Consider the following 49,706-nt stretch of genomic DNA (forward strand, 5'->3'; position numbering starts at 1 on the left):
TACGGTTTGATGAGGGGAAACTGAAACAGAAAAGGGATGGCAAAGCCACCCCTAAAGAAAATATAATCTGTTTCAGTTTTCTACTCTACTAAATTAAATAAAAAGTGGGAAAGAGGTGGAAATATGGATGGTTTACAAGAGGTGAAAGGTGATGTTCAGGAAATAAGGCAAGAAATTAAGGACATACGATTAGAGATTAGAAGTTTAGAAATGCGGACAACAGGTAATGAAAAAGACATTATTAATATCAATAAGCAATTAGATAAGATTAGTGCTAATACAACATGGATCTTACGCCTTATTATTGGTGGACTTATTGGAGCGGCCCTTGCCTTCTTCATGAAAGGAGGCGGTATGTAATGATTGAAATTACGGCAATGATTGGGGTTGTTATAGGGCTATCACAAATAGTGAAAACAATTGGACTGCAAACAAAATATATTCCGTTATTTAATTTGACGCTTGGCATTACGCTAGGCGCTTTATTTTTGTCCCAAGATATCAAAATGAATATATTTCAAGGAATTATTATCGGATTGTCAGCAAGCGGATTATTTGATCATACAAAAATTATAAAAAAGGATGCTAATAGGAAATGAAAAAGAAATACAAACATATTTTATCCATAGTTGTTGCTATGATTTTAGTAGTATCAATTGGAACCAACGCATTTGCTGATAGAATTCTACGTATTCCTGAGTTACCTAACCAACCTTACCGTTACGGTGTTGGTGCTTATGAAGGTGTTGTGGCACATTCTACAGCTACCCCTGAGGCACCAGCAATTAATATTCAAAAATATGAGTCTCGTACATGGTGTTCAGCATTTGTTCACTATGCAGTTGATTGGAATGAAAAGATTCAAATTGCATCTACAAAATATCAGGCATGGGGCGCAGGTCCAGCAGCAAATGCAAGATTCGTTCATGTTGAACTGTGTGAGACAAGTGATTCATTGAAATTCAAACGTTCTTATGAACGATATGTAGAGTTAATCGGAGAAATCTTGCGAGAACGAAATATTCATCCTTCTAATGGCTTATGGACACATAAGGATGTTACTTATAAATTAGGTGGGACAGATCATGAGGACCCTCTTGATTATCTACGTAGTCATGGTGTAACTGAGGCTGAATTTCGGGCGGATGTGCTAAATGCCTATAACAGTGATTCAGTTACGGTTGATGCTAAACTACAACAGTCAAATAATTTACCTAGCACAGTGGAGGCAAATGGTGTTGTATATATTGAGGGATACAATGTAAACCTTCGTTCTGGACCATCAATTGAGAATAACGTCATTCGTAAACTACAAAAGGGAGAGACATATAAAGTAGGTAGGAAAGTAGGAAACTGGTTGGATCTTGGAGGTAATCAATGGATTTATTATGATTCCTCATACATTCGTTACAATGGAACGGATGCTTCTACTGTAGCTGGTAAAAGGGTTATTTCTAAAGTGGACAATCTACGTTTCTATGAATCTCCATCTTGGCAGGATAAAGATGTTGCTGGTTCTGTAGATGCAGGATTAGGATTCACGATTGAAGCGAAAGTAACTGTTAATGGATCGTCACAATATAAAGTTCATAATAGCAAAGGAGAAACATACTATGTAACAGCAAATGAAGCTTTTGTGTATGTGAAGTAAAATAAGAGCTGTCCTTAATTGGGCAGCTCTTATTTTTTATAGGTTAAAGGGGGACACTTGGAATATGTGGATCAGCTGGATATCTTGCAAATTCCCGATGAAGCGCTGTATTTCCTTGCTGAATCACCCCCGCAAAGTTAATGCCCCATATGTTTATTTTGACGGTGAACCCAGGGTCGCCCGGTGTAAAAGATCGCCCGGAGTCGTCACCGTTGCGTAATTCATCGTCCAAACCTCCGTCGTTAACTAGTTCTCAGAGATATCCATAGGAAGGATATACAACACCATCACAAGTATCTTGGTAATTTTATACCGCTATCGTTACAGTTTGAGGTTCGTCTGTTTGATGTGAAGTAACTTGAATGAAGTCCGTATCCCCGCATTACGGAATAAAGGGCCTGATGTATACGTTTGTTAGCGAGGCTCACAATGACATTCAAAGTCGCATTTTTTACGCTTTTTCCGGTAGCACTTATGTGACCGATTGTAATAATGGTTTGACATATTAAGCATGTACCTTCTTTTTAGTACATGCTATGCGAAGAATGGAAGATAAAGGGAAAAGATATTCTCAAAAAAGCTCAAAGATGTGTAGAAATAGATCATAATTTAGAAGGGATAAGGAAAAATTGTTTAATGCAGTCTAACAATGATACGAAATATGGAGATCAGTTAGGCGAGGTTGAGGGAAGATTAAGAATTGTTTCCAGTATGATTAAAGAACTAGAAAATGAAGTGTCAGAAAAGAAAAGTTCAACATTGGAAGAGTTGGTTCGTCAAGTTCAAGAGCATGTATTGGAGAAGAATGATGAAATAATCTGTCCGGTTTGTGGTGCTGATCATAAAACAAATCAAGCATTCAAGTTATCTATTACAGAGAAAATTAATGTTTTTAATGAAAAATTAACTGAATTAGAAAAGAAATTAGTTGAATCAAAAACTAATGAAAGTAAATATAAAGAAGAAATTCGATTAATAAAATTTAAAAAGAAAAAGGCAAATAGTGAAATTTATGAAAGTAAAAAATATGAGGAAGCTTTGAGATTAGATAAGGAAAAATTAATTGCGGAGGTTCCACAAATAAATCTATATTTAGCCAATAAAGATTTAAGTAATGTAAATAAAGTGTATAAACAAACAGAGGGATTTTTATCTGAGTATCAACTTTCTTTTGGTATGTTGAAGTCCTTAGTGGAAAATGAAGGCATTGTATTAGAATTGGAAAATGCTATGTTGTTACAAAAGAGGGTATTGGAAGAAATTAAGAATTCGGCTCGACACTGGGGGAATATTTGGATTTAGAAGAAAAAGAAATCAATCAAAAAATACAAAAAATCGATGATTATATTATTAAGGAAAAAGAAGAAAGCTTACGTTTGAATCAAAAGAAACTAGAATTAAAGGGAGAAATTATTTAATTAGATGAGAAATGGGAAAGAAGGATAAGAAAAATAAACGATTTTCAAAAAGAGGATGAAGCTTTTACAGGTGAGATAGAAAAGTTAGATAAGATAAAAGAAAAAATAAATAAAAGAATCACAATTTTGATTGAAACAGAAAGAGATTTGAGAATCCAACTTGCTAAAATACATAGTTTTTTACAAGATGATTAGATAACAGTGTTAAAAAAGGAAAGGGACAGTATTAAAGCTGAAGTAGAATAAAAAGAAAAGGATTTAAAGAGATATGAGAACTTTTTAAATAAAGAATTAGTAGCTTTAAAAGAAGCTTATAAACTTGTAAATAGTGAGTTAATATGTGAATATTTATCGCAACATAGTGACTATATAAATCAACTGTTTATGCAAATTAATCCACATACAGTATATAGATATGTTCAGCTTGTACTACAAGAGAACAACCTTTATGTTATAATGACGAAAAATCGTGAGGATGTAAAGAATATTTATGATCTAGATGAACAAGAATTAAAACATCAATTTAGTGCAAGTCTAGCATTTAGTTTTGGACAGTCAACTGTACTGGCATTGTGTATCTTTTTAGCGTTAAACCGTTCTCAAAAATGGACTGAATTAAAATTTTTAGGAATAGATGACTCTTTTCAAAATTTAGATGATATCAATATATTTTCTGTCATTGATGTTATAAGCCAAATCGTTTCTCTACAAAGGAAACAATTGTTAATTAGTACGCATAATGAGGACTTTGCAAATCTTATAAGATTGAAAATGGGTCTAGAACCGGAAAGAATAGGGAATATTACTTTCCATGCATATGATGATGAAGGAGCATCTGTTCAAGGGAATTGTGTTGTGAAAAATGAAGTAGAGTATGAATTTGTTGAGTGGGATGAATTTGAACCTGAGATTATAATGTTAGATAGAAAAGGTGATGAACGGTATAATTAAATTTTAAAGGTGTTAAACTTATCTGAACAATTTTTCTGGGAAGAAAGATTTCAATATAGTACATTGAAAATTAAAAATAATTGCGATTAAAAAAGAGGCTAATTTATGAATAAAAGTGTGCTACAAATCATAAGTAGTACACTTTTATTTAGTTTGAGATAAGTATAGGTTTTAATTATATATTTCAGAATTTTTTATCATTTCCCTCACCCGATACACAATGTTTTCGTTATCATTTAGGATGTATTGAGGCTGATTATAAAAAACTATATGAATTGTATCCCTTCAGTATGGAACCATTGACTATCTGCTAATGTTCGATACATAGCGGATTGCCAAGAGTTTTTATGCTGCATTTCTCTACTTGTTGCTAAGCTCTCTAACGTAGAGCATACTGATTCAGAACCAGCTTGCTCAAAGAGAGAAGTTAACATATAACGCATGTTTTGTAATTCTACCGCGGCATGTGCGCTATATAGAGGAGCTAATTTAAAAGTTTCAAAGTGATTTTCTACCCGTTTTGAAAGGAGTTTATCCCAATGATCTGGCGGACATACTTTGAAAATTAGTGTAATAGGATTATTTCTAGTTATTTCAGCATATAACCATCTGTCATCTTCAATATTATCAAAATAGGGATGTATAGTTTCTTCTTCACCCGAAGAAGGGATACCATCGAGTTTAATAGTGTTGCAGTCTTTGCAAGAAGGAACTAAATTTATTGGAACCACAGAAAGAGCTGGATATTCAGTTTTTGGTAAATGGTGATCTATAGTAGTCACTATTCGTTGACCACATAGAGGACAAATACCATGTGGAGGAGCGCTAAGTAATTTGTCATATAGTGGGCGACCAGGCGACGTTTTAGGAACCATCCTACTCGTATAAACCTTATTCATTTCTTCTTTTGAAATCAACCCATTAATGATTTTTTCAGGTACTATGGTGTGAAGTTGTGCATTTATTACTTTTTTTTCAAATTCATCTGCAGCCTTAACTATTACAGTTGCACATGATTCAAGATTCTTTTTTAAAACTTCATCACGTACTTTACTAATACAAAGGCGATATGTCGCGTCTGCTTTTTCTGTAGGTTTACTTAATTTTCTCATATTTTTAGTCTTCTTTCTTTTTCATGGTAGCAAATAAAACTCTGATAATAGCTTGAGCTTCCATTCCGAGCTCACCATTAAAATGTGCTATTACAGATTCTGTATCAATATATTCCATGACAGCGTCTTTAAGTAGTTTGTGGAAACCAGAATCTGTAACTTCGAGACCAAATATTTCTTTTGTTAGGGTTCCTATGTTTTCTCCGAAAGATTCAATTTCTAATCTTTCTGCAATAGCTTCAGCACCATTTCTTCTCAATTTCCAGACGCAACTTCTAGGCACCTCTTGTAAGACTACTGGTGAATGAGTTGCTATTATTGCTACGCCGTTCCTCTTTATTAATAAGTTGGATAAAGCTCGTGTGAAAGCAGATAATAAAGGTGGGTGGAGATGTCCTTCTGGTTCATCTAGTAGCACTAGTGTACGCTCTTCAACGCTTTCTACTAATCTGGTAATGGTTAATAGTACAATTTTGTGACCAGAGCTGAGTTTTTCAAAAAGTATAGAGGCTGTTTTTTCTAAATCTTGTTCATCTTTACAACGAACAAGACTTTCTACCCCTATTTCTTTAAAAATAGGATCGGTTTCTAGCATTTGTACAGCTTGTATCCATCTAATAACCTTTGCACTCATAATACAAGCTTTTACACTGTTAACGAATTCTGTATTTAAATCTTTATAGCTTTTGGGCATTTGATCTTCATTTTCTATTTTAGGCTTTTTTAATCCAATATAAGAGTATTGAATGCCTTCTGCTTTGTTTTTCCGTTCTTCTAATGGTTCTGAAGAATCAAATGCACTAAAAGTCACTGAAACTACACTAGCAAATAAATCTTGGGATTCTTCCGTTAAAGTAGATGAAAAGGCTCCCACTTCTGTTTCTTGAGCATTACTATCTATTAAAGATTTAATCATGTTATTTAGTAAATGTGTTTTTCCAACGCCGTTTCTACCAATTAATATATGTACATTAGTTGGTGGACTTGACTCGGGAGTCACTTGAAAATCCAGTTTCATAGGTGGAGTTGATTGTTTTTGGTTTTGTTGTGCACTATATGTAAACTGGTACTTTGTTAGTGTAGCATCTCCATTTGCAAGTCTTCGGAATTGTCCAGTTACAGATGTTCGTGTAACATTCCTTAATAATGAAACGTTTGTAACGTTTTCGTGACGGGCTTTTTGGAATAGCTCTGTATTAAGGGCGACATCTTGTAACCGAGTCAAAACTTGATATCGAAGGTCTTCACCCAAATTGTTAAGTCCTTGGTAAAAACTAACATCTTGTCCTAAAGAAAAAAAACGGTTATCCAGTACATCAAAAGATGGTGGGATGTCAGGGCGTCGTTGTCCTTCTCGCATATCGAATTGTCCTATCTTTACCCCGCCTAAAGAATATTGTTTTCCTGTGGAATCAACAAAAACTAATTCATATAGGGTGCTGAATTCAAACCAATCATCCCAATTATCTTCAATTAAATAGAATATTGAGTGGGGTTCTGATGGACAATTAAATCCAACTTCCTTTACTTCAAACCACATTTAATTCACCTCTAGAAAATATTAACATATTACCATCTATTATAGAAAAGTATTCTTATTTTTTATACAAAAAGAAGAATTTATTTGCTTCTGAAAGTGAAAGGTATTGCGCGGATTTTTATTGAAGAAAACAATATAAATCAAGAAAGGTATTTATATAATGAAATTAAAATTTATGTTTTATCAAAGAGTCGTCTTAACCGAATGCTAAACGACTCTTTGATTTGAAGGATTAAAATTAACAATTGGGTAAGGTGCGTGTTGTTTTGTTACTTTGTATATCTTTTATTATTTTCCAAAACATAGATGGGGCATAGGTGTCTGTTCTAGTACCATATTTTGTATCCTTAGTTAGTTTTTTTGATCTTAAAAAATAACAAACACGTTTAGAACGTGAAACACAAACAAAAAATAACCGTGTTTCTTCTTCTAATTCAGAAGGATTATCGTTATTTAGGCTACGGTAGGAAGGGAAAATTGTATGCTCCATACCTAACATAATAACAACTTCAAATTCTAAGCCTTTTGAGCTATGTCTTGTTGACAAAGTAACTTGATTGTTTGGTTTTCTTATATGTGCAAATTTTTCTACATCATAATCAGAGTATGTTCCATCTTTAGTGAGTTGTAAGAGTTCTTCAAGATTATTAACTTCATCAGGGTATATATCCGAGGCTGCTAATATTTCCAATAATTTGAGCCCAGTGGTTATATGATATAACCATCTATAGAGATTTTCTTTATAGTGCATACTTTTAGTTAATATATTTAAAAATTCAATTCTTTTCTTATGTTTCATTTGATTATCTAGTTCGTTATTATGCTTCGTTAATAAATTAATCCAAAAGTTAAAAAGTTCATTAAAAGAAGCTTTTCTTCGGTCTGTTATCCATAATGCACAATCTTCTAGCCACTTGACTATATCACTTCGATCAAATTCAAATTTTGAAACATAGTATGGTAGTCCTTCATCTTCAAAATATAAACTAAGTTCTGTAACATCTTTGTTTTCTTTTACTAAAACACAAATTTCTTCATATGGAATACCATCTTCTATACACCGTGGTATTATATCCTGTACTACTTTTTCATACTGTTCATTTAATTCTTTTTCGCAAGTTATGAGATTGAATGCTGCATCTTTATCAAAAAATTTTTGGGGGCTGTAAGTACCTAAATCTCTATCTAAAACTGTAAGGAAAGCTTCAACTATATCTTTATGACTACGGTAGTTATTCTTCAATATAATTGGTTCCATTCTGGAATCTTTAAAAAGTTCATTTAAATACTTAGGATTGCCGCCACCGAAGCTATAAATAGATTGGTCTGGATCACCTACTGCAAAGATTTTTATATTAGTGTGATTTAGAAGTGTTAATACCATCTCGTGTAAAGGTCTACCTAAATCCTGATACTCGTCTATTAAAATCCATGGGAATTTTGCTTCAAGGCATTTCCGTACATAAGGCTGATTTTGTATTAATAATGTTGCAAATTTTACTATACTTGTAAAATCTACTTTCCCCAATTGAAGTAATCTTTTTTCGTATTCCCTAGCAACTAACGAGACATCCCTATTTATTGGAGTTTCTATACGACTTACACCTTCAATTTGTAGGGCGCGTTCTTTATTCATCATGGTAATAGAAATTCTTTTCTTAGTAGCTTCTAAATGTTCTAGAACATCTTTGAACAATTGTTTTTGGTCTGCTTTAGAGATTATTTTCAGAGGTAAAGGTATATCGTATTTATATAAATGTGCATACGGTGTAATAACCTCTGCTATACAGAATGCATGTACAGTTCCTAGAAAGACATTTTTTCTCTCTCTTAGACCAAGTTCCTTTAATCTCGATTGAAATTCTTTTGCTGCTTCTTTGTTATAAGTGATGCATGCTAAGCCTCTTGGAAATTTGATTTTTTCATTTAGTAGTTGCATAAGTTTCAACGTTAAAACGCTAGTTTTCCCACTTCCTGGTCCGGCTTTCACAACAGTGCTTTTATTGGATAGAAAAGCTGCATTTTGATAAGGGTCATCTTGTATTTGAGAGCGTTTTTCTTCAAATAAACTCATCATCTAGAACCAACTTTTGTATAGATTTCTTTAATAGCATTTTCTATATAAGTTGGTATATGTTTTTTTGTACATACTGTTGATAGACGTTGAGCGAATCGTCCTTTACCAACTTTATTAGAACTGTTTTCAATTTTTCTTAGACAGCTCCAATAATCCTGGGCGTTTAAATCTTGTTTAAAGTTTTCTTTCTGTTGATCTCCACCGATAGTTAAATCATTAAAAGTAGAGCATAAAATTCCAAAGGCTTCTTCATATTCTTTGATTTTCTCTTCATCTTCATCTTCATCTTCATCTTCATCTACTTTAATAGCATCCATAATATCTACTTCCATAGTATAAAAGCCGATAAAGCAACCATGTTGAGCGAAGAGCTCCAATTCATCCTCAGTGAATTCAGGAGTATAGTCTATTTCAATTTTGTTTGTTTCTTTTAATAAATCACTTATGATCTCATGTCCAAGGAAACCGTAATCAGCAACGTCTTCATCTAATACATGATGATATGTACGTTCTGTACCATTTAATTGATAGAAATCTCCATCTGTAATTAATACGTAAGGAATAGAAAGTTGTTCCAAGAATTTTACATAAGGAGTAAAATCTGTCGAATTTATGTTGCATACGATAATTCCTTTTAAATCCAATGGATATCCAAGTAATTCTGCGAATCTTGGTATTAAATATTCTTCTGCGATACCTTCAACTAATATAACGCCTTTTCCAAAGTACAGTTCACCACGTTTTACATCTAAGTACCTTTTTATATCTTGTTGTTCTTTTTCGGATAATTCTAGGTTAGCAGTTGAATAAATTTTACTCCCACTTTGTGAAGTTGATTGTACATGTACTATAGAATTAAGTGGAGCAACTGATGTAATATGTGGTGAATGAGTTGTTAACAATACTGATGTGTTACCTTGAATGACATCTTTATAAATGATTCGCTGCATTGCTGGGTGTAAGTGTGCTTCGGGCTCTTCGATGGCAAGTATTGTGAAACCATCTGAAGAAGGGTTATTAGTATTTAAAAAATTATATAAATCCGTATATTGCTGTTTTTCTATAGGTTTGCTTAAAAGGTAATTTCCCTTTTCATTTTGAGTATAGCACTGTGGTAAAATTTCGCTATGTTCCTCAGATATTAATTTTTCATATTTTTCTTTTTTTAAGAAAGTGGGGACAGTTTTGTCCGACAAAGATAGTAAAATTAAAGAAATATATAAAATGTTATTTAATCCTAAGCTTGTGTCACTAGTAGGTCTTTTATTTGTTTCTCCAACCATTAATTTTAATGTGTTTAAAATTCGTGTTGGATGGATGTCTAGAGTATTTAAGGAGATACTTGAATCTGGTTGTACACCGATAATTTTTGAGAATTTATTGTTAATTCCATTTGTCAAATCTTGAATTTCATCAATAGTTAAAATTTCATCGCTTTTTTCTTTAATATTTTTAGATATTGTTTCTAATTCTGTTTTTGAAATATCATATTGTTTTAATAAATTATTAATTGGAGAACGACGTGTATTCTTCATCTCATGTTCAACATCTCTTATGGCGTTAATCACTTTGAGATTAAGAAATTTCCTGTGTACATGAGTGAAAGGAATTTGTTTCTCAGGGTTACCTTGAAGAATTTCGTAATCATATTCGTTAGTGATTTGATTAGGAAAATACTTATATGTAAATCTTAATGTATACGGTTCTTTGTAAACTGTCGCATCTTCGAATAGGGCAAGTAGATTGTTATTATGTTCATAACCCTGGATCTCGATCATTATCTCCACTATCTCTCCAGATTCCATAGGTTTATTTAGACCATCGAAAAAATCTGTTTCATTTAGATAGCGATCTTCATCAGATAGCTGGGGGTCTAGAATTATTTGTAGTGCTCTTAAAAAGTTGGTTTTACCGACATTATTTTCTCCAATGATTATTTGCTTATGGCTTAATTCTACGGTTTCATCCTTGAAATTTCGGAAGTTTTTAATTCTTACTTTTGATATGAATGGGCTCTGTTGTTGAATCATTTTGGCTCTTCCTTTCGATATGATATATTATGAAATTTACATACATTATATCATTGGTTAAATAATCCATGTAATTAATAGTAAAAAGAAAAGAACCAATTTCATTGGTTCTTTTGTATGTATTGTTTAACTAATGATCCATTGCCGGTCAAACAATAACCTCTATTTTATAATTTAATGTTATTTATGATAATAAAAGAATGTCCTAATCCTACTTAACAAGCATATTACTTATATACTCTTCTACAGTTTCTAATAGAAAGGAATATAGTTCTTTGTTCTTTTTTTTAATTCTAAATTTTTTTCTTGCTTGTTTTAAGGAAAATGTATCATGAATTATATAATTTCTTAGCTGTGTAAGTATTTTGGCATTGGTAATATTTTTGAATTCTATATAATTATCGAGTTTGCCCTGTAAATCTAGGATAGTGTTTACTTTTCCTTTTTTTTTATATTCGCTTATATTGTCATGCAAAGAGTAAATGTTTTTTAAGAATTGTTCCACAAGAGAATACAATTCAATTGTCAATGCAGCATATTTTCTATCTTTTCGTTGAGTATAAAGGATTTTTAAGTTCTCGTCTGAAATCAATTGTATATTTCTTTTTTTTTCTTTCTGGGTCTTTTCGATGATTTGTTCGTACTCCATTTTAATTAGTTGTACTTCAAGTAGTGCCTCACATTTTAGTTCTTCTACTCGTTTCTTTTTTTGCATCAATATTTCCCCATTTCTATATAGGTTTTGGCTATAAAATGTGTCTTAACTTAGTGTAGAATCGTCCGCTTTCATTTGGAAAATTCTAAAAGGGTACTTCAGTATGCCGTTGGAATATTGGTAATATTTTTTTTTAGCTAATTAATGACTAGTATAATCACATCACTCCTTTGATTTATTATCTATTAAAAGCAGAAAAGGACGAACGAGAAGAGCATGTATACTTACTTAAGTTTTCAACAAGGAACAAGATGAAGTCACTGCGAATTGGTATTCTGAGCGAAACTTCATAAAAAAGGCTTATTCCATTAGGTTTATACCTAAAAGGAACTTCGCACCACTTGTACAAACGAACGTTTGTAGAGCTTCTAGGTGCACGCATTTTATTTCCCTATTGAATTTCTTAAATAAATAAACATGTCTGCTCATTCGTCCTTGTTTATGACGAAAGCTATTTAATCATTTTTATATCTATTCAAGTCTTAAATACTGCAATGAGGATAATTTAATAGCTAACAAGCTCGAGTTATCTGTTAAATCAAAACGAAAAGACCAATATTTTCGTTTTGCCTTGTATTGCATAAAGGTTAGTACAGGATTCTAATTTAAGACTAATCTAATTTTATCAGTAACGAATCTTTTTTACAATTAGTTTACTCCGTTAGTTGAAAATGAAATGGGTAAAAATCAATGTTTTGTTTTAACAGAGCTTTTAAAAAGTAATTTATTTTAGCTAACAAATGGATTGGGAATATATATTTTAGTGATTGAAATAGAAAGCATGTCCGATTTTAATGAATGTATAATTTGTAATTTTTTTGATCAATTATCTTTTTTTGTCGTTTTCTATTTCTGACAAGTGTAAAACCAGCATAAATTATTATATTAATAAGGCTTTTTTGACGTTCTTTTGTGTTCACAACCTCAAAAGAATCTACATTCCCATTCACAGCAATTGCTTCACTCAATCCTAATTTCAAATTTGCTACTTCGTTATTATCTAAGACAATATGATTTAAATTATTTTGTGCATGAGAAGAAGTACCATAGACAGCTATACCGTGTGCATTTCCATTCTTTAAATTTGTTTTAATGTGATGGATATAATTATTTCTCATATCAATGTAACTCCCTGTTCCAGTGATATAAACACCAATAGGAGTTTCGTTAACTTTTGTTGATTTTAAATTGCGAAATTCTAACCCTTTTACTTGAATATCACTTTTGTCTTCTATTGTAAATAATCCATCATCCTCTAACTTGACTGTAGAACCATCAAGAATTACCTTTTCATCCTGGTAATTTTGAAAAGTAATCGTTGCTCCTGAGGCACCAAAATGAGTTACACGTATTTTTTGGTTATAAACTCCGCCTCTTATGTAGATTGTGCTTCCATCTTTGGCGACGTTAGCAGCTTTTTGAATGGTAGCAAAAGGTTGATCTAATGTGCCGGGATTGAGGTCGCTTCCTGTTGTAGATACATAGTAATTTGTAACAGAATTTATATTGTTATTGGATTGTGCAAAGATTGGGGCAGGAAGTGCAAAAATTAACATACTTAAAGAAAGTATCAAGATAAAACAAGATTTTTTCATTGATGGAAATGTTGCTTCAAATTCCATCATTATCCTCCTCCTCCTCCTTTTTTATAAGCATTCCTTCTCAACTATCTAGTTAAAACTGACGATTTATATCTTGTATTAATAAAAATATTTACTTGAAATTCAGGGGGGGAATCTGACACATCATTATTTAGTGAAAAAATCAAACAAATGCTAAAACCTTTAATAAGTGGAAACGTGGAAATTTTACCTATTGTAAACAACGCTACAAGTGAGGTGGAATACTTGGTGTATGTGTTGAGAGTACTAAAGATGGTGATAAAGGAAGCTTCAAAAACTGATTACGAGCTTAATAGTAGGATGTAAAGATTTCTCATTTAATTATCATATTGTTCAAAATGGATTCTATTGTTTTGTCGTAATATGAGAGTTTGAGAATGGTTTTTGATCAAACTTTATATGAAATCGACACATAGATAAGTATATATACCTCCAATGTGACAATACTATTAAAAATAATATTGAAAGGGTGATTAGGGTGTTTGATATTCCCATAATCCAAACGCCGATAAAGGAAGCCACTTATTTAAACACCGATAAAACATGGGTATACCGTCCCATCATCAGATATTGTTATACTCGTTACCTCCAAGCCAATCGGTTTGTGTATCCTCATGAAGTACTAGAATTCTTACAAAGCGCAGAAAGGTTTTCAACATATACACTCGATGAAGTAAAGCGGGATCTTGAGTCACTTGAACAATGGGGCAATCTAGTTGCCAGACAGGATGTTAGAGGCCCTGAAAAATTAGAAGATGTATTGAAAAAGCGCTATCAATACAGTGTTTCAGAAATCTCGATTGGGTTTGAGCAGTTTTTAGAAAAGCTAGATTCTAAACGTTCTAAAATTACTGGTTCTACTGATAGTTCTTTGGTATCACGCTTATTAGAAACATTATATGCGTTAAAAGATTATGCCATCCCGAGGATTAGAGATATGAAGGAAAATCAAGAGGTTTATGAACTTTGGAGTGATGTTTTTTATCGATTTGAAAAACTACAATTTGACTCGGTTAGTTACTTATCGCACATCGATTATCAAAAAATACAAGCGGAAGTAGCGAAAGGCGAATTAGCCTTTTTACATTATAAAGATGATTTCATTACTTATTTACAAGATTTCGTTTTGTCGTTACACCGTACAGTAGATTTGATTATTTCTGTTTTCAAAGAAATCGAGTTAACCAAATTGGAGGAAGTCATTTTTGCTGCAGCTGAGCATAAATGCTATCGTGACCGCTTCATTTTTGAAAATGTTTCGGTGGAAGAACAAATGCAAGAGTTTCGAAACAGTTGGCTATATATGATGCAATGGTTTTCCAGTGATTCATCCAAGCATAATGGTGGCTATGAATCTCTCTTACGACAAACACAAGAAACCATTGATCAAATTGTGAAATTCATTAGACAAATTGGTGAAAAGTTTCGTCAAGTCAAAAATAGACAACATGAGTATTTGTACGCAGCTGTACTATTTGAAAAAATGAATAAGTCAGATATGGATGAATGCCATGAAATGTTTGCATATCTTTTCGGTGTTCAAAATACGAAACACATCAGAGCGCATTCAATATCTACTGACCAACAAAATAATGACTTGTGGGAAATAGAAGGCGACAAGTTGACTTTGCTATCCAAGTACAGAGAACGGAAAGAGCGAAAGAAGCGTAAAGCAGTACAAGAGGATTTAGAGGAGCGGTATAGACTTCTCAAGGAGTATGAAAAGGAAAGAGAAATCAAACAACAGCATATCATTAGATACTTATCGTCAAAAGTGGTTCGTGTACGCGATTTAGGTCCAGTTCCGGCTTGTATACGTGAAGAAATTTTAGAATGGTTAAGTCGTTCTAGTTTCGAGGTTTCAGAGAAAGGGATATTACGTTTTGGCTTCACGGATGATGGCAGAACATTTGAAGCAATAGCTGTTACAAACAATCGAATAAAACTAGTTTGTGATGACGGAACACTTGAAATGGAAGACTTGGAATTTAGATTCAAAGAGGTGAGGTAATTGGAAGGAAAATATGGTATTACCGATCATATGAAGGACCTTGTGGAATATTTATTTGAATGCATGTTTATTGACCGTAAAAACAATCGAGATATCTATTATGAGATAAGGCGGTTGCAAAAAGAGCTCACTTACTATATAAGTGAAAATTTCAAGTATAACTTACTTGTCCATCCAGACTTTATTAAATTAGAAAAGGTTACAACATCACCCAAACCATGGATGGGTATTGAACGTTTTAAAGGACCGAGAGATTATGTAATCTTGTGTTGTTTTATGGCTTTTTTAGAGCAGCAAATCACAAATGAATTCATTACTGAAGACCTAACAATAGGTATTAAAAATTACTTCCCTGGGGAAGAAGGACTACAGTGGGAAGGTAATGGTGGTTATCAGAATCGTCTTTCCCTAATAAGAGTGGTACGAACGTTAGAGGAATTAGGAATTATCGTGATCTTAGACCAAAATATTGATGATTTTAAAGATGATGATAAAAAGCAAGTGTTATTTCAAAAGCAAACCCAAAGTCATTACTTTATGAGAAATCTTCCTTTTGATATTACAACTTGTCAGTCCCCGCGGTCTTTAAAATTGAAAAGGGTACTAGAAAAAGAGATAACAGGCATACTTCCAAAGCATGAATTGAATAGGCGTTTATTTATAGAACCTAGTATTCGAAAGCAAGACTTGGATGAAGGTTTGTATGACTACTTAAAGAGGAATATCGAACAAATGGAATCCTTTGTTGAGGAAACTAGTTCCTACCAATTGGAACTCTATAAAACTGGGACGATGTTAACCAGAACGGAATCCTATAAACCTCTTACCACATTTCCAAACTTGAAGATGGAAAGTCATCTTACTATGCAACTGTCTTTTTATGTAAGAGAACTTATCATGGAGAAAAAAGTTCTTAAAGAATTTGATGGGAAGATTCATATGACACGTTCGGAGTTCTTACAACTAATAGATGTATTAAAGGAACGAAATGGCGATGAATGGACCGCAAGTTATAGACAAATGAGTGCTAAGCAAATATGTAAAGAGTTTATACCTTTCCTAAAGAGTTGGGGCTTTTGCAATGAACTAGAAGACAGAGAAAGTCTTGTATTATATGATTCACTTGGCCGAGTAAGTGGTACTTATAACATGGAAATGAAACAAAACGAATGGGAAAGTGGAGGAGTTGAAAAAACGTCATGACAAAAGATACTAGATGGAGACCAAACCAAGCTGGGTTCATTAATTTTTGGTTCTTTAAGGATGATAAATTTGAGTTTAACAATGGAAAGTTGCATCTAATGGGAGAAAATATGAGCGGAAAATCAGTCACCACTCAAAGTTTAATCACCATATTGCTAGATGGAAAGAAAGATGCAACCAGAATGGATACGTTCGGTAGTCGATCTCGAACACTACGGGACACCTTTTTAGGAAGCACGGGGGACAAGGATCAACAAGAAAGAAATAATCAAGATAAACTAGGATATACCTATCTCGAGTATAAAAGGGGTATTCATGATGAATACATTACAACTGGGATGGGTCTGCAAGCTAAAGCTGGTGTTCAAGACTTAGACTATTGGTTTTTTATCATTTTAGATAATTCTAGAATCGGAAAACGTCCCCAGGATATTAAATTGTACAAAGAAGAGTGGATAGACGGTGAGGTGAAAAAAATCCCACTTTCCAAAGGAGAATTGCGAGAACAATTAGGAGAAGGTGGGAAAATTTATACGACTAATGCAGAGTACATGAAAGCCGTTAATGATTATCTGTTTCAATTTAGGGAGATTCAAATTTTTGAACATCTGATTAAATTACTAATTGCATTACGTTCGAATAAATTAGGTGGAGGACAAAAGCCAAAAATGGTGTATGAAATCCTAACCGATTCGCTGTCATCATTATCATCGGAAGAGCTAAGTCCTCTTAGTAACACAATTGAATCAATTGATACAATTGAAAGGGAATTAAATGAATTACAGTTTGCCTATGACAACATAGAAGTTATCACAAGTGTATATGAGGCTTATCATGAAGTGTATTTAGCGGAAGTGGCAAATGGGTATTTAAAGATTGAAAATCGCTTGCAGAACCTTTATGAACGTCAGAGGTATAATTCAAACCAATTAATTACTACCCGAAGTAATGTAGTAAAACTGACAGGGGAAATATCTCATTTGGAGGCAAAAGAAAAGACCTTGAATGAACGAATTGAAGCTTTGCGTGGTAAGGAAGCAAAGGATCTTTCTATACAAAGAGGAAGGCTTGACAATCAAAAGGTAGACATTACTCGTCTAATGAAACCAAAACAAGAACAGAAGAAATCCAAGGAGACAAAAATTAAAGAAATGATTCAGCTATTTGAAACCACAAGTGCAAATAGTCTAAAGTGGATAAATCGCTTGAAAGATGAATTATCAGAAATGGAGCACTGTGCGTTAGAATCTTCTTTTAAGCAGCATAGCCGACATGCAGGACACTTTATTACTCGCTATGAGTATTTTGATTACGATTTTTCCTTATGGAATCAAGACATTCAAGCTTATCAAACATTCATTCACGACTTACAAAAACAAATATTCGCGCTCGAAAAATTAGGCCAAAAGAAAACAGTTCTTACTGAAGAGAAAAATGAAGCTACGGTTCTCCTTAATCAGAAACAAGAGGAGCTTCGTATGATGAGAAAAAACCTTGATAAACTGAAGAAAACCTTCAGTAATGAAATGGATGAATGGTTAGAGGACAATGAAATTTTAGTTATGAACGAAGAAGATAAAGAGCGGTTGTTAAAAAAAATGTACCATTTTCCTTATTCCGTAACAGATCGAGAATTAACGAGAGTGATTGAGCAGCAGTATACTGATGTAAAAAGGAAAATCAATGATGAACTTCATCAAGTAGAAAGATTAGAGGGAGAACTCGTAAAAAAGCAATTTAGTGTAGAGGCAGAACTCAATGAATGGATTGTCGGCAAGATGCCTAAACCTTTTCTTTCAATAGAGAAAGAATCCGTATTAGAATCAATAAAAGAATGGAACATTCCGCATATCTTATTCTATGATGCGGTTGAGTTTCAAGATGGTCTTTCGGAAAAGGAAATGGCTACTATTGAATCAGTGTTAGAAGAAACTGGCCTCCTAACTACGGTTATCGCAGACCCAAAATGGGATACACAGCTCAGTGAGCATACAACGGTTCCGAACAAGCAAGGGACTCCATATATGATTAACTTAACCCAATATCTTAAACCAAGTAAAAAATCAGGAAATCTGGCGGTATGGGTTGAAGAGTTGTTAAGCTATGTCGGTATTTCTAAAGATGAAGAGTGTTTTATCTTATCTAATGGTAACTTCAAAAATGGATTGATTAAAGGGCAATCCTTGCTTAAAGAGTCACCTCAGTACCTTGGTGAAAGGATACAAGTTCACTATAAAAAACAAATTATGTCATCGTTGGAGAATAATTTAGACGAAATCTCCCATGAACTAGAGAAATTACAACAAGAAAAGGGCGATTTATTTCTACAGCTGGATTTGTTGGATGATGAATATCATAATTTACCAGATAGTAATGAAATTTTAGAACTATATCAAGATACAAACAGGAACGAACAGAGTATAAAAGATATTTTTGAGGATAAGTTAGATTCTGTAAGAGAAAAGCTTACTACTCTTCAAAACGAAATGGATACAATGACTAGACGTATTCAAGTAGAAGCAGATTTTACAGAGATTCCATTAACATCTGAAGCCTTCACACAAGTAAGAGATGAAATGCAACGTTACGATCGTCATTTAAATCAAATTAAAATGTCTTATACTGAATTAAAAAGCATTCAAAAATCAATGGATTCATACAACGCACAAAAGCAATCATTACTGGAGGATATAGATAATTTTTCCTCAGAGATTTTGTCACACGAAAAAGAATTACAGAACATTGAAGTTCAAATCAATGTCATCATGGGAGAGATGGAACGTTCGGGGCTTCTTGATAATGAAAGGCAAATTCAAGAATATATGAAAGAATTACACTCCATTCCTGATAAAAAGGACAATCTCAGAAAGGATCTGCTTAAAGAAGAAAGTAGATCTTTGCAGTTGAATGAGAAAATCAGTTTCATGTTAAAAGAGCAAGGCGTTAGAGAGGTTATTCGAGATGCGTGGGAAAGGTATTTTAGCTCTCTCTTCACGTTAGGTGAAAATGATACTTTGAGAAGAGTAGCTGAGGAGTATTTGGAAATTGCTCGTAATTATCTGGTCGGGAAAGAAGATTTAAGGAATCTTTGTACGCGGTCTGAAAAAGAGTTATTAAATGAGTTCTATAAGTCCAGACAAGCAATTGCACAGTATTCTCCAATTCTTGATGAATACGCTAGTAACATTGAGGATAACCTGGAGATTCCATCAGAGTTAGAGGAATTGAACCTAGAGACGGAATGGAACAATCTCATTTCTCTACGTAAGTATAAACTTGTCCTGGACATACAATTTAATGGCATTATCCAACGAAGAGAACCACGTTTTGTACTTTCCGTCCTCAAAGAACGCATGGACTTGCAGCGAGCTAATTTAAGCGAGCGAGATAAGAGAATGTATGAGGAAATTCTATTAGGTTCTATCGGTAGAACAATTAAGCGAAAAATTGTTCAAACAAAAGAGTGGATAAAGAACCTTAATGAAATTATGATGAACATCAATACGGGAGGCGGGTTACAGTTCGGAATTAAGTGGGTACCATTGAAAGCTACAACCGAGGAAGAACTAAATACAAGAGAAATTGTCCGTTTGCTCGAAATTGATGCTCCTTTGTTAAAGCCTGAAGATCGAGAAAAGTTAATTGATCACTTCAGAAGTAAAATAGAAACAAGGAAGCTAGAACAAGGTTTAGACCAATATACTGGTTTCGATTTAAAAGAAACATTCAAAGAAATACTTGATTACCGCAATTGGTTTGAATTCCAACTTATATCAAAGTATGTTAACGAAGAGGAATTCACTCTTGTGGATCAAGATAAGTTTGGAAAGTTCAGTGGCGGTGGAAGAGCGTTAGCATTATACATTCCGATATTAGCAGCAGTTAGTTCTTGCTATGGAGAAGCTCATTATGATTCACCGCGTATTATTTCAATGGATGAAGTTTGGGCTGGGATTGATAATAAAAATATTAATGAAATGTATAAGTTACTTGAGGAACTTGAGTTTGACTTTATTTCGAACAGTCAATTCGTCTCTGGTTGTTCCCCAGCTTTGAAAGGATTATCGATTTATGAACTAATCCGACCAAAAAACAGTAAAGAAATCAATTTCGGAAGGTATATCTGGAATGGAAGATACAAAGAATATTTGAAAAATAACTCATTAAGCGAAGACTATCCTGGTTCGGCTAATATGTAATGGAGTTGATTTTCATTGTATTCTCAAGTTCAAGAAACAGTGAACTATTTTCGTTCAAAAGGTGGCTATGACCGCCTTTTTTATTTATTTAGAGAAGAAATTATTCGATACGGCAGAGTAAAAGGTGTTGTAACTTTAAAAAACGCAACAGATCAGGAAAAGGAATGTTTGGATGGGATAATGCCTAACATCAATTTTAAGGATACCGATATTAAAGTACGATTACTTACTTTTGAGAAAAGATTACAAGAAAAAACAGTTTATAAAAGTGTAAATTTGCACGATTTATTAGAATGTTATTTTTCTCAAAAAATCGTTAGTAATAAAGACGTGGGTGAGCGTAAAAGAAGCCAAAAGCTTCAATTTATTAAAGAAATATCTCAAGATACAAACCATCCTTATTATCATGACTATATGGATTCAATAAAGAGAAAGGGAAGAGGGTATAAGCGTTTTATGAACTTGTATGAAGAATCCTCTTTCACTTTAAAAAAATATTTATCTCATTTAAGCCAGTCTATACAACTTTTACCCTTAAATAAAATGACGCATGTTGCTATGTTTGCAGCTAAAATGACAAAAGATCCTCATGCTTATGATTTACAAACCCCATTAGGCGGCTTATTTTTTGATATGTTGACAATTGCCTATGAGAAGGAAATAAAAAATAAGCAATTATCATCTAAATTATCTATAGAAGAAATCAATGATATATTAAATCATTTTAATTTGATTCGAGATGACATTTCTAGTGATGTGACATTCACAGGTCTTTATGCCAAAGACATAAGAGGTTTACCGTTAGAATACATTGATTTAGCAACAAAACATGACACTGTTTTGAAGTTACCGTTATGTGAGCTTATAAAGGTAGGGAATTTCTATCCAATTGAATCATTCCAAGTTGTTTATGCATTCGAAAATCCTATTCTTTACAAGGTTTTTATTGAAGCAGTAAAAGAAAAAGTTGGATGTTATCCTCCTTCTGTGTGTACGAGTGGGCAATTTGCTTATGCATTATGGAAGTTCTTCGATAAACTTGTCCCATATAACTCTACTGTAAGCATTAAAACTAATTTCGATATGGATCCTGAAGGATTAATAATGAATGATAAGTTATATAGTCGTTATGGAGAAGCAATCCAACCGATTGCTTACTCTAAAGAGTTACATCAAAAGCAACAGTCGGATAAGAAAATTCATCTTAACCGATTAAAGCAATTAGATAATCTTACACATGGTGTTCTAAAGGAAATGGGGGAGTTGTTAAAGGAAACACACCAGGCATCGTATCAAGAGAACTTTCTTGAAGCTTGTTTAGAGGATGCTATTAGTCAATTTAAGAGGTGAGTGAGAATTATTTCAAAGAAGATATAGTAATCATTACTTTAAAAGGAATTTTTAGAATGTGTTTAATGAATATAAGCGATTAGCAGACTCTAAGTGTGGCATAATAAAGTGAGATATATGAAGTTGAACTTCTAAAAAAGCTTTGAATGGAAAAGTCCAAAACGAGAGAATATTGCCGACATATGCCGTTTTGATTCAACTAACCAAAAATGGAGAATGAAGAAAAACCCGACTGATGGGGGTTCAACATCTGTATTCATCAAAAATAGATTGAATTGTACGATCTATTTCCATTGAAATTTGTTCACTATTTAAGGGGCTTAAGTGTGAAGAAATCTGCTCTTGAATATCTTTTAATCGTGTATACGGTAGAGAAAGCAATTCATTTCCCATGTAGGTTTCGAACTCGTAACTATCTGCTAATCTAACCTTCCATCGATAATCTATAATGTGTGTAGTGAACGGCAGAATTTCGGACAAGGTTAAGGTGAATACTGCGTCTCCTTCCTCGAAAGTTTTGCCATCTAAAAAGTTGTCTTCTAGTTCTTGAAGTTTCGGGTTTCTGAATAGAGCCATTTTAATTCCTCCTCTTATTAAATTCCTTTGAACAAGGATATAACTTTATTATATATTGCTATTGTAATGAAAGAGGGGATTTTTAATCTGGATCTGAAATAAATACACTTGTTGAGCCACTTTAACAATCTCACAGGGGCATCACTGGCTAACGTATGGATTCTTACAATGTAAGAATATCTTTATTGAATGTGAAAATCATAAAGATAACCTTAAGAGTCCAGAATTCGATTAATTAATTGGACAAATTAATTGAAGTTATAGTGAATTTGGTATCATAACCAGCAGATCAATTGTAGATGAGGAAAAACATAGCAAGATGTAGAAATATACGAAAAAGTGGAAAGGTGTATATTTTAACACTATGTGACAATGAAGAAAAAATAATTTTAGAACCTAATAAAGCTTTGAAGTATAAAAATGATGAAATAGAGATTTATCATAGATTTTCTATGACTATCCCTTTTTTAGGAAGGGAAGAAGGGGGACATGCAATTGTTATTCTAAAAAATCCTAGTAAAGCAGGTAAACTAGATAAGGGTAATAGAAAATTATCAGATGAAACCATTTACAAAGTTTTAGATTATTTATACAAGCATGAAAATAATTATGCGAAAGTGACTGTTTTAAATCTATTTTCAATATATGGGTCAGTATTTAAGAGTATTGCTATAAAAATAGAGGAAGTGGAAAACCTTTCTTTATATAAAAATCAGCAAGTTCTTTCTAATATTATAAAAACTTATAATCCCAAAAAAGATATAATTATTTTTGCTTGGGGTGGATATCCTGACTTGGATGATAAAAAGATGAAAACGAAAATAGGTGAAAGTAAAAAGGGTGAAATAAAAAAATTTACAAACGTAGAATAAATGAAGTAGAAAGAACATTGAAAGATTTTACTATTTATAAAGTAGGCGAATTAACAAGGGAGGGTTCTCCTGCTTGTGGTAAAATTTGGTATGGTTATGAAGAGTTAACAGGCTATAAATCAAACTTTTAAAATCAAACGAATTAATTTAAATTTTGATTTTATAGATAGAGCTAATGCAAGTGAAATGTTTTTCTTGTTTTTTCTGTAGGGTTTCAGAAATAAATAGAGTTAGATATCAGTTTATATATTATTTTTAAAGCCGCTAGCATGAATTGCTAACGGCATTTATATTTATGGTAAACAAGTTATGTGAACCATTATTCCTAATTCTTTACATGTAGATATAAGTGATGAGAGCAGCCAAAGGATTTGAATAGTCTGGTGTGGACAAGTTAGGTCGTTTTTTAAATTATCTAATGCTACCTCCAAATTTGATTTAGAAAGAAAGTTTACTACTATGTATATTTCTTTAGTGGAATTTGGTGAATTAATGGTTCTAATAAAAGATTCCCCACCGTTTTTAACTGAATCTCCAATTCTTTTTAAGGATATATTTGTACCGCTAATTTGTTCCTCCCATCTGGATAATTTACGTCCTAAAGCAGAGGTTGACATATGCATATTTCCTATATTTTTAAGTGCTTGTCCAATGACAATTTGAAAGTCCGAGGCAGAAAGTGCAGAACTTCCATTTTTTGCATGATAATAGCATATACTTTTAGAGTCTGTTATTGATATAAAATCGGCAAACTCGTTTCCTAAGTCATCACAAAATAAGTAATCAACATCAGGAGCAAGTGTATTTTCAACAAAATGAAATAATGAATCATTATCAAAATGGGTAGCTGCTGGATAATAACTACCTTTTTCTGATTTAATATCTTTCAAAGTAGCGTAAGGTTTTAATACGTCTAAGAATGATGTTAAATTTCCTAATAATTTAGAGTCCTTAAATAATTTTTTGTTTGAATAGACATAATCTATCTCTGAAAATGTAATAATAAAACATTGGTTTTGATTAATATAATCTAAAAGATTAATTTGTTTATTCGTGAACTTAATAATGATGTTTTTTATTTTTTTTGCATTTATTGTAATTGATTCCTTATTTTTTTTGATCTGTAATTTTTTATCAACAGAATTCAAAATTGAGTACGTATTCGTATTTTGAATGTTAAAATCAATTTCAAAATACGTATCAAATTCACTTAGATATTTTTGAAAGTTGAGCTTTTTTTCCTTATTTGTTTCTGGCGAATTATATATTACTTCTATAAATTCCTCCCCAGCTAATTCTTCTAGTAAATCATTAAAAAGAAAGAGTATAGAGGCGGGGTGCAATTCTTTTAACTGTTCTTGGTTACTTATTGGTATTGAGAAATTATCTAAATAAGATTCGTTTAATTCGAAGGATTCAATTCTATTAACCACATCAATCCCCCAACTAAAGTAGTCTTCAATGGAAACTTTTTTTCCTAGTTTATTAATTTTGGAGGTATTAAGAGCTAAAGAGATCCTGTTTTCATTTTCTTTAACTCTTAAGTTATTAATAATATACTTACTCGAATATATAGGTGAAAATGAACTTTTCAAATCATTTGCTTCAATATTACGTTTTCTCACAGAGTTATTACTAATATCCATATTTAGCATAGAAAGTTTTTCAAAACTCGATGTATCACTTAAAAATAGACGAGAAATAGTAGTATATTCCACATCAGTAATATAGTCCTTTAAGAAAGAATTAAGGGCACTAATATTTTTCTTATTTATAATAAGCATATTTGAGTATTCGACTATCAATAAGAAAGCGTATTTAATTTCTTCTTCAGGACCATGTGCATCTAAAAAATTTGGCTTCGCCTTGAATTTGAATATACATAGCGAATATGTGAGATCAGTATGAGTCGAAGATGTTTTCTTTACTTCTCTAGCTATGTAAGCACCAGATTTATGCTTAGAAATTTTAATAAAAAGTTGTTCTATAAATTTATTGGAAAGTGAAGAATTTAAATGATAAAAATATGCGGTTTCGCCTAATGTTAATCTATTAATCATATTTGTTACTCCCATTTTCAAAAACAATATAGTTGTATATTAATATTATATATTATTGTTGGGTATTTTAAAATAAAACATAAAAAACATTTGGATATAAAGAGGGAGAAAGGTTACTTTAATTTTTACGTGAAAAAGTACTGTATTTCGATGGGACTTATTATTGTAAATCTAACTACTTTAATTTACTATTGTGTAATTGGGCCTACAGAAATAGGTTATGAAGTAAAGTCATGTCACTTGAAATACAAAAACTATTAATTTTCACTTATAATAAGGGGGCCTTTTTATGGAAAATGTTCTAAAGGATTGGAAAAATAGGATTGATAAATATTCACCAATTTCTTACTGGGTAAATAAAAGAAGAGAATTACCACATTATAAATTTTTAAAAGAAGCTCAACCAGATACTGAATTAGGTTACTTTTTAGCATTAGATATTTGTGTTCCTCTACATGAAATTAAAAATATAGATAACGAGATTTTTAAAGAGGCTTGGAGGAAAAACTACGAATATTTAGAGGAAGCTTATGAAGTTGTAGAGGGATTCGAAGAACCTTATATAACGGGTGAGTATTTTATCGATATTGATAGAGAAATTGCTTATGAAATAGAGTATAGGTTAGGGAAACCTCCAGCTCCAGCATACCCAATTTATATTGTTACAGTTGGGACAGGTGAAGATGAAAGGGTTGTTTATGTAGGAAAAACATCTATAAATGCTAAATCTAGATTTAATGGTGGTCATTCAGTTGCATTAAAGCTACATTCACCACAGTATCAGGGTTTAAAAAAGAATGTATATGTTGGTAGCATTATGTTTCTTACAGAAAATAAAGAATACTTACCTTTAGAATGGATTTATCCGTATGAAACCAGTTCTAAAGTTTTGGATAATATTGAGTCAGGGTTAATATATTATTTTTCTCCTGAGTTAAATAGGCAGAAGAAAAGCAAAAATTATTCTAGAATGGATATTAACATAAATATAGAAAACCATACTCGTATTACATCATTTTTACATAATGCACAAATATATCTGTGAAGTTGAGATTTTGTATCCTGTAGAAAAGAAACTACATCAAGTATAGTGAAATTTTATTGTTTTGCAGTTCATTAACTATAAAATGAATTAGTGTCAGTTTCTAACTAATAAAGTGAAATTATTATTAGTGTGAAGCTAGCCCTAATACTTGTTAAATTAATATAAAAAGTTGGACTTAATTATCTGTGACTAGCATGAATAATGTTATATTAATTTTATACACATGTTAATTTTTCTAAGAAAAGATGGACAGTTAATCTAATGAATTTTGAAGTAGTTTACTAAATAAAAATTGGAGTAGTGAATTATGTTAAAAATAAATTTACCAGCTTATGAGAAGACTATTTATAAGAAACCACGAAACAAAAATATTATTAAACAATTAATTGTTAATGCTAAAGCAATTGAGGGGAAACTACACGATACTAATGAAAAATATTTTTTATTAAAAAGTGAAGGTAACTTGTATTGTTTTACTACGGATAAAAAATATATAGATAAAACTGTACCTTATATTTTGCTTATTAATAGTATAAATATATCTAAAGAATTAGACGGAAAAGTTGAAGTAATACGTTGGTTGAAACATCCCAATGATCAAAAAGTGGAGTCTATTGAAGAAATTGTGAAAAGTTGGAATGGACAATTCGATTTTAAAGAAGAAGTTTATGAAGAAGAAATTAAAGGATTAAGGAGACCGCAAATTGCGGCATTATATTCTATCCTTAGTCATATGAAAGTCTCTACGGATATTGCAACAGTTGTAATGCCAACGGGAACAGGGAAGACAGAAACGATGATGTCCACTATGATTGCAGCACGTTGTAAATGTGTATTGGTAACTGTACCCAGTGACGCACTTAGATCTCAAATTTCTAGTAAGTTTATTAATTTAGGTATTTTAAAAGAATTTGGAATTTTAGGAAATGATGCAAAATTCCCTAAAGTGGGTGTTATCTATGAAAAATTCGGAAATGAAAAAGAATTAGAATTATTTCTTGATAATTGTAACGTTATTATTACCACAATGCAGTTATTAACATCAATAAATGAAAAAATGAAAGACTTATTTTCAAATAAATGCACTAATGTGTTTATTGATGAAGCTCATCACGTTAAAGCAAAGACATGGGATTCATTTCGAAAAGTCTTTGATAATAGTAAAGTAATTCAGTTTACAGCCACTCCATTTAGAAATGATGGGAAAAACCTAGATGGTAAAATTGTTTTTAATTTCCCTTTAAGTGAAGCACAAAAAGATGGTTATTTTACTAAAATTGATTTTATCTCTGTAAAAGAATATGATCGTGAAAAAGCTGATTTATTAATTGCGGAAGAAGCAGTTAAAAGATTAGAAACTGATATCAATAATGGATTACCACATATTCTTATGGCTCGATGTGAAAACAAAAGAAGGGCCGACAAGGTGTTTGAAATATATGCAAAATATAAACATTTAAATCCAATAATTATATATTCAAAAATTAAGAATGAGAAAATAATCCTTGAGGATATTAAACAAAAGAAACATAAAATCATTGTTTGTGTAGATATGTTGGGAGAAGGATTTGATTTACCTGAATTAAAAGTAGCTGCACTTCATGACATAAAAAAAAGCTTACCCATTACATTACAATTTACAGGGCGATTTACAAGAACTAAACATGATTTAAAATTGGGTAGTGCGGCTTTCATAGCCAATATCGCCGATTTAAATGTATCGGGTGCGCTAGAAAATTTGTATAGTAGCGATGCGGATTGGAATGAATTATTATCTAACTATAGTAGTACTAGCATAGAAAATGAAGTTAATTATAAAGAATTTCTAGAAGGTTTTAGTAATTTAAACTCATCTATCTTTTCTTTTCAAAATATTAAACCGAAATTAAGTACAGTAGTATATAAAAGTAAGGTAGGAAAATGGTCTCCTAAATTATTAGAAAGTCAGTTTTTAGAAGAAATTAATTTTGAGTATGCCTTCTTTGATTTAAATGAAAGCGAAAATGTTGCTGTGATCGTTTATGCGAAAAGAAATAAACTGGATTGGCTTAGTGATAAAAATGCGTACAACTTAACATGGAGTTTATTGATTTTCATTTGGAACCCTGAACATAAGTTGCTCTTTATTAATGGTTCTGATAATGAGGGTTTATATAAGGAATTGGCGGAAATTGTAGTATCAGAGCCTATTTTAATTAATAAAATGGATGTTTTTAAAGCTTTATATAATATTAAACGTATTAAGTTACAAAATGTAGGTTTGAAATTATTTCTTGGAAAAGATATACGATATCGAATGAGTGTGGGCAGTGATATTGGTGAAGCATTATCATTAACTGAAAAACAGCGTAGTCAGAAAGCTTATATTGTAGGTGCTGGATATGAAGGGGGAAATCCAGTAAATATTGGTTGTTCATACAAGGGCAGAATCTGGACAAAGATGCAAGGAAATATAAAACACTTAAAAGATTGGTGTACTAATATCGGAGAGAAATTAATAAATCCAAATATTGATGCGAATGAAGTTTTAAAGGAATGCTTAGTTCCTACAATGATTACAAAAATGCCTCAAATTACCCCTATAAGCGTTGACTGGGATGATGAAATTTATAGTAAAGCAGAAACTAAATGTGAATTTAAATATGGGAAATCTTCGTCATTTAATTTAGGGGAAGTAAATCTTATAATTAAAGAGTATATATTAGGATCTGAGATAATACTAGCTTTAAAGTCAGACATCTTTGAGATTCCAATTAGATATAAAGTTTTGAAAAATCAGAATTCGATTCATCATACCCTGATTATAGATTTGAACTATTAGCACAAGAAGAAATTATAGTACAGTATGGAACTAGGAAATATTCATTGATTCAATTTTTAGAAACATATACACCAACTATTTGGTTTGCGGATGGTTCATCCTTAACAGGATGTGAATATGTTGAATTAAAGCATACTATAAATTTATACGATAGAGAGTTATTGATTCCACATGATTGGTCGTTTACAAATATTGCAAAAGAATCACAACAAGTTAAGCCAAGACGTACTGATTCGATACAGTATCATTTTATTAATAAGCTTAAATTAGAAGACTACCATATTATTTATGATGATGATGGTAATGGCGAAATAGCTGATATTGTTACCATAAAGGAAGAGAATCAAAGCATAAAAATTCAAATGTATCATTTAAAGTATGCTAAAAAGGGAAAGGTTTCAAATGATATAGGTAATTTATATGAAGTATGTGGGCAAGCTCAAAAATCTACACATTGGAAGTATAAAGATGGGAAAGAATTTTTTAATCACCTTCTAAGAAGGAAAGTGAAAAATCATAATAAATCCTCATGTAGTCGAATAGAGAAGGGCTCCAAAGAAGAATTAGAGATTTTAAAAGAGAAAGCAAAAAAAAAGATGCCAATGATTTTTGAAATTTTTATAGTCCAACCAAGTATTTCTAAGAGTAATGTTAGTGAAGATATTTTAAACTTACTTGGTGTTACTGAAAACTATATTAAAGAAACTACTGGTATTGATCTGAAGGTATTTTGTAGTAGTTAATATTTCTTATTAGATAAAAAGATTGAGAGATAGGAAGTATTAAAATTATTATTAATTTTATACTTCTTATATTATCAAATTGAATGGGAAAAATTTTGTAACTAAAACGAAGTTGTCCAAATGTGATAAGTAAGATTTAACTGTGTGGAACGAGCAGGAAGTAAAGCTGTTTTTAAAAGTTGTGCAGGATATCAGATAATCTATTGTCTATTATTTAGTTTTTGTGACTGGAAAGCGATGAAAAGATGTTGATTTAGGATAGGAGCATTTAACTATTAGCAAAATGCTAAGTCATGTTGCAAAGCTGTTATTACTTGGAGGAAAGAAGGAATCATGTTTATGTTAAATTTACAATAGTAAAGTAGGTATTAAACAAATATGCATTTGACGAATATATTAGTACAAATTATCCAACTGAGATTGAATTATTCGATTTACATGGAAACGAGCAAGAATACCAATCTAAGTTACTTAATTATCTTGTAGATAATGCTCAAAAGAAGTATTACAATTACTTGAAGAAGTTTGAAAAAAATTTCAGCTTGAAGACAAAGGTAAAAAATAATTTATAAAAAAATTGAAAAAGATATAGATTCACCTATTTTTTAGAAGAAAGAAAAAAATTTAATTATTAAGTCGAGAATTGGTCAATCTACTTTTAAAAAGGCTCTCTTAGCAGTTGAATAGAAATGTAGATTAAGTGGCGTAACAGATGAACATTTCCTATTAGCCAGTTATATCAAACCTTGGAGTTAGTCTAATAATCAAGAGGGGCTAGATGTCAACAAGGGATTGCTTTTGTGTTCAAATCATGACGCTTTATTTGACAAGGTAGATATTAGTTTTGATAAAATTGGAACAATAATGATTTCAGCTAGTTTGGATAAGGATAAAAAGATATTTTTGAATATCGATGAAAATATGAGAATTAGAATGAATCATAGACAACGACGGTATATGAATTGGCATAGGATAGAAAGATTTGAAAGTGCTAAATAAATTGTTATTAAATTTTATTTTACTAATGGAGTTGAATAAAAGAAAATGGGATGGGTAATTTTAACAAATTATGCATCGAGGTCTGAATCATTTTTAGTACAAGAAACACATAAATATCTAGTTGATGCCGGGAGAACTAAAAAAGGCGAGAGAGTAATTTTAAAATACAGGTGGTTGTTTAAACATCTAGATTGCTTTGTAATTACTCATGGTGATGAAGACCATATTGAGTTAGCTAATTTTGTTATTGAAAATTTAGAACCAAAAATTATTATCATTTCACCTCTAGTTTATGTGTTAGAGAAATTCCGTTTTAATTTTACTCCTTCAAGATGTAGGATTAGTTCTCTTTTTGGAAGAGATTATAATATAGTTGAGGTTCCGGAATTTAATGGTTTTGACAATTTTACTGTTTATGCTATCAGAAGGAGAACTAAATCTAATCCGTTACCGTGGCAATTGAACTTTCGTAACGGTCTGATGGAGTTTCAATCATTCCCGACATCTTCTGTAATAATGAGTTTTAGACTAATTAATGATTTTATAGAAAGAGTTAAATGCTATCCAAAAGGGAGTAGAAAATGGCTTGACTCCATTAACGAACATCAACTTATCTCTGACTTAAGGATGGGGGGAGTACTAAATAAAGAAAAATACAAAATAAATAAATTAGACTATTTAACCATGTGGAAGGAAATTGAAAATGCAATTATTAAAAAGAAAATAAAAAATGAAATGAGTTTAATTTGTAGAATAGGATCGACCTTTTTTACAGGTGATGCATCCAAAAAACAGTTAATAGAGTTAAAAAGGGAATTAGTTAATCAAAGTAATTTATTAAACAATGATATTTCAATTAAAATAAATCATCACGCAAGTTATCAATCAAAGTATAAATACATCGATTTTTATAATAGGATGAAACCTAAACAGCTTATATTAAAAAGAGACTATCAAATTCAAGGGAAACCAATTAAGCCTATGTTTATAAAATACCTAATGCAGTTAAATGGCACGATTCAGACGGGTGGAGTATTTTATGACTCGAACGACCTAGATATAACTTCGGATTCATTAGGTATTTTCAAGACATTCTAGCATAATTTTTTATCTCAATATTTAAAATATTAAATTAGAATTTAAGTTATAATAAAATTTTGATTTTATTATACTAGAAGGATGAGAGCAGGGGCTAAATTGTTGCTGCTCTTTTCGTATGTCACAATAGGCTTGGAAATACTTTTGTATTTAAGAATAGAAGCTTAAGTTATCGCTTATTATAGTACAATTCACCTGTATGAAAAATGTTGGAAATATAATATGTATGATTGAGATGTAGCAAACGTTTTTGGTTCGGTATAAGTGGAATAGATTTAAAAGCTAAATTTTTTAAAGAATACCTTATAATGAAGGGAATGTAAATAGGGTCAATAATCATTATCTGGAGATAAAATAGAAATCAGGATATGGACCTTTCTAAATTAATGAGTGGTGACAAAAATGGAAAGGAGGAAGTATATAGACAATAGGGTATAGTATTTAAATTAGGTCTTTTGAGATATTAACCATACAATGAATAGGAGGATATTTGTACAATGAGTAAAATGTATAACTTTGCATATAAGACTTTAGAGAATCATGTTGAACAAATATGTACTGAAGTAAAATTGATTAAAGATTTTTCACATAATGGTGAAAAAGGGCGAGAGGCAGAAGGGATTTTAAAGGGTTTTCTAAGTAAGATGCTTCCACAAAGAGTGAGTGTTGGAACAGGATTTGTGATGGATAATGTTGATAATCATTCGAATCAACTAGATATTATGATTTATGATCCCCATTCTATACCTCCTATTTTTCAAGGGTATGAGAACTCAATAATACATATTGATTCATTGAATGTAGTTATAGAAACAAAACTTACTTATAGAAATAGTAAAGATGTCGTATTGACGTCTCAAAAGAGTGCAAACAAAGTTAAAAGTATTTCTCTTGGAGGATTTGATAATGAAGAATATATAGAGTTAGAGGGGGTCTATTCCGAATACTTCCCTTATAGTAAGGAGGACTTAATTTCTAGAAAACCAAAACAGTTTCCATTGTGTGTCCTCTTTGCATATACAACTGATATACAGCAAAAACAAACTATCCTTGATTATTTAAATGATAATAAAAATTTTATCGAGAAGGATGGCGAGCTACCGTTCCACCCAGGTCTGGATATTATATGTATATTAGATTTAGGTTTATTTGCTTATCGAGGAGGTAAGTATGAATCGTTTTTTGACGGAGATGCAGGAAATGATAAATTGTTTAGTACTTTATATCACGTAATAAATAATCATATCCAAAATAAAAAAAGAGAAGAGAAAGATTTTGTATCTTCTTGGTTTAATGGTCTTCTCAGAAGGAATATGGAAGAAAACATATAGATTGGCCTGTAGGGAATGGGTAGTAGTATATAGCCATTTGTTCTTTTTCTTAGATTGAAAAAAATCTAGATTTCGTGAATTGGCAAATTTGAATTAAAGGGATTGGACCTGCTAGAGTGTATTAATTCAGATATATGCATCAGAATATGATGAGATGGTTAGGGACTCAAGAGTGTTTATTGAAGAGTTGATAAGGTTTAATCGTGATAATTTCAATCTTGCCATGGATATTTTGTAGAGCTACAAACATCGTATGTTTCGTATTTATCAATATAGGTGGAGTTGACAGAATAAAGTGGCCCTCCTATCTAATTTAGGAAGTTTTTGTAATTAATTTTATTAAAATCTATAAATATGTTGGGTATAATATGTAATAACGTTCATGTGTGAGAGATATGTATGGAATTAATATAGGGAATAAAGAATATATCAGGAACTTTTAGGAATGGGATACCTGCAAGTGAATTTTTCTATGTAGTAAATGTAAATCAGTAGCTAAAAAGATAATGACTTATAAACGTTTCCCATATTGTCAGTTTTTCATTATAAGAGCACGTTTGGGTGTATCAATTTTGTTAATTGCATTTGATTTAAAACGGACCGCCCGTATGAGGTGGTCTGTTTATTTGCTAAATAATTGATTGAATAAACTTAAAGGGATAACAAGTTCTCCTATTGCATGGCTTTTAAGTTTATTTCTTTTGTATTTTTCTATTAATTCTTTAAAATTTTCGAAGTTTATTCTATTAACGAAAGACCAGACTGGCACAGCTTTTGCATCTGAATCTAATTTGAAAATGATATGAATACTATGTGCATGAAAACCGCTTATATTTAAAATAAGCATAAATCCTAAAATAATGAACCAAGTCATTTTTCAACACCTTCTTTTAGTATCTAATATTAAGATATTAAAACTGTTGAGAAAGTGTGCTGTTGTCCATGATAAATATTGAGAATTTGTTGAGGAAACGTTGAAAATGTTGCAATGCGATTAATTGTAGGGGAGTTAGAGTTAATAATGCTTGTCAGATTATATGCGTGAAAAAAGGAAAGAGAACAGTTGCGTAGACTGTTCTCTTAAGGAGCGGAAGCGCTGAACATTTTCAATGACAATGATTCAAGCATTCCGCTAATAGTATGCGTAAATATTTATAATCCATACAAGAAAGGCCGCTATAAAAAATAGCGGCCTTGCCTCAGGGAGAATTCAAGAAAATTAGAGATTTATTATGGAAATAATTCCATAAATTATTCATAAATTAAAATCTCAATTCATCGTAGGATTGTTCACAGTTAATAAAGTTGTTCGAAAAAAAGTGGTATTAATTGGAATTCGAAGTCTTTATCCTGTATGATTAAAATAAGGATATCTTAATATCCTTATAGTTAATAAAGGGAGAATGCAGGAGGAGTTGTCATGAAAAATATAAAAACGGCTATGACATTGGTACAATCACATCTTAATGAAAATGAGATTATTGAAAATAGCCTATATGGAATGTTTCAATATCAAGTATTTGGTATGGGTAGTCAAAGAAAAGGGATATTGGTCGCTACAAATGAACGTATGTGTTTTTATACAAAATATTTAGGGAGTGAAACGTTTGAAGTATTTAATTATGCCAAAATTAATTCAATAGATGTAGAAAAAGGATTATTAACAGGAAAGAAAATCATATTTTTTCATGATGGCGAACGTGAAGTGATGAATTTAATTGAGGAAGGTGACCTGGAGAGGTTTGCAGTATTTGTAAAAGAAAAAATTATGATCTTGAAATAAAGAAGTTTGTTTTTTAAATTTGTGCCTCAAATTAAACAATATTATTATTTGCTAAAATCCAAAACATAAAAAAAACAAATTTTAAATGACTTTAATAACCTCCTATCATACTGTTTGATGGGAGGTTATTGCCTTTCTAAAGATAAAATTAAAGAGTTTTATTATCCTTATACAAGGATGGGTGACATGAAAAGTAAAAATAGCACTTTTTAAAAATGCTATTTTTAAGGTGTGTATTAGGACTTGAAAGAGGCATCAATGACAATTTAGAAGGAGATATCTCTATACAACATATGGAGGTACTATGGAAGGGTGACAATAAAAAGAGCAGGTAGTATGAACTAACTGCTCAGCTCCAGGGAAATTGGAGACTTGGTATTTTATATTAATAGCAAACTTTCGGTGTATTATTCGAAAGTAGATATAGAAGGTTAGTTATTAGTATTGTATTAGTGTATTTTATCCTTTAAATATTGTTCCTCCATTAGTAACATGAGACTCTCCAATTTTTCCAATTTCCTCAACAGGTATAAGTGGTAAATTATTATTATTTGGTTCATTATTTCTATTCATAGCATTAAAGATAAATTGTGCATACTGTTCTCTAGACACCTTCATATAAGGACTATAGTCATTGTTACCTGTACCTTCCGCAATATGATTGGAATGAATAGCATGAATTGCATCTTTTGCCCAATATCCATTCGGTATATCTTTAAAAGTAAATGCTCCCGTTGCTTTTAATTGAAATTCCTTCGTTAATACAGAAGCCATTTCAGCTCGTGTTAAAGTATCCTTAGGGCGGAAGTTACCATGTTCATCTCCAGTGAAGATTCCTAAGTTTGTCAGAGATAAAATCTCCTTTGAGTAATGGGTTGTGAGAGAATTGATATCTGAATAAGGATTAGTATTTGCTTCTTTATTAACTGGTTTGAGGTAATTGTACATAAGAATGGCAACTTGTTCTCGGGTAACATCATCCCCAAAGCCAAATATGCCATTTCCATATCCAGATAGGATCTGTTTTTCTTTTAAGTCATGTATGGCTTTAAATGACCAGTGGTTTTGTGGTACATCAGCAAAGACTTCTTCAGCATGGGCGGTATAATGTCCAACTCCAAGTATTGTTAAGGTACTAATACATAATGCAGAGCATAATGTAACTAATTTTCTTTTCATAACATTTCCTCCCTAAAAGCAATATATTATTTTAATAAGTACATTTAAACCTATTATAATTATATATAAATATAATGTGTTTGATAGGTATATTTATGTAGATATACAATATAATAGTGCCATATTAAAAAAATGGATATGGACCAGTAACTAGATTTGGATAAAATCTTTTTGATTTTATAAGGGGGAAAGGGATAGTTTCAATTATCGAGACAGTCAAGGGATAAGCAAAAAGGACTTAATTTGAAGAAAGTATGTTGTATTAATTGATATTTTAACATTATTATATTTTTATGAATAGGTGTTTTAGATTATTTTAGGAGGGATTTTTTTGTCTGTGGTAAATACAAATGAGCAAGTTCAAAATAATAGTAGTAATACAAGAATCCAGGAGGATGCTAGAATGCGTGGTATAGAAAAAAGTCGTAGCATTTATAGTTACCTAAATGAGGAGTATACACGCTTTAAAGAGGGTAATAACCTTCGGGAAATGGAAAAGTTTAAAGAGTATATAGATTCAGAAATACGTGATAAGAAACAGCTAAACCTTTATTATTCTATGTTAGTTTCTTATATTGATACTGCAAAAATCATTTTTCAAATTTATACAATACTTGCTACTTTTGTAGGGATTGTAGTATCGATATTAATAGCTACCACGGCTCAATTAGCGCAAATTTCCAGTAAGGTTGGTGGAGAAAATATAGATTATGTTAAAACAATTATGGATATTGTAGGAAACAGTAATATGAACATAATTCTAATTCCATGCATTGTATTTCCAGTAATACTGATTTTGGCAATAAGAAATCATCGTATCATATATAAAGCAAATTTATTTTTAGCGATTTTAGGATCCATTAAAGAAGATAGGGAACAAGATTAAGTAGTCCGAGAACGTAAATCTGTGGGCAATGATACTTTATATCAGTTATTTAATTGTTTTAGTGAATTGTTGTCCTTTTTTATTTTACAAAGAAGTAATTATAATAATTGCTTATTTATAGAAATGGGAATGAAAAAATGGTGGATAAATGGTATTAGGATTAAGTTTAATTGTATTAGGAGTTTTAATCATCGTATAACTACGTCCTATATAATATAGCTAGGGAAAATGAATGGATAGGTTGGATAGAAGTCTTTGTATATCCTATAGGCTTAATTCTATGTATAATACTTGGACATTTTGGGATACAAGATTTTTTAAATATTAGTAGGGTTAGTTAGTGTGCATTGTATTAGGTATCCTTATGGAAATAGGAATTAGAGTTATATAGAAAAAGTAAGTGCGGAGAGCATCTTAATAGGATACTTTATTATTTTTTCATAGAAAAAGGAACCCAGAAGGGTTCCTTTTCTTATTCCGATCTATCTTAAGCGCATATAAGATAATGTTATTTTACATCTTAATATTAGGAATTACAATAATTGATTAGAAATTATTGTGAGTTGGTGTAAATGGTAGAAAGAACCATGAACGTTCCTGCATGTTCTGGTTGTAATGAGCCTTGCATATGGACATCAGATGTCTAATAAACAAATCGGCGAAATATTTCTATCGGTGTATCATCAAAGTTAATTAGCTCGTAAATATGAAGCACTACGCTAGAAGATAGAAATACTTACGAATTTTAAAAGAATTCCTTTTGTGTACCAAGAAGCAAAATATATTTATGATAAAATATAGAAAAAGATGATTAAGAAGGGACAATTAAAGTGAAACCAACAATTTATGATGTTGCGGAAAAAGCAGGTGTATCAATAGCGACTGTATCCAAGGTAATTAATCAAACAGGGCGTATTAGTGAAAAAACAATAAACAAAGTAAATAAAGTAATGGATGAATTAGATTACCAACCAAGTAGTGTAGCAGCAGCGTTAACAGGTAAAAAAACATATACGATTGGGGTACTTGTCCCAGATATCTCAAACCCATTTTTTGCGGAAGTAGCAAGAGCTTTTGAAAATAGTGCACGAGAATCAGGGTATACACTCATTTTATGTAGTACAGACCATCAAACAAAACGTGAGCATGAATACATTGATTTATTATTTAAAAAGCAAGTAGATGGCATAATTATTGCAACGGAGCTAAATGATTATAAACTTGTAAAAAAAATCGTGAACCGAGATTTGCCGCTTGTTTTATTCACCGTAGATCATCCTTCCATCACAACTCATGTTGTGACAACTGATGATATGAGGGGAGGCTATCTAGCTGGGAATTATCTGACGCAGAAAGGACATACATCTTTAACGATTATGATGGAGAAGGATAGAAAAAGTAGCTTAGGAAGACTGAATGGTTTCAAACAGGCTCTTACGGATTCAGGGGTTTCGTTAGATGATGATGCTATAATTAGCTGCTATTCGACAGTGGAAGATAGCAAACGTGCAAGTAAAGAATTACTTAGTTTGCCTAACAGGCCTACAGCGGTTTTTGCTTGTACAGATTTGATTGCTATATGCCTTATGAATGAAGCAAGAAAACAAGGGCTTTCGATTCCGGAAGATTTATCAATTATCGGATTTGATAATACCATCTATGCTGAGATTGCTGATCCAGGGTTAACGACGATTGAACAGCCAATTACACAAATGGCAGCCTGTACGTTTGAACAACTCTTAAAAACGATGGAAATGAAGGCGCATGCTAAGCAAAAAATTACTATTATTCCTCAATTAGTAGAGCGATCATCAGTAAAGGATATTACATGATAGGTTTTTTAATAGCCTACTTGAATGTAACAAAAAGAAGGTCATCGTAACTAAGTGTAGTTATGATGACCTTCTTTTTATTTAGAGTTTATACTGAGAATTGCTCTCCGCTTTTCGTATTTAAATCCTGTTTCATCTCATTTTCCTTTGGAATAGTAAGGAAATGAGTTAAAAATGCGCCAAAGAAGTACAAACCAGCAAAGATCCACATTACGCCGCCAACACCTAATGGACCGATGAAAGCAGTTACTACTAATGGACCAACGAATGCTGATAATCCTGAGCCTAAATTTAAGACAGACATTGCAGCTCCTTTATTTTCAGGAGCTAAAGATGGTACTAAAGCTGTAAGAGGTACATAACCGGCAAGTGTTGCTCCGTAGCAACATGCAACAAATAATATTGCCCAATAATTATGTCCTACCATTTGTGGTACATAATAGAGTGCAAGAGTTACAATTCCGCAACCGACTCCTCCGAACCATTTAATCGTATTTACCCAACCAAACTTGTCTCCAACAATACCAAAAATAATATTAAACACCATATTTACAAAGAATAGAGTACCCCAAATTTGTAGCCATTCAGTCATTGTAAAATTATATTTCATCATATAGGTAGGCAGGAAAACAACAAATCCAAACTGAGCGGCCGAGTTTATAATTTTAACAATACCACCTATACCAACCTTAGGATTTTCAAATGCGATGGTAATGCCTTTTAGTAATTCGCTTGATTTGTTAGCGCTTACGGTTTGTGCTTTAAATTTGTCCTTATTTACAACAATTGAGAATAATCCCCCGATGACAACAAAAATTAAGGCGCTCCATAAAGTAGCGATTTCCCCGATTTTAGGAACCATATAGCTAGAATAGAAGGCCCCGATAACACTAAGTCCAAGCTGGAATACGAACCAGAACCAACCAACTGCTCTTGAAAGCATTTGCTGAGGAGTACTGTAAGATACCCAAACTAAGAAAGAATAAGCAAATAAGGGATAACCAAATCCTCGTAGAGCGTAGCAAAGTAATATAACGGGATAATTCATATGTTGAATTCCTATACCGATGAACCCAATGGAGCCTAAAATGAATGATACTAAACCAAACGTCATTACTTTTCTTGGTCCCCACATTTGTACAAATACCCCCGAAAACCAGGAAGAAGCAGATACAGTAATTCCGTAAATCGTAAACAGAAAAGCAGCGTGTTCTAGCGTTAAGCCATTCTCAACGAGATAAGGGGATAACCATCCTTGTTCTAAACCATCCCCAATCATAAAAACAATAATCCCTATGTATCCCCAAGTTAAATTAGAAGGGATACCAATCTTGTCCATAAATGTTTTGTTTGAACTAATTGCGTTCATTCTCCCACCACCGATAAATTATTTTTTGGTTAAGCGCTTAATTGTTTTTGATAAAAGAAGTATACGCTTACATTCGCGGGGTCGTCAATGAAATTTTTTGACAATTTACAACTTTCTTTCATGGGGTGCAATCTATTTGCTTATTGGACACTAAAATGATTGTGAGCATGAATAGAAAGAAATAACTTATAGATGGGAGTTTAATCTTTAGAAGGATTAGTTTTCTTTGTTATATCAGTATTTTAAAAGAGTATTTTTGTAGCTGTTTAGATTATTTGTTTCTTATTATTACTTTGTAGATGCATGGATTACGTTTACTTACTAAATTTGAAATTCGGATGAAAAGAAAAGTATTCAAAAAAATAAAAATGTTTTCAATTTAGAATCAAGTGTGTATAATGAAGAAAAATAGGGAAAGCGCTTAACTGGATTTGATGTGCTAAACCTTATAGACTTCCATTTTGTTTCTTAAATTTAAATAAAGAGGGAGAAATCATATGAATGTTGTAACGATTGGGATTATTGGTGCTGGACGAATTGGGAAACTGCATGTTGATAATTTGCAGCTTATGCCACAAGTAAAAATTAAAGCGGTTTCAGATGTAGTGATTAGTCATTTAGAAAAGTGGGCTGAGGATAAAGGGATTTCCACTCTGACAACTAACTATCAGGATTTATTAGCAGATCCAGAAATTGATGCTGTCTTTATATGTTCACCAACAAATACACATGCGCAAATTATTAAAGAAGCGGCTCTTGCGAAAAAACATATTTTCTGTGAAAAGCCAGTTAGTTTCTCGGTAGAAGAAACATTAGATGCATTAGAAGTAGTAAAAGAACAAGGAGTATCTCTTCAAGTAGGTTTTAACCGCCGTTTCGATCCTAACTTCAGGAAAGTCTATGATCTTATTCAACAAGGAGAAGTGGGACACCCACATATTTTAAAAATTACGTCTAGAGATCCACAACCGCCAAGTATAGAATATGTTCGTTCTTCAGGTGGATTGTTTATGGATATGATGATTCATGATTTTGATATGGCTAGGTATGTGATGAATAGTGAAGTTGTTGAAGTATTTGCATATGGTACAACATTAATTGATCCATCCATTCAGGAAGTAAATGATGTTGATACAGCAATTGTCACATTGAAATTTGCGAATGGAGCTTTAGGGGTAATTGATAATAGTCGCCAAGCTGTTTATGGATATGACCAGCGTCTTGAGGTGTTTGGTGAAAAAGGAGCGGTCGCTGCGGATAATTGCTGTCCGACAACAGTACAAGTGTCAAAAACAGAAGGCGTTGTAAAAGATAAGCCACTTTATTTCTTCTTAGAGCGCTATACACAGGCTTACATTGAGGAAGTAACACAATTTACAAAGTCAATTATAGAGGGACAAGCTGTTATTTGCAGTGGTAATGATGGTTTACAAGCGGAGCGAATTGCGAAGGCCGCGAAAGAATCTTTACTAACAGGAAAACCTGTTCAAATTGAGCATAAACAGCCTGCATTAAATCAGTAAAGAGGGCGCTTACTTCTAGAAACTTAAAGAGCAGTGAATCGTATGGTTATAAAAATTTCTGAACCATATCATTTACCTTTACATAAAGCACGGGAGGTAGTAACAATGAATCCACTTATTTTTAAAGAAGATTGTCCATTAGATCTAATTGCAGTTGGACGTTTATGCGTTGATTTAAATGCCAATGAAACACAACGTCCTATGGAAGAAACAAGAACATTTACTAAGTATGTGGGGGGATCTCCTGCGAATATTGCGATTGGTGCGGCGCGTCTTGGCTTACAAACAGGATTTATCGGTAAAGTGTCCGATGATCAAATGGGCCGCTTTATTACAGGATACTTAAAGGATAACAATATTAATACGGATCAGATATGTATTGATTGCACTGGTGCAGTGACAGGTTTAGCTTTCACAGAAATTAAAAGCCCTGAAGATTGCAGTATTTTAATGTACCGCGACAATGTCGCAGATTTAAATCTTGATCCAACAGAAGTATCTGAGGACTATATTAAACAATCAAAAGCTCTCTTAATTTCAGGAACAGCTTTAGCGAAAAGTCCTTCTCGCGAGGCGGTATTTTTAGCGCTAGAATATGCGGGTAAGCATGATGTAGTCGTATTTTTTGATGTTGATTACCGCCCGTATACATGGCAGTCAGAAGCTGAAACGGCTGTGTATTACAATCTAGCGGCTGAAAAATCTGATGTCATTATTGGAACGCGTGAAGAGTTCGATATGATGGAAAAACTATTAAACTATGAACAATCTAATGACCAAGTTACGGCTGAAAGATGGTTTTCCCATTATGCGAAAATCGTCGTAATTAAGCACGGCGGGGATGGTTCAATCGCTTATACGAGAGATGGTCAATCACACCGAGGCGGTATTTTTAAAACAAAGGTATTAAAGACGTTTGGCGCTGGTGACTCGTATGCTTCTGCGTTTATTTATGGCCTAATGCAAGGGCTTGAGATTCCTCAAGCGATGCGATTAGGCGGCGCTTCAGCTTCGATTGTTATTTCTAAGCATAGCTGTTCTGATGCAATGCCAACAAGGGCAGAGATTTCTGCATTCATGGAAACGGCTGAAGAAATTGTATAGAAACTTCATAAATGAGTAATCAAGTAAGGGCGTATCCTATTGGACGCTTCTACATTACATAAAAGGGAGAGAATGAATATGACAGTACAAACAGCACAAATTGTAAAAAACTACATTGGCGGCGAATGGGTAGAATCCTCTTCAACGAAGATGGAAGCTGTATATAATCCTGCAACAGGAGAAGTAATTGCCCGGGTACCACTTTCAACGAAAGAAGATGTTGAACAAGCTGTATTAGCAGCAAATGAAGCGTTCAAATCTTGGTCCAAAACAGCTGTGCCAAAACGTGCTCGCATTTTATTTAAATATCAACAATTACTAGTAGATAACTGGGAAGAGTTAGCGAAACTTATTACGATTGAAAATGGAAAAAGTTATAACGAAGCTTACGGTGAAGTTCTTCGTGGTATTGAGTGTGTGGAGTTTGCAGCGGGTGCTCCTACATTAATGATGGGAAAACAGCTTCCTGATATTGCGACAGGTATTGAGTCTGGTATGTATCGTTACCCAATTGGTGTTATAGGCGGAATTACACCTTTTAACTTCCCAATGATGGTTCCGTGCTGGATGTTCCCACTTGCGATTGCTTGTGGTAATACATTTGTATTAAAACCATCAGAGCGTACACCACTTCTAGCAGCAAAATTGGCTGAACTAGCTGAAGAAGCTGGCTTACCAAAAGGTGTATTAAATATTGTCAATGGTGCACACGATGTAGTAAACGGTCTTTTGGAACATAAATTAGTGAAGGCAATTTCATTCGTAGGTTCTCAGCCTGTCGCAGAATACGTTTACAAAAAAGGAACAGAAAACTTAAAACGTGTTCAAGCATTAGCGGGTGCGAAAAACCATTCCATTGTATTAAATGATGCGAATCTTGAACTAGCAACAAAGCAAATTATTAGTGCTGCATTTGGTTCAGCTGGTGAGCGTTGTATGGCCGCTTCTGTTGTTACAGTAGAAGAAGAAATTGCAGATCAATTAATTGAAAGACTAGTAGAAGAAGCAAATAAAATCGTAATCGGCAATGGTCTTGATGAAGATGTATTTTTAGGACCAGTTATTCGTGATAACCATAAAGAGCGCACAATTGGTTACATCGATTCAGGTGTAGAACAGGGCGCTACATTAGTTCGTGATGGACGCGAAGATACAGCTGTAAAAGGAGCTGGCTACTTCGTTGGCCCAACAATTTTTGACCATGTTACAAAAGAAATGAAAATCTGGCAAGATGAGATTTTTGCTCCTGTTTTATCCATTGTTCGTGTGAAATCATTAGATGAAGCAATTGAAATTGCGAATGAGTCTCGCTTTGCAAATGGAGCTTGTATTTATACAGATAGCGGAGCAAGTGTACGTCAATTCCGTGAAACAATTGAATCAGGTATGTTAGGTGTCAATGTTGGGGTACCAGCACCAATGGCATTCTTCCCGTTCTCTGGCTGGAAAGACTCTTTCTATGGTGATCTTCATGCGAATGGTACGGACGGCGTTGAGTTTTATACTAGAAAGAAAATGCTTACATCTCGCTGGGAAAAGTAATCATGAAGAGAGAAGTAGAATCTCTCTAGTTGTTCGTAAGCGAAAGTAACGAAAGTAGTAAAACATACGAAGGAAGTATTAGGAGTCTATCAAATTCCTAATACTCCTTTTTCATATGCAGAATGAATGATAGAGATAGAAAGGAGCAAACAATATGCAAACTGTTAGAATGACGACGGCGCAAGCATTGGTGAAATTTTTGAATCAGCAATACGTAGAGTTTGATGGAGAACAACAAAAATTTATTAAGGGAATCTTTACGATTTTTGGTCATGGAAATGTAGTAGGCCTAGGTCAAGCTTTAGAAGAAGATGCAGGGGAATTAGAAGTATATCAAGGGAGAAATGAACAAGGGATGGCAAATGCTGCGATGGCCTTTGCGAAACAAAAACATAGAAAACAAATTATGGCATGTACTTCTTCTGTTGGTCCTGGATCAGCAAATATGATTACCTCTGCTGCAACTGCTTCTGCAAATAATATTCCCGTTTTACTACTTCCAGGTGATGTATTTGCAACGAGACAACCTGATCCTGTTCTTCAACAAATTGAACAAACACATGACTTATCTATTTCTACGAATGATGCTTTTCGTGCGGTAAGTAAGTATTGGGACCGGGTAAACCGTCCTGAACAATTGATGACAGCTATGATTCAAGCCATGCGTGTTTTAACGAATCCGGCAGATACAGGAGCTGTAACAATTTGTTTACCACAAGATGTCCAAGGAGAAGCTTGGGATTTTCCAAGTTACTTCTTCCAAAAGCGTGTTCACCGTATTGAACGTCGTCTACCTACAAAAGCCAGTTTAGTGGATGCAGTTGACATGATTAAGAGAAAGAAAAAGCCAATTATAATTTGCGGTGGTGGTGTTAGGTACGCAGAAGCGGCAGAGGAACTCAAACAGTTCGCTGAAACATTCCATATTCCATTTGGAGAAACACAAGCTGGGAAAAGTGCGATAGAAAGCAGTCATCCATACAATCTTGGCGGCATCGGAGTAACTGGAAATTTAGCAGCCAATACAATTGCAAAGGAAGCGGATCTTGTTATTGGAATCGGGACGAGATTTACTGATTTTACAACGGCATCTAAACAATTATTTCAAAATGAGGATGTTGAGTTTTTAAACATCAACATTTCAGAATTCCATGCGAACAAGCTCGATGCATTGAAGATGATAGCAGATGCAAAAGAAGCGCTTCTTACTCTAATGGATGAACTGCAAGCAATTGATTATCAATCTAGTTACACAGCAGAAATCGCTGATGCAAAAGAAGTTTGGGAAACAGAATTAGCACGCTTACATAATATTCGCTTTACAGGTCAAGATTTCACGCCAGAAGTCGAAGGTCATTTTGATGAAAATTTAAATGAGTATGTGGACGCACTTGGTACACAATTAACACAGACTGCAGTCATTGGACAAATGAATACATTACTTGATGAAGATGCAATCATCGTTGGTGCGGCAGGAAGTCTTCCGGGTGATTTACAAAGAATGTGGGCATCAAGAAAACCAAATACATATCACATGGAGTATGGATACTCTTGTATGGGCTATGAGGTTGCAGGCGCACTTGGTGCAAAGCTAGCTGAACCATCGAAAGAAGTATATGCAATGGTAGGGGATGGCAGTTACCAAATGCTTCATTCTGAGCTCGTCACAAGTCTTCAAGAAAACAAAAAAATTAACGTTTTATTGTTTGATAACTCCGGATTTGGCTGCATTAATAACTTACAAATGGGTAACGGAATGGGGAGCTTTGGAACAGAGTTTCGCTACCGAAACCAGGAAACTCGTAAATTAAACGGGGCTATTATGAAAATTGATTTTGCAGCTAGCGCGGCTGGGTACGGTGTGAAAACGTATCGTGTTACATCGGTGGAACAATTACAGGAAGCGTTTAAAGATGCGAAAAAACAAACGGTCTCTACATTGATTGATATTAAAGTATTACCAAAAACAATGACAAATGGATACGAGTCATGGTGGCATGTAGGTGTTGCAGAAGTATCTAATAGTCAAAGTGTACAAGCTGCATATGAGAGTAAAGTAAGTAACTTGCAAAAGGCAAGATCGTATTAGATTAGGACACAAAGAGGGCTTTTTATCTACATGCATATTCTTTAGAAAGCCCTCTTTTTAACGGACAGATAAGAGAAGTTGGCGGAATTCTATCACATTTTGCAAAGAGGAGAGACAAGAGAATGTTCAAAGAAAACACGATTAAGCTTGGAATTGCACCAATCGCTTGGACAAATGATGATATGCCGGAGCTAGGAGCAGAAAATACATTTGAACAATGTATTAGTGAGATGGCACTAGCTGGATTTAATGGTAGTGAAGTAGGTAATAAATATCCGAGAAATACAGTTGTATTGAAAAAATCTTTGGAATTACGAAATCTGGAGATTGCTAGCGCATGGTTTAGTGCATTTTTGACAACGAAACCACTTGAAGAGACGGTACAAGCATTTATTAAACATAGAGATTTCTTGCATGATATGGGTGCAAAAGTCATCGTTGTATCAGAACAAGGACATAGCATTCAGGGTTTAATGGATGTGCCGCTATTTAAAAACAAACCCGTTTTTACAGAAGAAGAGTGGGAGAAGCTAGCGGATGGGTTACATCACCTCGGTAAATTAGCTCAGGAAAAAGGGCTACAAATTGTATACCATCATCACATGGGTACGGGTGTTCAAACAACAGCAGAAATTGAAAGGTTAATGGATATGACTGATCCAGAGCTTGTATCCTTGCTTTTTGATACAGGTCATCTTGTTTTTTCAGGAGAAGAGCCGCTTTATATTTTGAAAAAATATTTACCTCGTATTAAACATGTACATTTAAAAGATATTCGCCAAGAAGTAGTAGATGCTGTAAAGGAAAGTGATTTAAGCTTCTTACAGGCAGTGAAGAATGGTGCATTTACAGTTCCTGGGGATGGCGTAATAGTATTTGATGAAGTGTTTACTACCCTTGCGAACTCTGAGTATAAAGGATGGTTTGTGATAGAAGCAGAGCAAGATCCAGCTTTAGCGAATCCTTTTGAATACGCATTAAAAGCTCGAAAATTTATAAAAGAAAAAACAGGTCTGTAATTTCCGCATGGTGAGATTACATAAGGAGTAAAAAGACGAGACATTTGTTTTCTATTTAATAAATAATATTGAAACAGGTGAATGTGTAATGCCATTAGTGCAAATGAAGGATATTTTAATAAAAGCAAATCAAGAGAATTATGGGGTCGGAGCTTTCAGTGTTGCTAATATGGAAATGGTAATGGGAGCTATTCAAGCGGCAGAAGAGTTACGTTCCCCGCTTATTCTACAAATTGCGGAAGTTCGTTTGAATCATTCGCCGATTCATCTGATTGGTCCTTTGATGGTTGCTGCGGCAAAAAAAGCGACCGTCCCAGTAGCAGTTCACTTTGACCACGGTATGACATTTGAAACAATTAAAGAGACGTTAGAAATTGGTTTTAGTTCGGTTATGTTTGATGGCTCTCACTATCCATTAGAAGAGAATATCAAAAAGACAAAAGAAATTGTAGCACTTGCGAAACAATATGGAGCGACGGTAGAGGCTGAGATTGGCAGAGTTGGTGGTAGTGAGGACGGATCAGAAGATATTGAGATGTTGCTAACAAGTACTAAAGAAGCAAAACAATTTGCAGAAGAAACCGACGTAGATGCGTTAGCTGTTGCGATTGGAAATGCGCATGGTATGTACAATGGAGATCCCAATTTACGATTAGACCGCCTACAGGAAATTAATGAGGTAGTCCATATCCCACTAGTGTTACATGGTGGATCTGGAATTAGTCCAGAGGATTTCAAGAAATGCATTCAATGTGGTGTTCGAAAAATTAATGTAGCAACAGCTACATTTCAGAATGTAATTACTGCTGTTAACACTGCCGCCCAGAATACTCCTTATTTAGATTACTTTACGTATCATCAAGATGTTATTGAGGCCGTATACAAAAACGTTAAAAATCATATGCGAATATTCGGAAGTGAAAACAGAGCATAATCATAAAAGTTTTCTTCATTAATATTAGAAGAGACTCGAAATTTAGTTAGCTGACAAAGGTAGAGAATGATAGAGTAGCCATTAATTAAAAGGGGGAGAAAGCCGTGTTAGGAAAATTAGGTGAATTAAATGAAGGATATAATGTATTAACAGAAATGAACGGCCAATGCAGTGATATGTTAATGGATATTGGTATATATAAGATGTCTACTGGAAAAGAAGAGCTGCTATTTGATAATAAGAATGAAACGGCAGTTCTATTACTAGAAGGGGCCATACGTTTAGAGTGGGAAGGAAAGGAACAAGTTATTCAAAGGCAGTCTGTTTTTGAAGAAAACCCTTGGTGTTTACATGTGGCTAAAGATGTGAAAGTTACAATTACTGCTCTTTCAGATAGTGAAGTGCTTGTTCAAAAAACAGATAATGACCAAAAATTTGCATCCAAGTTGTATACTCCAAATGAATGTCAAAGTGTAGTAGCTGGAGAAGGACTATGGGAGGGAACAGCACAGCGTGTTATTCGTACAATTTTTGACTATAATAATGCGGTATATTCTAATATGGTAGTAGGAGAAGTTATTTCTTATCCAGGGCGATGGTCCAGTTATCCACCACATCACCATGACCAGCCAGAGGTATATTATTATCGCTTTAACAAGCCGCAGGGATTTGGATGTGCAATGGTAGGTGAGGATGCTTATCGCGTTGTACATAATAGCTTTATTACAATTCCAGGTGAACTAGACCATCCGCAAGCAACGGCACCTGGATATGCAATGTATTTTTGTTGGATGATTCGACATCTTGAGAATAACCCATGGAATGATCGTATCATGGAAGAAGAACACAAGTGGTTATTAGAACCAAACGCGAAAATTTGGCCAGAAAAGGAATAGACGAAAATAAAAACGAGCGCTCCTATTTATAGTGATGAAGTGACCCCTAAAAGTTAGACACGGTTATTTCATTAGGCAGCTTGATCCAAATGAGTCCGGTATTGTACCGGGCTCATTTTTAATTTT

The 49,706-nt window shown here is 33.0% G+C and carries 37 protein-coding genes and 1 pseudogene; 27 read left to right on the forward strand and 11 right to left on the reverse strand.

From position 1 onward, the window contains the following. Positions 1-123 precede the first annotated feature (123 nt). The 6 genes from MR115_RS27030 (at position 124) to MR115_RS27050 (ending at position 4,020) form a co-directional block, all read left to right on the forward strand. Positions 124-360: a hemolysin XhlA family protein gene (locus MR115_RS27030; protein ID WP_242243340.1), complete on the forward strand. Its 237-nt coding sequence runs from the start codon at positions 124-126 to the stop codon at positions 358-360. Beyond that, positions 360-599, forward strand: a complete 240-nt coding sequence (locus MR115_RS27035; protein WP_242243341.1) for a holin — start codon at positions 360-362, stop codon at positions 597-599. The genes MR115_RS27030 and MR115_RS27035 overlap by 1 nt, the downstream gene beginning before the upstream one ends. Continuing rightward, on the forward strand, positions 596-1,651 hold the full coding sequence (locus MR115_RS27040) for an N-acetylmuramoyl-L-alanine amidase (protein ID WP_242243342.1): 1,056 nt from the start codon (positions 596-598) through the stop codon (positions 1,649-1,651). The genes MR115_RS27035 and MR115_RS27040 overlap by 4 nt, the downstream gene beginning before the upstream one ends. Positions 1,652-2,287: 636 nt before the next feature. After that, positions 2,288-2,953 (forward strand): hypothetical protein, encoded by a 666-nt coding sequence (locus MR115_RS27045; protein WP_242243343.1) that lies wholly within the window; start codon positions 2,288-2,290, stop codon positions 2,951-2,953. Further along, positions 2,944-3,069 (forward strand): hypothetical protein, encoded by a 126-nt coding sequence (locus MR115_RS29920; protein ID WP_255864110.1) that lies wholly within the window; start codon positions 2,944-2,946, stop codon positions 3,067-3,069. Before MR115_RS27045 ends, MR115_RS29920 begins: the two co-directional genes overlap by 10 nt. Positions 3,070-3,453: 384 nt before the next feature. Next, complete coding sequence (locus tag MR115_RS27050; RefSeq protein WP_242243344.1) at positions 3,454-4,020, forward strand: hypothetical protein; 567 nt, start codon at positions 3,454-3,456, stop codon at positions 4,018-4,020. 266 nt (positions 4,021-4,286) lie between these two features. On the opposite strand, the gene MR115_RS27055 is transcribed toward MR115_RS27050, so the two are convergent. From MR115_RS27055 to MR115_RS27080, 6 genes and pseudogenes are all read right to left on the reverse strand, one after another. Beyond that, positions 4,287-5,132, reverse strand: coding sequence for an HNH endonuclease (locus MR115_RS27055; RefSeq protein ID WP_242243345.1), 846 nt, complete (start codon positions 5,130-5,132; stop codon positions 4,287-4,289). Between the two features lie 4 nt (positions 5,133-5,136). Then, positions 5,137-6,672, reverse strand: a complete 1,536-nt coding sequence (locus MR115_RS27060) for an AAA family ATPase (protein ID WP_242243346.1) — start codon at positions 6,670-6,672, stop codon at positions 5,137-5,139. A gap of 238 nt (positions 6,673-6,910) precedes the next feature. Beyond that, positions 6,911-8,749, reverse strand: a complete 1,839-nt coding sequence (locus MR115_RS27065) for an ATP-dependent helicase (RefSeq protein WP_242243347.1) — start codon at positions 8,747-8,749, stop codon at positions 6,911-6,913. Further along, positions 8,746-10,779 (reverse strand): ATP-dependent nuclease, encoded by a 2,034-nt coding sequence (locus MR115_RS27070; RefSeq protein ID WP_242243348.1) that lies wholly within the window; start codon positions 10,777-10,779, stop codon positions 8,746-8,748. The genes MR115_RS27065 and MR115_RS27070 overlap by 4 nt, the downstream gene beginning before the upstream one ends. Before the next feature lie 211 nt (positions 10,780-10,990). Continuing rightward, positions 10,991-11,494: a nucleoside-diphosphate sugar epimerase gene (locus tag MR115_RS27075; protein WP_242243349.1), complete on the reverse strand. Its 504-nt coding sequence runs from the start codon at positions 11,492-11,494 to the stop codon at positions 10,991-10,993. A gap of 875 nt (positions 11,495-12,369) precedes the next feature. Then, positions 12,370-13,116: pseudogene (locus MR115_RS27080) on the reverse strand (DUF5123 domain-containing protein); the annotation flags it as partial. A gap of 478 nt (positions 13,117-13,594) precedes the next feature. Between MR115_RS27080 and MR115_RS27085 the strand changes: the two are divergent. Genes MR115_RS27085 through MR115_RS27100 form a run of 4 tightly spaced genes read left to right on the forward strand, consistent with a single transcriptional unit; the run spans position 13,595 to position 21,879 of the window. Next, the gene (locus tag MR115_RS27085) at positions 13,595-15,127 is read left to right on the forward strand and encodes a TIGR02677 family protein (protein WP_242243350.1); all 1,533 of its coding nucleotides are present in this window, start codon (positions 13,595-13,597) and stop codon (positions 15,125-15,127) included. Beyond that, entirely contained in the window at positions 15,128-16,330 is a 1,203-nt protein-coding gene (locus tag MR115_RS27090; RefSeq protein ID WP_242243351.1) for a TIGR02678 family protein, read from the forward strand. After that, positions 16,327-20,529, forward strand: coding sequence for a TIGR02680 family protein (locus MR115_RS27095; protein WP_242243353.1), 4,203 nt, complete (start codon positions 16,327-16,329; stop codon positions 20,527-20,529). Before MR115_RS27090 ends, MR115_RS27095 begins: the two co-directional genes overlap by 4 nt. A 15-nt stretch (positions 20,530-20,544) precedes the next feature. Continuing rightward, entirely contained in the window at positions 20,545-21,879 is a 1,335-nt protein-coding gene (locus tag MR115_RS27100; protein WP_242243354.1) for a TIGR02679 domain-containing protein, read from the forward strand. A 243-nt stretch (positions 21,880-22,122) separates the two neighbouring features. On the opposite strand, the gene MR115_RS27105 is transcribed toward MR115_RS27100, so the two are convergent. After that, complete coding sequence (locus MR115_RS27105) at positions 22,123-22,455, reverse strand: hypothetical protein (RefSeq protein WP_242243355.1); 333 nt, start codon at positions 22,453-22,455, stop codon at positions 22,123-22,125. A 347-nt stretch (positions 22,456-22,802) separates the two neighbouring features. On the opposite strand from MR115_RS27105, the gene MR115_RS27110 reads away from it, so the two are divergent. Next, positions 22,803-23,327, forward strand: a complete 525-nt coding sequence (locus tag MR115_RS27110) for a DUF1643 domain-containing protein (RefSeq protein WP_242243356.1) — start codon at positions 22,803-22,805, stop codon at positions 23,325-23,327. A gap of 293 nt (positions 23,328-23,620) precedes the next feature. On the opposite strand, the gene MR115_RS27115 is transcribed toward MR115_RS27110, so the two are convergent. Next, complete coding sequence (locus MR115_RS27115) at positions 23,621-25,387, reverse strand: hypothetical protein (RefSeq protein ID WP_242243357.1); 1,767 nt, start codon at positions 25,385-25,387, stop codon at positions 23,621-23,623. Between the two features lie 289 nt (positions 25,388-25,676). Between MR115_RS27115 and MR115_RS27120 the strand changes: the two genes are divergently transcribed. The 6 genes from MR115_RS27120 (at position 25,677) to MR115_RS27140 (ending at position 33,424) form a co-directional block, all read left to right on the forward strand. After that, the gene (locus MR115_RS27120) at positions 25,677-26,432 is read left to right on the forward strand and encodes a hypothetical protein (protein ID WP_242243358.1); all 756 of its coding nucleotides are present in this window, start codon (positions 25,677-25,679) and stop codon (positions 26,430-26,432) included. A gap of 307 nt (positions 26,433-26,739) precedes the next feature. Further along, positions 26,740-29,253 carry a DEAD/DEAH box helicase gene (locus MR115_RS27125; protein WP_242243359.1) on the forward strand — a complete coding sequence of 838 codons (2,514 nt, stop codon included), beginning with the start codon at positions 26,740-26,742 and terminating at the stop codon, positions 29,251-29,253. 44 nt (positions 29,254-29,297) lie between these two features. Beyond that, positions 29,298-29,996: a hypothetical protein gene (locus MR115_RS27130; RefSeq protein WP_242243361.1), complete on the forward strand. Its 699-nt coding sequence runs from the start codon at positions 29,298-29,300 to the stop codon at positions 29,994-29,996. 798 nt (positions 29,997-30,794) lie between these two features. Beyond that, positions 30,795-30,995 (forward strand): hypothetical protein, encoded by a 201-nt coding sequence (locus tag MR115_RS30280; RefSeq protein WP_375337828.1) that lies wholly within the window; start codon positions 30,795-30,797, stop codon positions 30,993-30,995. Positions 30,996-31,040: 45 nt separating this feature from the next. After that, positions 31,041-32,093 carry an MBL fold metallo-hydrolase gene (locus tag MR115_RS27135; protein WP_242243362.1) on the forward strand — a complete coding sequence of 351 codons (1,053 nt, stop codon included), beginning with the start codon at positions 31,041-31,043 and terminating at the stop codon, positions 32,091-32,093. 497 nt (positions 32,094-32,590) lie between these two features. Continuing rightward, positions 32,591-33,424, forward strand: coding sequence for a DUF6602 domain-containing protein (locus MR115_RS27140; protein ID WP_242243364.1), 834 nt, complete (start codon positions 32,591-32,593; stop codon positions 33,422-33,424). Positions 33,425-34,046: 622 nt separating this feature from the next. Here MR115_RS27140 and MR115_RS27145 read toward each other — a convergent pair. Continuing rightward, on the reverse strand, positions 34,047-34,298 hold the full coding sequence (locus MR115_RS27145) for a hypothetical protein (RefSeq protein WP_242243367.1): 252 nt from the start codon (positions 34,296-34,298) through the stop codon (positions 34,047-34,049). 546 nt (positions 34,299-34,844) lie between these two features. Here MR115_RS27145 and MR115_RS27150 point away from each other — a divergent pair. Next, positions 34,845-35,207 carry a PH domain-containing protein gene (locus MR115_RS27150; RefSeq protein WP_098357749.1) on the forward strand — a complete coding sequence of 121 codons (363 nt, stop codon included), beginning with the start codon at positions 34,845-34,847 and terminating at the stop codon, positions 35,205-35,207. A gap of 459 nt (positions 35,208-35,666) precedes the next feature. Here MR115_RS27150 and MR115_RS27155 read toward each other — a convergent pair whose 3' ends face one another. Further along, complete coding sequence (locus MR115_RS27155) at positions 35,667-36,386, reverse strand: S-layer homology domain-containing protein (protein ID WP_242243369.1); 720 nt, start codon at positions 36,384-36,386, stop codon at positions 35,667-35,669. A gap of 337 nt (positions 36,387-36,723) precedes the next feature. Between MR115_RS27155 and MR115_RS27160 the strand changes: the two genes are divergently transcribed. Beyond that, the gene (locus tag MR115_RS27160; protein WP_242243383.1) at positions 36,724-37,272 is read left to right on the forward strand and encodes a hypothetical protein; all 549 of its coding nucleotides are present in this window, start codon (positions 36,724-36,726) and stop codon (positions 37,270-37,272) included. Positions 37,273-38,102: 830 nt separating this feature from the next. Next, entirely contained in the window at positions 38,103-39,104 is a 1,002-nt protein-coding gene (locus MR115_RS27165; RefSeq protein WP_242243371.1) for a LacI family DNA-binding transcriptional regulator, read from the forward strand. A gap of 88 nt (positions 39,105-39,192) precedes the next feature. On the opposite strand, the gene MR115_RS27170 is transcribed toward MR115_RS27165, so the two are convergent. Further along, entirely contained in the window at positions 39,193-40,473 is a 1,281-nt protein-coding gene (locus tag MR115_RS27170) for an MFS transporter (protein WP_242243372.1), read from the reverse strand. A 497-nt stretch (positions 40,474-40,970) separates the two neighbouring features. On the opposite strand from MR115_RS27170, the gene iolG reads away from it, so the two are divergent. The 7 genes from iolG (at position 40,971) to MR115_RS27205 (ending at position 49,580) form a co-directional block, all read left to right on the forward strand. Then, the gene (iolG, locus tag MR115_RS27175) at positions 40,971-41,996 is read left to right on the forward strand and encodes an inositol 2-dehydrogenase (RefSeq protein ID WP_001103665.1); all 1,026 of its coding nucleotides are present in this window, start codon (positions 40,971-40,973) and stop codon (positions 41,994-41,996) included. Positions 41,997-42,101: 105 nt separating this feature from the next. Then, the gene (iolC, locus tag MR115_RS27180) at positions 42,102-43,100 is read left to right on the forward strand and encodes a 5-dehydro-2-deoxygluconokinase (RefSeq protein WP_242243374.1); all 999 of its coding nucleotides are present in this window, start codon (positions 42,102-42,104) and stop codon (positions 43,098-43,100) included. A gap of 78 nt (positions 43,101-43,178) precedes the next feature. Then, complete coding sequence (locus MR115_RS27185) at positions 43,179-44,642, forward strand: CoA-acylating methylmalonate-semialdehyde dehydrogenase (protein ID WP_242243376.1); 1,464 nt, start codon at positions 43,179-43,181, stop codon at positions 44,640-44,642. Positions 44,643-44,796: 154 nt separating this feature from the next. Continuing rightward, entirely contained in the window at positions 44,797-46,731 is a 1,935-nt protein-coding gene (iolD, locus tag MR115_RS27190) for a 3D-(3,5/4)-trihydroxycyclohexane-1,2-dione acylhydrolase (decyclizing) (protein WP_242243378.1), read from the forward strand. 122 nt (positions 46,732-46,853) lie between these two features. Next, the gene (gene iolE, locus MR115_RS27195) at positions 46,854-47,750 is read left to right on the forward strand and encodes a myo-inosose-2 dehydratase (protein ID WP_242243379.1); all 897 of its coding nucleotides are present in this window, start codon (positions 46,854-46,856) and stop codon (positions 47,748-47,750) included. A gap of 88 nt (positions 47,751-47,838) precedes the next feature. Continuing rightward, complete coding sequence (locus MR115_RS27200) at positions 47,839-48,684, forward strand: class II fructose-bisphosphate aldolase (RefSeq protein ID WP_242243380.1); 846 nt, start codon at positions 47,839-47,841, stop codon at positions 48,682-48,684. A 104-nt stretch (positions 48,685-48,788) separates the two neighbouring features. Further along, positions 48,789-49,580: a 5-deoxy-glucuronate isomerase gene (locus MR115_RS27205; protein ID WP_242243382.1), complete on the forward strand. Its 792-nt coding sequence runs from the start codon at positions 48,789-48,791 to the stop codon at positions 49,578-49,580. Positions 49,581-49,706 lie beyond the last annotated feature (126 nt).

Origin of the sequence: Bacillus cereus group sp. BfR-BA-01309, from assembly GCF_022664315.1 — a bacterium.
GTDB lineage: Bacteria > Bacillota > Bacilli > Bacillales > Bacillaceae_G > Bacillus_A > Bacillus_A mobilis.

What these genes read in the sequence shown, in the direction of transcription:
- MR115_RS27030 (WP_242243340.1), top strand. Translation starts at nt 124, where the DNA reads ATGGATGGTTTACAAGAGGTGAAAGGTGATGTTCAGGAAATAAGGCAA.
- MR115_RS27035 (WP_242243341.1), top strand. Translation starts at nt 360, where the DNA reads ATGATTGAAATTACGGCAATGATTGGGGTTGTTATAGGGCTATCACAA.
- MR115_RS27040 (WP_242243342.1), top strand. Translation starts at nt 596, where the DNA reads ATGAAAAAGAAATACAAACATATTTTATCCATAGTTGTTGCTATGATT.
- MR115_RS27045 (WP_242243343.1), top strand. Translation starts at nt 2,288, where the DNA reads ATGCAGTCTAACAATGATACGAAATATGGAGATCAGTTAGGCGAGGTT.
- MR115_RS27050 (WP_242243344.1), top strand. Translation starts at nt 3,454, where the DNA reads ATGCAAATTAATCCACATACAGTATATAGATATGTTCAGCTTGTACTA.
- MR115_RS27055 (WP_242243345.1), bottom strand. Translation starts at nt 5,132, where the DNA reads ATGAGAAAATTAAGTAAACCTACAGAAAAAGCAGACGCGACATATCGC.
- MR115_RS27060 (WP_242243346.1), bottom strand. Translation starts at nt 6,672, where the DNA reads ATGTGGTTTGAAGTAAAGGAAGTTGGATTTAATTGTCCATCAGAACCC.
- MR115_RS27065 (WP_242243347.1), bottom strand. Translation starts at nt 8,749, where the DNA reads ATGATGAGTTTATTTGAAGAAAAACGCTCTCAAATACAAGATGACCCT.
- MR115_RS27070 (WP_242243348.1), bottom strand. Translation starts at nt 10,779, where the DNA reads ATGATTCAACAACAGAGCCCATTCATATCAAAAGTAAGAATTAAAAAC.
- MR115_RS27075 (WP_242243349.1), bottom strand. Translation starts at nt 11,494, where the DNA reads ATGCAAAAAAAGAAACGAGTAGAAGAACTAAAATGTGAGGCACTACTT.
- MR115_RS27095 (WP_242243353.1), top strand. Translation starts at nt 16,327, where the DNA reads ATGACAAAAGATACTAGATGGAGACCAAACCAAGCTGGGTTCATTAAT.
- MR115_RS27105 (WP_242243355.1), bottom strand. Translation starts at nt 22,455, where the DNA reads ATGGCTCTATTCAGAAACCCGAAACTTCAAGAACTAGAAGACAACTTT.
- MR115_RS27115 (WP_242243357.1), bottom strand. Translation starts at nt 25,387, where the DNA reads ATGATTAATAGATTAACATTAGGCGAAACCGCATATTTTTATCATTTA.
- MR115_RS27120 (WP_242243358.1), top strand. Translation starts at nt 25,677, where the DNA reads ATGGAAAATGTTCTAAAGGATTGGAAAAATAGGATTGATAAATATTCA.
- MR115_RS27125 (WP_242243359.1), top strand. Translation starts at nt 26,740, where the DNA reads ATGTTAAAAATAAATTTACCAGCTTATGAGAAGACTATTTATAAGAAA.
- MR115_RS27135 (WP_242243362.1), top strand. Translation starts at nt 31,041, where the DNA reads ATGGGATGGGTAATTTTAACAAATTATGCATCGAGGTCTGAATCATTT.
- MR115_RS27140 (WP_242243364.1), top strand. Translation starts at nt 32,591, where the DNA reads ATGAGTAAAATGTATAACTTTGCATATAAGACTTTAGAGAATCATGTT.
- MR115_RS27145 (WP_242243367.1), bottom strand. Translation starts at nt 34,298, where the DNA reads ATGACTTGGTTCATTATTTTAGGATTTATGCTTATTTTAAATATAAGC.
- MR115_RS27150 (WP_098357749.1), top strand. Translation starts at nt 34,845, where the DNA reads ATGAAAAATATAAAAACGGCTATGACATTGGTACAATCACATCTTAAT.
- MR115_RS27155 (WP_242243369.1), bottom strand. Translation starts at nt 36,386, where the DNA reads ATGAAAAGAAAATTAGTTACATTATGCTCTGCATTATGTATTAGTACC.
- MR115_RS27170 (WP_242243372.1), bottom strand. Translation starts at nt 40,473, where the DNA reads ATGAACGCAATTAGTTCAAACAAAACATTTATGGACAAGATTGGTATC.
- iolG (WP_001103665.1), top strand. Translation starts at nt 40,971, where the DNA reads ATGAATGTTGTAACGATTGGGATTATTGGTGCTGGACGAATTGGGAAA.
- iolC (WP_242243374.1), top strand. Translation starts at nt 42,102, where the DNA reads ATGAATCCACTTATTTTTAAAGAAGATTGTCCATTAGATCTAATTGCA.
- MR115_RS27185 (WP_242243376.1), top strand. Translation starts at nt 43,179, where the DNA reads ATGACAGTACAAACAGCACAAATTGTAAAAAACTACATTGGCGGCGAA.
- iolD (WP_242243378.1), top strand. Translation starts at nt 44,797, where the DNA reads ATGCAAACTGTTAGAATGACGACGGCGCAAGCATTGGTGAAATTTTTG.
- iolE (WP_242243379.1), top strand. Translation starts at nt 46,854, where the DNA reads ATGTTCAAAGAAAACACGATTAAGCTTGGAATTGCACCAATCGCTTGG.
- MR115_RS27200 (WP_242243380.1), top strand. Translation starts at nt 47,839, where the DNA reads ATGCCATTAGTGCAAATGAAGGATATTTTAATAAAAGCAAATCAAGAG.